The sequence below is a fragment of the Glycomyces algeriensis genome (assembly GCF_027622855.1).
GTDB classification, from domain to species: Bacteria; Actinomycetota; Actinomycetes; order Mycobacteriales; family Micromonosporaceae; genus Glycomyces; species Glycomyces algeriensis.
This window is the reverse complement of the sequence record NZ_JAPZVR010000003.1, coordinates 272,174-327,001: the sequence shown is the minus strand read 5'-3', so window position 1 is coordinate 327,001 and position 54,828 is coordinate 272,174. Positions and strand designations below refer to the sequence as shown.

56 protein-coding genes and 1 pseudogene (1 of these 57 running past the window's edge) are annotated in these 54,828 nt (G+C 70.5%); 29 read left to right on the top strand and 28 right to left on the bottom strand.

From position 1 onward, the window contains the following. From O2L52_RS07720 to O2L52_RS07705, 4 genes are all read right to left on the bottom strand, one after another. Window positions 1-531, bottom strand: the 5' portion of a protein-coding gene (locus O2L52_RS07720) for a hypothetical protein (protein ID WP_270114783.1). Its footprint begins 168 nt before the window's first position; only the first 531 of its 699 coding nucleotides appear in the window; it begins with the start codon at window positions 529-531; its stop codon lies off the left edge, out of view. Between the two features lie 46 nt (window positions 532-577). Continuing rightward, window positions 578-1,297 carry a hypothetical protein gene (locus O2L52_RS07715; RefSeq protein WP_270114781.1) on the bottom strand — a complete coding sequence of 240 codons (720 nt, stop codon included), beginning with the start codon at window positions 1,295-1,297 and terminating at the stop codon, window positions 578-580. After that, a complete protein-coding gene (locus O2L52_RS07710; RefSeq protein WP_270114780.1) occupies window positions 1,297-1,530 on the bottom strand; it encodes a hypothetical protein in 234 nt (77 codons plus the stop codon). The genes O2L52_RS07715 and O2L52_RS07710 overlap by 1 nt, the downstream gene beginning before the upstream one ends. A 224-nt stretch (window positions 1,531-1,754) precedes the next feature. Continuing rightward, a complete protein-coding gene (locus O2L52_RS07705) occupies window positions 1,755-2,747 on the bottom strand; it encodes a LacI family DNA-binding transcriptional regulator (protein ID WP_270114779.1) in 993 nt (330 codons plus the stop codon). A gap of 112 nt (window positions 2,748-2,859) precedes the next feature. Between O2L52_RS07705 and O2L52_RS07700 the strand changes: the two genes are divergently transcribed. The 7 genes from O2L52_RS07700 to O2L52_RS07670 all read left to right on the top strand — a co-directional run bounded on the left by O2L52_RS07700 (window position 2,860) and on the right by O2L52_RS07670 (window position 11,269). Then, window positions 2,860-3,993, top strand: a complete 1,134-nt coding sequence (locus tag O2L52_RS07700; RefSeq protein WP_270114778.1) for a Gfo/Idh/MocA family protein — start codon at window positions 2,860-2,862, stop codon at window positions 3,991-3,993. After that, a complete protein-coding gene (locus O2L52_RS07695) occupies window positions 3,990-4,721 on the top strand; it encodes a cupin domain-containing protein (protein ID WP_270114777.1) in 732 nt (243 codons plus the stop codon). The genes O2L52_RS07700 and O2L52_RS07695 overlap by 4 nt, the downstream gene beginning before the upstream one ends. Continuing rightward, window positions 4,718-5,791 (top strand): Gfo/Idh/MocA family protein, encoded by a 1,074-nt coding sequence (locus O2L52_RS07690; RefSeq protein ID WP_270114776.1) that lies wholly within the window; start codon window positions 4,718-4,720, stop codon window positions 5,789-5,791. The genes O2L52_RS07695 and O2L52_RS07690 overlap by 4 nt, the downstream gene beginning before the upstream one ends. 31 nt (window positions 5,792-5,822) lie before the next feature. Continuing rightward, entirely contained in the window at window positions 5,823-6,821 is a 999-nt protein-coding gene (locus tag O2L52_RS07685; RefSeq protein WP_270114775.1) for an ABC transporter permease, read from the top strand. Continuing rightward, the gene (locus O2L52_RS07680; RefSeq protein ID WP_270114774.1) at window positions 6,815-7,747 is read left to right on the top strand and encodes a carbohydrate ABC transporter permease; all 933 of its coding nucleotides are present in this window, start codon (window positions 6,815-6,817) and stop codon (window positions 7,745-7,747) included. The genes O2L52_RS07685 and O2L52_RS07680 overlap by 7 nt, the downstream gene beginning before the upstream one ends. 65 nt (window positions 7,748-7,812) lie before the next feature. Continuing rightward, window positions 7,813-9,468, top strand: coding sequence for an ABC transporter substrate-binding protein (locus O2L52_RS07675; RefSeq protein ID WP_270114773.1), 1,656 nt, complete (start codon window positions 7,813-7,815; stop codon window positions 9,466-9,468). Window positions 9,469-9,580: 112 nt separating this feature from the next. Next, a complete protein-coding gene (locus O2L52_RS07670) occupies window positions 9,581-11,269 on the top strand; it encodes a glycoside hydrolase family 30 beta sandwich domain-containing protein (RefSeq protein WP_270114772.1) in 1,689 nt (562 codons plus the stop codon). 250 nt (window positions 11,270-11,519) lie between these two features. Here the strand turns inward: O2L52_RS07670 and efeB are convergent, their stop codons facing one another. The 3 genes from efeB to efeU are packed head-to-tail and all read right to left on the bottom strand — an operon-like array spanning window position 11,520 to window position 14,786. After that, on the bottom strand, window positions 11,520-12,773 hold the full coding sequence (efeB, locus tag O2L52_RS07665) for an iron uptake transporter deferrochelatase/peroxidase subunit (protein WP_270114771.1): 1,254 nt from the start codon (window positions 12,771-12,773) through the stop codon (window positions 11,520-11,522). 28 nt (window positions 12,774-12,801) lie between these two features. After that, window positions 12,802-13,926, bottom strand: coding sequence for an iron uptake system protein EfeO (efeO, locus tag O2L52_RS07660; RefSeq protein WP_270114770.1), 1,125 nt, complete (start codon window positions 13,924-13,926; stop codon window positions 12,802-12,804). A gap of 8 nt (window positions 13,927-13,934) precedes the next feature. Further along, window positions 13,935-14,786 (bottom strand): iron uptake transporter permease EfeU, encoded by an 852-nt coding sequence (efeU, locus tag O2L52_RS07655; RefSeq protein WP_270114769.1) that lies wholly within the window; start codon window positions 14,784-14,786, stop codon window positions 13,935-13,937. A 230-nt stretch (window positions 14,787-15,016) separates the two neighbouring features. Between efeU and O2L52_RS07650 the strand changes: the two genes are divergently transcribed. Continuing rightward, a complete protein-coding gene (locus tag O2L52_RS07650; RefSeq protein ID WP_270114768.1) occupies window positions 15,017-15,463 on the top strand; it encodes an ASCH domain-containing protein in 447 nt (148 codons plus the stop codon). A 76-nt stretch (window positions 15,464-15,539) separates the two neighbouring features. On the opposite strand, the gene O2L52_RS07645 is transcribed toward O2L52_RS07650, so the two are convergent. Next, window positions 15,540-16,241 carry an alpha/beta fold hydrolase gene (locus O2L52_RS07645; protein ID WP_270114767.1) on the bottom strand — a complete coding sequence of 234 codons (702 nt, stop codon included), beginning with the start codon at window positions 16,239-16,241 and terminating at the stop codon, window positions 15,540-15,542. 76 nt (window positions 16,242-16,317) lie between these two features. Beyond that, window positions 16,318-17,322 carry a sigma-70 family RNA polymerase sigma factor gene (locus O2L52_RS07640; protein WP_270114766.1) on the bottom strand — a complete coding sequence of 335 codons (1,005 nt, stop codon included), beginning with the start codon at window positions 17,320-17,322 and terminating at the stop codon, window positions 16,318-16,320. A 172-nt stretch (window positions 17,323-17,494) separates the two neighbouring features. Between O2L52_RS07640 and O2L52_RS07635 the strand changes: the two genes are divergently transcribed. From O2L52_RS07635 to O2L52_RS07625, 3 genes are read left to right on the top strand one after another with little or no spacing between them, the layout of a single operon-like run. Next, window positions 17,495-18,217, top strand: a complete 723-nt coding sequence (locus O2L52_RS07635) for an SDR family NAD(P)-dependent oxidoreductase (RefSeq protein WP_270114765.1) — start codon at window positions 17,495-17,497, stop codon at window positions 18,215-18,217. Beyond that, window positions 18,210-18,956: an SDR family oxidoreductase gene (locus O2L52_RS07630; protein WP_270114764.1), complete on the top strand. Its 747-nt coding sequence runs from the start codon at window positions 18,210-18,212 to the stop codon at window positions 18,954-18,956. Before O2L52_RS07635 ends, O2L52_RS07630 begins: the two co-directional genes overlap by 8 nt. Next, entirely contained in the window at window positions 18,953-19,087 is a 135-nt protein-coding gene (locus tag O2L52_RS07625) for a hypothetical protein (protein ID WP_270114763.1), read from the top strand. The genes O2L52_RS07630 and O2L52_RS07625 overlap by 4 nt, the downstream gene beginning before the upstream one ends. Window positions 19,088-19,173: 86 nt before the next feature. On the opposite strand, the gene O2L52_RS07620 is transcribed toward O2L52_RS07625, so the two are convergent. Further along, complete coding sequence (locus O2L52_RS07620; RefSeq protein ID WP_270114762.1) at window positions 19,174-20,085, bottom strand: peptidase inhibitor family I36 protein; 912 nt, start codon at window positions 20,083-20,085, stop codon at window positions 19,174-19,176. 317 nt (window positions 20,086-20,402) lie between these two features. Here O2L52_RS07620 and O2L52_RS07615 point away from each other — a divergent pair, with 317 nt between their 5' ends. Further along, on the top strand, window positions 20,403-22,415 hold the full coding sequence (locus O2L52_RS07615; protein WP_270114761.1) for a right-handed parallel beta-helix repeat-containing protein: 2,013 nt from the start codon (window positions 20,403-20,405) through the stop codon (window positions 22,413-22,415). Window positions 22,416-22,431: 16 nt separating this feature from the next. On the opposite strand, the gene O2L52_RS07610 is transcribed toward O2L52_RS07615, so the two are convergent. Beyond that, a complete protein-coding gene (locus O2L52_RS07610; protein WP_270114760.1) occupies window positions 22,432-23,640 on the bottom strand; it encodes a chymotrypsin family serine protease in 1,209 nt (402 codons plus the stop codon). 198 nt (window positions 23,641-23,838) lie between these two features. On the opposite strand from O2L52_RS07610, the gene ligA reads away from it, so the two are divergent. From ligA to O2L52_RS07595, 3 genes are all read left to right on the top strand, one after another. Further along, entirely contained in the window at window positions 23,839-25,923 is a 2,085-nt protein-coding gene (ligA, locus tag O2L52_RS07605; RefSeq protein ID WP_270114759.1) for an NAD-dependent DNA ligase LigA, read from the top strand. A 148-nt stretch (window positions 25,924-26,071) separates the two neighbouring features. Further along, window positions 26,072-26,455 (top strand): nuclear transport factor 2 family protein, encoded by a 384-nt coding sequence (locus O2L52_RS07600; RefSeq protein ID WP_270114758.1) that lies wholly within the window; start codon window positions 26,072-26,074, stop codon window positions 26,453-26,455. Window positions 26,456-26,531: 76 nt separating this feature from the next. Continuing rightward, on the top strand, window positions 26,532-26,960 hold the full coding sequence (locus O2L52_RS07595) for a GNAT family N-acetyltransferase (RefSeq protein WP_270114757.1): 429 nt from the start codon (window positions 26,532-26,534) through the stop codon (window positions 26,958-26,960). Between the two features lie 39 nt (window positions 26,961-26,999). On the opposite strand, the gene O2L52_RS07590 is transcribed toward O2L52_RS07595, so the two are convergent. The 4 genes from O2L52_RS07590 to O2L52_RS07575 all read right to left on the bottom strand — a co-directional run bounded on the left by O2L52_RS07590 (window position 27,000) and on the right by O2L52_RS07575 (window position 29,267). Continuing rightward, window positions 27,000-27,641, bottom strand: a complete 642-nt coding sequence (locus tag O2L52_RS07590; RefSeq protein WP_270114756.1) for an ADP-ribosyltransferase — start codon at window positions 27,639-27,641, stop codon at window positions 27,000-27,002. Beyond that, on the bottom strand, window positions 27,634-28,128 hold the full coding sequence (locus tag O2L52_RS07585; RefSeq protein WP_270114755.1) for a WXG100-like domain-containing protein: 495 nt from the start codon (window positions 28,126-28,128) through the stop codon (window positions 27,634-27,636). Before O2L52_RS07585 ends, O2L52_RS07590 begins: the two co-directional genes overlap by 8 nt. 48 nt (window positions 28,129-28,176) lie before the next feature. Continuing rightward, the gene (locus O2L52_RS07580; protein ID WP_270114754.1) at window positions 28,177-28,503 is read right to left on the bottom strand and encodes a WXG100 family type VII secretion target; all 327 of its coding nucleotides are present in this window, start codon (window positions 28,501-28,503) and stop codon (window positions 28,177-28,179) included. A 200-nt stretch (window positions 28,504-28,703) separates the two neighbouring features. Then, window positions 28,704-29,267 carry a TetR/AcrR family transcriptional regulator gene (locus O2L52_RS07575; RefSeq protein WP_270114753.1) on the bottom strand — a complete coding sequence of 188 codons (564 nt, stop codon included), beginning with the start codon at window positions 29,265-29,267 and terminating at the stop codon, window positions 28,704-28,706. Between the two features lie 61 nt (window positions 29,268-29,328). Here O2L52_RS07575 and O2L52_RS07570 point away from each other — a divergent pair, with 61 nt between their 5' ends. From O2L52_RS07570 to O2L52_RS07555, 4 genes are all read left to right on the top strand, one after another. Next, window positions 29,329-30,108: an ABC transporter ATP-binding protein gene (locus tag O2L52_RS07570; protein WP_270114752.1), complete on the top strand. Its 780-nt coding sequence runs from the start codon at window positions 29,329-29,331 to the stop codon at window positions 30,106-30,108. Then, window positions 30,105-31,427: an FtsX-like permease family protein gene (locus tag O2L52_RS07565; RefSeq protein WP_270114751.1), complete on the top strand. Its 1,323-nt coding sequence runs from the start codon at window positions 30,105-30,107 to the stop codon at window positions 31,425-31,427. The genes O2L52_RS07570 and O2L52_RS07565 overlap by 4 nt, the downstream gene beginning before the upstream one ends. A gap of 198 nt (window positions 31,428-31,625) precedes the next feature. Continuing rightward, window positions 31,626-32,909, top strand: a complete 1,284-nt coding sequence (locus O2L52_RS07560) for a M20 metallopeptidase family protein (RefSeq protein WP_270114750.1) — start codon at window positions 31,626-31,628, stop codon at window positions 32,907-32,909. Between the two features lie 201 nt (window positions 32,910-33,110). Beyond that, window positions 33,111-33,665, top strand: coding sequence for a VOC family protein (locus tag O2L52_RS07555; RefSeq protein ID WP_270114749.1), 555 nt, complete (start codon window positions 33,111-33,113; stop codon window positions 33,663-33,665). A 28-nt stretch (window positions 33,666-33,693) separates the two neighbouring features. Here O2L52_RS07555 and O2L52_RS07550 read toward each other — a convergent pair whose 3' ends face one another. The 3 genes from O2L52_RS07550 to O2L52_RS07540 all read right to left on the bottom strand — a co-directional run bounded on the left by O2L52_RS07550 (window position 33,694) and on the right by O2L52_RS07540 (window position 36,475). After that, entirely contained in the window at window positions 33,694-34,653 is a 960-nt protein-coding gene (locus O2L52_RS07550) for a helix-turn-helix transcriptional regulator (protein WP_270114748.1), read from the bottom strand. Between the two features lie 146 nt (window positions 34,654-34,799). Continuing rightward, window positions 34,800-35,774: a hypothetical protein gene (locus O2L52_RS07545; protein WP_270114747.1), complete on the bottom strand. Its 975-nt coding sequence runs from the start codon at window positions 35,772-35,774 to the stop codon at window positions 34,800-34,802. A 167-nt stretch (window positions 35,775-35,941) separates the two neighbouring features. Then, complete coding sequence (locus tag O2L52_RS07540; protein WP_270114746.1) at window positions 35,942-36,475, bottom strand: anthrone oxygenase family protein; 534 nt, start codon at window positions 36,473-36,475, stop codon at window positions 35,942-35,944. A gap of 80 nt (window positions 36,476-36,555) precedes the next feature. Between O2L52_RS07540 and O2L52_RS07535 the strand changes: the two genes are divergently transcribed. Together O2L52_RS07535 and O2L52_RS07530 are read left to right on the top strand one after the other, a co-directional pair. Further along, complete coding sequence (locus O2L52_RS07535; RefSeq protein ID WP_270114745.1) at window positions 36,556-37,494, top strand: AraC family transcriptional regulator; 939 nt, start codon at window positions 36,556-36,558, stop codon at window positions 37,492-37,494. A 92-nt stretch (window positions 37,495-37,586) separates the two neighbouring features. Further along, on the top strand, window positions 37,587-38,402 hold the full coding sequence (locus tag O2L52_RS07530) for a DUF1206 domain-containing protein (protein WP_270114744.1): 816 nt from the start codon (window positions 37,587-37,589) through the stop codon (window positions 38,400-38,402). Between the two features lie 6 nt (window positions 38,403-38,408). On the opposite strand, the gene O2L52_RS07525 is transcribed toward O2L52_RS07530, so the two are convergent. The 5 genes and pseudogenes from O2L52_RS07525 to O2L52_RS07505 form a co-directional block, all read right to left on the bottom strand. Further along, window positions 38,409-39,803, bottom strand: coding sequence for a pyridoxal phosphate-dependent decarboxylase family protein (locus O2L52_RS07525; RefSeq protein ID WP_270114743.1), 1,395 nt, complete (start codon window positions 39,801-39,803; stop codon window positions 38,409-38,411). After that, on the bottom strand, window positions 39,800-40,360 hold the full coding sequence (locus O2L52_RS07520; protein WP_270114742.1) for a DUF6875 domain-containing protein: 561 nt from the start codon (window positions 40,358-40,360) through the stop codon (window positions 39,800-39,802). Before O2L52_RS07520 ends, O2L52_RS07525 begins: the two co-directional genes overlap by 4 nt. A 15-nt stretch (window positions 40,361-40,375) precedes the next feature. Then, window positions 40,376-40,912, bottom strand: a complete 537-nt coding sequence (locus O2L52_RS07515) for an EF-hand domain-containing protein (protein ID WP_270114741.1) — start codon at window positions 40,910-40,912, stop codon at window positions 40,376-40,378. A gap of 252 nt (window positions 40,913-41,164) precedes the next feature. Further along, window positions 41,165-41,502, bottom strand: a pseudogene (locus tag O2L52_RS07510) (carboxymuconolactone decarboxylase family protein). Window positions 41,503-41,547: 45 nt separating this feature from the next. Continuing rightward, on the bottom strand, window positions 41,548-42,426 hold the full coding sequence (locus tag O2L52_RS07505) for a helix-turn-helix transcriptional regulator (protein ID WP_270114740.1): 879 nt from the start codon (window positions 42,424-42,426) through the stop codon (window positions 41,548-41,550). 177 nt (window positions 42,427-42,603) lie between these two features. Between O2L52_RS07505 and O2L52_RS07500 the strand changes: the two genes are divergently transcribed. From O2L52_RS07500 to O2L52_RS07480, 5 genes are all read left to right on the top strand, one after another. Continuing rightward, complete coding sequence (locus tag O2L52_RS07500; RefSeq protein WP_270114739.1) at window positions 42,604-43,620, top strand: zinc-dependent alcohol dehydrogenase family protein; 1,017 nt, start codon at window positions 42,604-42,606, stop codon at window positions 43,618-43,620. 24 nt (window positions 43,621-43,644) lie between these two features. Then, entirely contained in the window at window positions 43,645-44,283 is a 639-nt protein-coding gene (locus O2L52_RS07495; RefSeq protein ID WP_270114738.1) for an NAD(P)H-binding protein, read from the top strand. A gap of 42 nt (window positions 44,284-44,325) precedes the next feature. After that, window positions 44,326-45,312: an aldo/keto reductase gene (locus O2L52_RS07490; protein WP_270114737.1), complete on the top strand. Its 987-nt coding sequence runs from the start codon at window positions 44,326-44,328 to the stop codon at window positions 45,310-45,312. Window positions 45,313-45,407: 95 nt separating this feature from the next. Then, window positions 45,408-46,991 (top strand): Na+/H+ antiporter, encoded by a 1,584-nt coding sequence (locus O2L52_RS07485; protein WP_270114736.1) that lies wholly within the window; start codon window positions 45,408-45,410, stop codon window positions 46,989-46,991. Between the two features lie 9 nt (window positions 46,992-47,000). Beyond that, the gene (locus tag O2L52_RS07480; RefSeq protein WP_270114735.1) at window positions 47,001-47,993 is read left to right on the top strand and encodes an amidohydrolase family protein; all 993 of its coding nucleotides are present in this window, start codon (window positions 47,001-47,003) and stop codon (window positions 47,991-47,993) included. A 6-nt stretch (window positions 47,994-47,999) separates the two neighbouring features. Here O2L52_RS07480 and O2L52_RS07475 read toward each other — a convergent pair whose 3' ends face one another. Beyond that, the gene (locus tag O2L52_RS07475) at window positions 48,000-48,461 is read right to left on the bottom strand and encodes a MarR family winged helix-turn-helix transcriptional regulator (protein ID WP_270114734.1); all 462 of its coding nucleotides are present in this window, start codon (window positions 48,459-48,461) and stop codon (window positions 48,000-48,002) included. 73 nt (window positions 48,462-48,534) lie between these two features. On the opposite strand from O2L52_RS07475, the gene O2L52_RS07470 reads away from it, so the two are divergent. Together O2L52_RS07470 and O2L52_RS07465 are read left to right on the top strand one after the other, a co-directional pair. Beyond that, window positions 48,535-49,356: an SDR family NAD(P)-dependent oxidoreductase gene (locus O2L52_RS07470; RefSeq protein WP_270114733.1), complete on the top strand. Its 822-nt coding sequence runs from the start codon at window positions 48,535-48,537 to the stop codon at window positions 49,354-49,356. A 128-nt stretch (window positions 49,357-49,484) separates the two neighbouring features. Next, the gene (locus O2L52_RS07465; protein WP_270114732.1) at window positions 49,485-49,946 is read left to right on the top strand and encodes a hypothetical protein; all 462 of its coding nucleotides are present in this window, start codon (window positions 49,485-49,487) and stop codon (window positions 49,944-49,946) included. A 38-nt stretch (window positions 49,947-49,984) separates the two neighbouring features. Here the strand turns inward: O2L52_RS07465 and O2L52_RS07460 are convergent, their stop codons facing one another. The 4 genes from O2L52_RS07460 to O2L52_RS07445 all read right to left on the bottom strand — a co-directional run bounded on the left by O2L52_RS07460 (window position 49,985) and on the right by O2L52_RS07445 (window position 53,277). Beyond that, a complete protein-coding gene (locus O2L52_RS07460; protein ID WP_270114731.1) occupies window positions 49,985-50,977 on the bottom strand; it encodes a hypothetical protein in 993 nt (330 codons plus the stop codon). 88 nt (window positions 50,978-51,065) lie between these two features. Next, on the bottom strand, window positions 51,066-52,208 hold the full coding sequence (locus tag O2L52_RS07455) for an epoxide hydrolase family protein (RefSeq protein ID WP_270114730.1): 1,143 nt from the start codon (window positions 52,206-52,208) through the stop codon (window positions 51,066-51,068). Further along, on the bottom strand, window positions 52,205-52,663 hold the full coding sequence (locus tag O2L52_RS07450; RefSeq protein WP_270114729.1) for a MarR family winged helix-turn-helix transcriptional regulator: 459 nt from the start codon (window positions 52,661-52,663) through the stop codon (window positions 52,205-52,207). The genes O2L52_RS07455 and O2L52_RS07450 overlap by 4 nt, the downstream gene beginning before the upstream one ends. Next, window positions 52,660-53,277 (bottom strand): type 1 glutamine amidotransferase family protein, encoded by a 618-nt coding sequence (locus tag O2L52_RS07445; protein WP_270114728.1) that lies wholly within the window; start codon window positions 53,275-53,277, stop codon window positions 52,660-52,662. Before O2L52_RS07445 ends, O2L52_RS07450 begins: the two co-directional genes overlap by 4 nt. Before the next feature lie 224 nt (window positions 53,278-53,501). Here O2L52_RS07445 and O2L52_RS07440 point away from each other — a divergent pair, with 224 nt between their 5' ends. Continuing rightward, a complete protein-coding gene (locus tag O2L52_RS07440; RefSeq protein WP_270114727.1) occupies window positions 53,502-54,725 on the top strand; it encodes a sulfotransferase family protein in 1,224 nt (407 codons plus the stop codon). The last annotated feature ends 103 nt before the right edge of the window (window positions 54,726-54,828 follow it).

Here is a 54,828-nt window from a genome sequence, read left to right as displayed (position 1 = left end):
GATCGGGGAACCATCCTTGCGGTGGCCGCGGCTCTTGCGCTCCTGCTCGGTCGGTTCGCGTCGGCTGACCTCGTACCAGTCGTCGGGCTTCTCGACACCGACCTGCGCGGTCCAGCCCGGGATGAGCCATAGCCAGCGGGTGCGCTTGCGCCACAGGACGATCCGCTGCACCTCGTCCCACCCGAGGTTGACCTTCTTGCCGTTGTCGCGTGCGTACAGGCCGCCGACCTCGCGGTACAGGCGGATGCCGCCCGGGCCGAGGGTCGCCGCGGCGGGCTTCCTGATGAGGTTCCAGGCCTTCATCGCGGGCCATACCAGGAACGGGATGACGAACCAGAGGACGCCGGCCCAGGCGGGGACGGTCGTTTCGCTGCCCGTGCGCTGGTCGCGGTACTCGACGGGTTCGCTGCCGGCGCTCATCAGCATCCACGGCAGGGCGACGACGAGCGCCAGCGCGACGACGAAGAGCGCCAGGTCGTGGGGGCGCAGCCGGTCGTGGACGGCGGTCTGGGATCGGGATCCTGGTCGCATGTGGTGAGTCCGGGGTTCGGGGGCAGGTGTGGCGGCCATGTTGGCGTCAGGCCCGGCCGCCGTCGCGCCGGGCGCTGCCGGGCATGGTGTCGAAGGGCGCGTCGTCATACCCGTGGAAGTCCTTGTACGCCACGATGTTCCGGGACCGCAGGATCTTCAGCGTCCGCCGGCGGACCTTCCGCAGGACCTCGATGTCGCTCGGCGTCAGCGAGGCGACGTCCACCGCCGGGGGCTTCTCGGTGACCCGCAGCCGGACGTGGGCGACGATGACGCCGACCGCGAAGGCCGCCAACAGGAGGAACGGTACGGCAAGTACGGCGTTCGAGGCGGCCTCCCACCGCCGGACGAGCGCCGCCCCGAGTGCGAGCGTCGCGATCACGAGGACCATCACCGCGATGCCGTTCAGGGTCCGGTCCCACTGCCGGTAGGGCGTGAGCGCCCACGGGACGAAGAACCCGAGGATCGCGCAGGCGGACAGGCCGGCACCGATCCATGCCACCGGGAGCAGCGCCTCGTTGTCGATGCCGCCGGTGAGCATGATGAGGCCCAGCGCCACGGCCGCGCACAGGGAGAAGATCGTGAAGGCGAACCCGAGCCCGGCGACCGTCTTCCCCAGTGCCGTGCGCCGGTACCAGCGCTTCGCGAGGGTCAGCTCGACGTGCGCGTAGTCGAGCACGACCCGGTTCAGCGCCCCGATCTCGAACGGGGTGAAGTTGTCGTGGATCGTCGCCCATTCGTTGGGCTGGATGGCGGCGGCCTTGGGCATCAGACTTCCTCGATCTCGGTGGCAATGGGCAAGGGTCTCAACCTTTCGCGTCGAATTCGCGCCAGCCGATGTGGCGCCGTTCGAGCACCCGCCGCGGCTTCGGCCTCGCCCCGACTGAACGGCCGCGAGAACTCGAAATCCCGGGCCCAGGAGTCGACCGCGTCGCGCGCCCATGCGCCTTCGGCGGCGTCGGTCTTGCGCGCCCAGTTCTCGACCGGCTTCGGAAGCGTCATCGCTGCTCCTGTTCGAGGCCGTGACCGCTGGTGGATCGCCGGCGACCGTTCGTTCCGCCTTCGCCCGCCCCTTAAGCGCGACGGACCGATTGCACGTATCGCGCCGCCGCAAATTCTACGGAACCCGCGCAAGACCGCCGTCCTGCCCGCCCGATGAGCGCGCGGGAAGGTCGGCGGCCACCTTGCGAACGGCACAGTTCGGCACGCCGCCTTCCGAATCCGCGTCAGGTGCGGGGCGGGGCGACCGACTCGCGCCAGATGACCTGCTGCAGATGCGTTTCCGGTTCGGGCGCGCCGTCGCCGCGGATCGCGGCGACGAGTCGGCGCATCGCATAGGCCCCGAGGCGCTGCCGGTCCTGGGAGACCGTCGTGATGGACGGCAGGAAGTGCAGGCTCAGCGGCAGGTCGTCCCAGCCCGTCACGCTCACGTCCTCCGGCACGGACCAGCCGCGCTGCACCGCGGCCCGGATCGCGCCGGCCGCGAGGACGTCGTTCGCGGCGATGATCGCGAGCGGGGGCAGGTCGTCAGGCAGTTCGCGGACGCAGTTCCCCGCGTGGATGCCGCTCCAGTTGCCGCCCACGACGCCGACGGACTCCAGCCCGAGCCGGTCGACCGTGGCGAGGTAGGCGTCGCGGCGCGCGACGGCCGCCGGGTAGTCGGAAGGACCCGCGATGTGCAGGAACCGACGGTGCCCGAGGCCGACGAGGTGCTCCATCATCTCCACGAGCGGGTGCGCGTCGCTGAACGCCCCCGTGGCGTGCATCTCCTCGTCGAACTCGGAGAGCGCGAGGAACGCGGGGGCGGACGCCGCTGAGGAGCTTCGCGGCGTCGGTATCGGGGAGAAGGAGAGGACGCCTTCGTACTCGAACGAGCTGAGGACCGCGTCGACCTCCTGCGCGAGCGCTTCGGCGTCCTGCGAGAGGTTGACGAGCTCGACCGTGTAGCCGGCTTCGCGGGCGGTGGTCACCGCTCCTTCGAGGAGCGATCCGAGGCTCAGGCCCGGGAAGGGGATGACGATCGCGAGACGCCCGGTCCGCTGCGTGCGCATCGAGCGCGCGGCGAGGTTGGGGCGGTAGTTGAGCGCTTCGGCCGACCGCAGGACCTTCTCGCGGGTCGCGGTCGAGATGCCCGCGCGCCCCGTGAACACGAACGACACGGTCGACTGCGAGACCCCCGCGTGCCGTGCGACGTCGTGGCTGGTCGGCCGTTTCCCCATGCCTGCATCCTCCATATCGGGAATCCCGCGCTGAGACCTTGACCTGGCGGGCGTGCCGTGCTCATACTACCTACTACGTCTTAGTAATACGTAGTAGAAACGGCGAGGAAGCATGCTCAGGATCGGAATCATCGGGACCGGCGGGATCGCCGGCGCCCATATCGGCGGGTACCTCGCGTTCCCGGAGGAGTGCGAGATCGTCGCGCTCGCCGATGTCATGCCCGGCAAGGCCGCGGAGAAGGCCGCCGCCTTCGGGCTGGCGAACGCGGTCGGGTACGACGACCCCGTGCGGATGATCGCGGAGGCCCGCCTCGACCTGGTGAGCATCGCGACGCCGCCGTCGACGCACGCGGCGCTGGCGGTCGCGGCCCTCGACGCGGGCGTGAACGTGCTGGTGGAGAAGCCCATGGCGCCGTCGCTGGAAGAGTGCGACGCGATGCTCGCGGCGCAGGAGCGCTCGGGCCGGCTGCTCTCGGTGGTGGCGCAGAACCGCTTCCGCGACGACCTCGCCGCCCTCAAGACCGTGCTCGACTCGGGCCTGCTCGGGTCCGTCTCGCATGTGCGGGTCGACTCGGCGTGGTGGCGCGGCATGCCGTACTACGACCTGTGGTGGCGCGGCACCTGGGAGAAGGAGGGCGGCGGCTGCACGCTCAACCACGCGATCCACCACATCGACCTCCTGCTGTGGCTGCTCGGGAGCCCCACGGAGATCACGGCGATGCTCGCGAACGCGCAGCACGACAACAGCGAGGTCGAGGACCTCTCGGTCGCGGTGCTCCGGTACGAGCGGGGCCTGGCCCAGCTGACGAGCTCGGTGGTGCACCACGGCGAGGAGCAGGAGATCGTCATCCAAGGCGAGCGGGCCCGGGTGTCCCAGCCGTGGAAGGTGATCGCCGAGCGCTCCGGTGAGGGCGGATTCCCCGAGCGGGGCGGCGACCCCGAGCTGGTCGCGGCCATCGAAGCCGTTGTCGCCCAACGCGAGCCGTTGGCCCACCACGGCCATGAAGGGCAGATCGGCGACCTCCTCGGCGCGATCCGCGACCGGCGCGCCCCGATCGCGGACGGGCGGGACGGACGGGCCGCGATCGAGGTCGTCACGGCGATCTACAAGGCCGGCATCGAGCGGGCGTTCGTCGCGCTGCCGCTGCAGGCCGACGACCCCTACTACCGGGCCGGCCGGCTCGTGGAGCACGCCCCGCACTTCTACGAGAAGCAGCGCTCGCTCGCCGAGGCGGCGACGTCATGACCGAGTCCTCCTTCCCCGGCGGGACCTCGCTGTCGCACCTCGACGTCTACGAAGGCGCGGCGCCCGACGGCGTCTGCGGCGGCAGCCCCCACATGCACCTCGTCTCGACCGAGGCGTACGTCGTCGCCGAAGGCCACGGCGCGCTCCAGACGATCGACGGCGACGGCTTCCGGGAGACCGAGCTCGCGGCCGGATCGGTCGTGTGGTTCACGCCCGGCACGATCCACCGCGCCGTGAACCGCGGCGGACTGAAGGTCGTCGTGCTGATGAGCAACGCGGGCCTGCCCGAAGCCGGGGACGCGGTCATGACGTTCCCCGCCGCGATCGTCGCCGACCCTGCCGCGTACGCGAAGGCGTCCTCGCTCGGCGACTCGTACGGCCGGAGCGAGCGCGCGGCAGCGCGTCGCGATCTCGCCGTCGCCGGTTTCGAGACGCTGCGCGACGCGCTCCTCGCAGGGGACCGCGGACCGCTCGAGGCATTCCGCGCGGCGGCGGGCGCGCTCGTCCGGGACCGCGCCGCCGCCTGGGGCCGACTCGTGCGCGAACGCCCCCTCGCGCAGGCCGAGCAGTCGATCGCGCTGACCGAGGCGGTCGCACGCGGCGACATCGCCCACCTGGCCGAGGCCCGTGTGCAGCAGGCGATGCCGTCCACCGGCGAACGCGGGTTCGGCATGTGCGGCCGCCTGCGCACTTACGACGTCACCGATTACAAGGAGATCCTGCAGTGAACCACCCCTACGTCTTCGACCCCCTCCCCGAGCCCGTCGTCGAACCCGGCGAGTTCGCGTTCGCGGCCGTCGGCCTCGACCACGCCCACATCTACGGGATGACCGACGGCCTCACCGGCGCCGGCGCGACCGTCACCTGGGTGTTCGACAGCGACCCCGAGCGGGCCGCGGCGTTCGCCGAGCGGTATCCGACCGCGCGCGTCGCCTCCTCGGAGCAGGAGGTGCTCGACGACCCCGACGTGCGCCTCGTCGCGACCGCGGCGATCCCCTCCGAGCGGGCCCCGATCGGCCTGCGCGCCATCGAAGCGGGCAAGGACGCGTTCGTCGACAAAGCACCGATGACCTCGATCGCGCAGCTCGAGGCCGTGCGCGAGGCGACCGCGCGCACGGGCCGCAAGTACGCGGTCTACTACGGCGAGCGGCTCCACTCCGAGGCCGCGATCCTCGCGGGCCAGCTCATCGAGCGCGACGCGATCGGCAAGGTCGTGCAGGTCGTGTGCTTCGGCCCGCACCGCATCGGCGGCGGCCGGCCGGACTGGTTCTACGACCTCGAGCAGTACGGCGGCATCCTCTGCGACATCGGCAGCCACAACTTCGAGCAGATGCTGTATTACACGGGCGCGGCCGACGGCCGCGTCTCGACCTCCACGGTCGCGAACTACGCCCACCCCGCCACCCCCGGCCTGCAGGACTTCGGCGACGCCCACGTCGTGCTCGACAACGGCGCCACCGGGTACGTGCGGGTGGACTGGTTCACCCCCGATGGCCTCGGCGTCTTCGGTGACGGCCGCACGCTCCTGCTCGGCACCGACGGCTACATCGAGCTGCGCAAGTACATCGACATCGGCACCGACAACGGCGGCGGGCAGGTCTTCCTGGTGAACCAGAAGGGCCAGTACCGGTTCAACGCGAACGGCATGACCGGCTTCCCGTACTTCGGCCGGCTCATCCGCGACTGCATCGACCGCACCGAGACCGCCATGACCCAGGCGCACGCGCTGAAGGCCGCCGAACTCAGCCTCCGGGCGCAGGGCGACGCCACCGTGCTCGCCCCGCAGCCGGCGGCGTAGGCGTCGAGACCACAACGATGTGGAGTTCTGAATGACGCATTCCCTTGAAGCGCGCGGGAGCGAGGTGCGGGTGCCGACCCCGCGGGCGGGGCGGCCCCCGTCCCGCCGCGACCCGAGACCGCGCGCGAAGCAGACGTGGCGCCGCGCCATCGCCCGCGACTGGCGCCTCTACACGTTCCTGATCGTGCCGCTCGTGTTCCTGCTGGTGTTCAAGTACATCCCGATGCTCGGGAACATCATCGCGTTCCGGCGGTTCCGCCCCGGCGGGTCGATCTTCGGCGACGAGTGGGTGGGCCTGTACTACTTCCAGGCCTTCGCCACGAACCAGCAGTTCTGGAAGGTCTTCGGGAACACCGTGGTCCTCGGCGGACTCACGCTCCTGGTCACCTTCCCGCTGCCGATCGTGCTCGCGCTCATGCTCAACGAGCTGCGGTCGCGCCGGTTCAAGCGGATCGTGCAGACCATCTCGTACCTGCCCCACTTCATGTCGATCGTGATCGTCGCGGGGCTCGTGCTGCAGCTGACCGCGCTGAACGGCACGGTGAACCAGGTCGTTGAGGCCATGGGCGCCGATCCCGTGCCGTTCATGCAGCGGCCGGAGTGGTTCCGCACGATCTACGTGTCGTCGGAGGTCTGGCAGACGGTCGGCTGGGGCACCATCCTGTACCTCGCCGCGCTCACCACGATCGACGACCAGCTCTACGAGGCGGCGCGCGTCGACGGCGCCAACCGCTGGAAGCAGACGTGGCACATCACGCTGCCGGGCATCCGTCCGACGATGATGGTGCTCCTCATCCTGAACATCGGCTCGTTCATGGCCGTGGGCTTCGAGAAGGTGCTGCTCCTGCAGAACCCGCTCGTCTACTCGACGGGCGACGTCATCGCGACCTACCTCTACCGCGTCGGCATCCAGTCCGCCCAGTTCTCGTACGGGACGGCGATCGGGCTCTTCGAGGCCGCCATCGGCCTCGTCCTGGTGCTGCTCGCGAACGGCCTCTCCCGTCGAATGGTTGGAACCTCGCTATGGTGACCGAGAACCTCCCCCGGAAGCCCGACATCGCCCACGTCCGCAAGGAGACCGGCGTCATCCGGGAGTCGCCCGGCTACCGGGTCTTCCGCGTCGCCAACGCGATCGTGCTCCTGCTGGTGTGCGCCGTGACCCTGTACCCGTTCGTGAACCTCGTCGCGAAGGCGTTCTCGTCGGAGGGGTACATCGCGGCCGGCGAGGTGAACCTCCTTCCGCGCGGGTTCAACCTCGACACCTTCCGGGTCGTGCTCGGCGACGATCTCTTCTGGACGAACTACGCGAACACGTTCCTCTACACCGTCGTCGGCACCGTCATCGCCATGGCGTTGACCGCGACCTACGCCTACGCGCTCAGCAAGCCGCATCTGAAGGGCCGCAAGTTCTTCGTCGGCATCGCCGTGTTCACGATGTTCTTCGGCGGCGGCCTCATCCCGAACTACATCCTCATCGCGAACACCCTCGGCTGGCGCAACAGCATGTGGGCGGTGGTCGTGCCGGGTGCGCTGAGCGTCTTCAACCTGCTCGTCATGAAGGCGTTCTTCGAGAACTTCCCGGCCGAGCTCGAAGAGGCCGCCGCGATCGACGGGCTCACCACCTACGGCGTCTTCCTCCGGATCGTGCTGCCGCTGTCCAAAGCGGTGCTCGCGACCATGACGCTGTTCTACGCGGTCGGCCTCTGGAACTCGTGGTTCAGCGCGTTCCTCTACATGGACGACAAGTCGCTCTTCCCGGTCACGGTCTATCTGCGCAACCTCATCGCCGCGGCGACGGGGACGCAGGAGATCGCCGACGCGGGCCAGGCCGCTCAGGTGGCTTCCAACATCCAGGCCGTGACGATGCTCCTCACCGTCCTGCCGATCATCTGCCTCTATCCGTTCATCCAGCGCTACTTCGTCTCGGGCGTGATGCTCGGGTCGGTGAAGGGCTGACCAACCCCTCTCACGAATCCCATCCCGTCCGCGTCGAACAACGACGTTCACGAACAGGAGAGAACATGTCCATCACCCGCAGAGCCCTCGTGGGGCTCACCGGCCTCGCTGCGTGCGAAGTCGCCCTGGCCGGCTGCTCCGGCGGCCCGAGCGACGGGTCCGGCGGCGACGCCGAGGCCACCATCGGCGAGGCGCAGTCCGTCGGCGCCATGGAGGACTTCGGCGTCGGCACCACCTTCAAGGCGACCGAGCCGGTCGACTTCTCCCTCATGTACCGCGACCACACGAACTACCCGGTCCAGGACGACTGGTCGGTCTTCCGGCACCTCAAGGACGACCACAACGTCACGTTCACCCGCACCGACATCCCGATGGCCGACTACGACCAGAAGAAGTCCCTCCTCATCGGCAGCGGCGAGGCCACCGACATCATCTCGGTCACCTACGGGGGCACCGAGACCCAGTTCATCACGGGCGGCACGATCCTGCCGGTCTCCAGGTACTTCCAGTACATGCCGAACTTCCAGCAGAAGATCAAGGACTGGGGACTCCAGGAGGACCTCGACAACAAGCGCCAGGCCGACGGCCGGATCTACCACCTCCCCGGCCTGCGCGAAGCGCCCGACGTGCAGTACTCCGTGGTCATCCGGGAGGACCTGTGGGAGCGGGCCGGCCTCACCGAGGACCCCGCCACCTGGGACGAGTTCCAGGAGCAGCTCCTGCAGGTGAAGGAGGCGAACCCCGAGATCGACTACGCGATGTCGGACCGCTGGACCGACGCCACGACCCTCGGCTCCCTGCTCAGCGTGATCGCCGTGAACTACGGCACGCTCGCCGGATGGGGCTACGCGAACACGTACTACGACGAGGGCGCCGGGAAGTTCGTGTTCAACGGCACCACCGACCAGTACCGGGAGGTCGTCTCCTATGCCGCGGGGCTCATCGCGGCCGGCGCCCTCGACCCGGAGATCACCCAGACCGATGACCAGGCGACCCAGAAGTTCATCTCGGGCAAATCCGCGGCGATCTCCGGGAACACCCAGACGCTGGTGGAGTACCGCACCAAGTTCGCCGACGCCGGCAAGGGCGACGTCCCGATCCGCTTGATCTCGCTCCCCAGCGGCCCCAGCGGCTCGAACCTCCCGAGCGGGCGGTTCACCTCCGGCCTGCTCATCAGCGCCAAGGCGTCCGAGCAGCCCTACTTCAAAGCGCTCCTGCAGTTCGTCGACTGGCTGTACTACTCCGACGAGGGCCTGGAGTTCGCCCAGTGGGGCGTCGAGGGCGAGACGTTCACGCGCGCGGCCGACGGCACCCGCGTCCTGAACGAGGACATCTCGTGGAGCTCGATCAACGCGGGCGCGCCGAAGCTCCTGAACGCCGACTTCGGCTACAGCAACGGCGTCTTCCTCGTCGCGAACGGCTCCTCGAAGGACCTCGTCTTCTCGATGATGACGGACGAGATCGCGGAATGGACCGAGCTGCAGCTCGCCGCCAACGAGCAGCTGCCGGTCGCACCCGCGGCCCAGCTGGACGAGATCGAGCTGGAGCAGACCTCGCTGCTCCAGACCCAGTTGACCGACGCCGTCCAGGCGGCGACGGCCGCGTTCATCACGGGCCAGCGGTCCATCGACGACGAGTGGTCCGCGTACGTCACCGAGACCGAAGGCCTCGGCGCCACGCAGCTCATCGACACCATCAACGCGGCGCTCGAGCGCGCGTAATCCGACGAAACCCGGTGGGCCGGTCGCTCTCTCACCGTCGGCCCACCGTCTCCGGCGCCCGCGCCTCCGCGGGCTCCGCATACCGCTCCCCTCAGGAAAGTGAGAAATAGACATGACAGAGTCGCCATCCGGCGTCCCCCTCAACCGCCGCGCGATCCTCGCGGGCGGCGCCGCCCTGCCGGTCGCACTCGGCCTGGCCGCGACGCCCGCCCATGCCGGCACCGACGCGGCCCGACCGCGAGCCGTCGTCGTCGAGCCGAGGCGGTGCCGCCAGGTCGTCCGCGGCTTCGGCGGCATGACCCACGCGGCCTGGATCGGAGAGCTGACACCGTCGCAATGCGACACCGTCTTCGACAACAGCGGCACCGACGACCTCGGCTTCACCGTCCTGCGCATCCCCGTCCCCGAGGACCGGGCGAACTGGTTCGTCGACCTCGCCACCGCACAGGCGGCCTTCGCCAAGGGGGCGCTCGTCTTCGCCTCGCCCTGGGATCCGCCGGAGGAGCTCGTCGAGCTGTTCGAGCGGGTCGACGAGGCTCCGGCGGGCAGCCAGTACGAGGCCGAGACCGCCGCACTCGTGAACGCGCACATCGCGACCGACACCCCCGGCCATCAAGGCGAGGGGTACGCGCACTTCGAAGCCGCCGCGGATGCGAGCGTCGAGTTCACCGGCGTCTTCATCGGATCGACGGGCACCAAGAACCTCGCGTTCCGGTACTCGGCGCCCTCGGACGTGCACGTCGACGTCCACGTCGGCGGCGTCCTCGTCGCCGAGAACGCGCTGTTCCCGAGCACCGCGGGCGCGTGGGCGTGGAAGTCGGTCCAAGCCGCGATGACGCCCGGCCAGTGGGCCGTGAAGGTCAGCGCGACCGGCGAGGGCGGCCCGGACCTCGACTACCTCATGGCCGCGCCGTACACCCCGCCCGCCGAGGCCCGGCGCCTGCGCCACGACGCCTACGGCGCCTATGCGGAGCACCTGAACGACTTCGTCCTCCACATGCGCGACAACGGCGTCGAGCTGTACGGGATCTCGGTCCAGAACGAGCCCGACTACGCGCACGACTGGACGTGGTGGACCACAGCGGAGATGAACCGCTTCCTTCGCGACTTCGCGGGGCGGATCGACTGCCGCGTCATCGCCCCGGAGTCCTTCCAGTACGTCAAGTCGGTCTCCGACCCGATCCTCGACGACCCCGCCGCGTTCGCGAACGTCGACATCCTCGGCGCGCACCTCTACGGCACGGCGGTCGAGGACTTCCCTTACCCGCGCTTCGAGGACGAGGGCGCGGGCAAGGAGCTGTGGATGACGGAGGTGTACCACCCCAACAGCTCGAGCTCCGCGAACCTCTGGCCCGAGGCGCTGAAGGTCGCCGAGCACGTCCACCACGCGATGGCCGACGCCGGGTTCCAGGCGTACGTCTGGTGGTATCTCCGCCGCTACTACGGGCCGCTCCAGGAGGACGGCACGATCAGCAAGCGCGGCCGGATGCTGGCGCACTTCGCGAAGTTCGTGCGCCCCGGCCACGTGCGCGTCGAGGCCCAGAAGGAGCCGCAGGCCGGGGTCCTCACCTCGGCGTACACCGGCGACGACGGCTCGCTCACGGTCGTTGCCGTGAACACGACGACCGCTGCGGCGAGCCAGTCCTTCGTGGTCAAAGGCCGCCGGGTCCGCAGCGTGCAGTCGTGGCTCACCGACGCGACCCGCGACCTCGAGCAGCAGCCCCGCATCACGGGCAGGGGCGACGGCTTCACCGCATCACTCCCGCCCGAGAGCGTGACGACCTTCGTCATCGCTGCGTGAGCAACGGCGCCCTGTCGAGCGGCGAAGGGGCGGAACCGCGAGGTCCCGCCCCTTCGCCGTGTCATATCGCCGAGTCGGCGGCGTCGCGCGTAGTGGTCGGCAAGGGGTTCCTTGCCGTCCTGGACCTCGCGGATGCGCTCGTCACTCCTCTGAGCGGGCGAAGCGCTCGATCACGTCGTGTCGGGCGCCGCTCAGCACCAGCCCTTCGATCGTGCCGATCGCCGGAGGTCCGAGCGTGCGCTCAATCCGGTCAGGTGAAGAGGGCCCGGCCCCACCAGTCGTCCTCATCGCGGACGCCCGGCGGGCAGGCGAAGATCGCCGAGGAGGTGTGCTCGATGTACTCGTTGAGGACGTCGTTCTCGGAGAGGCTGCGTTGCACGGGGATGAACCCGGCCTCCGGGTCCCGCTGGTAGGCGATGAAGAACAGGCCCGCGTCGAGGCGGCCGAGGTTGTCGCTGCCATCCACAAAGGAGTAGCCGCGCCGGAGCATGCGGGCGTCGCCGTTCATCGTGGGATGGGCCAGGCGGATGTGGGCCTTGGCGGCGATGACCGGCACGCCGTCGGCCTCGGCTTCGAAGTCGGGTTCGTCGAACTCGCCGGTGGCGCCGAGCGGCGCGCCCTCGGACTTGTCGCGGCCGAAGATCTCCTCCTGCTCGGCCAGGGTGGTGCGGTCCCAGGTCTCGACCCGCATGCGGATGCGGCGGGTGACCAGGTACGAGCCTCCGGTCAGCCAGTCGGCGCCATCGTCGGCGCCGACCCACAGGTGCTTCTCGAGCAGGTCCCCGTCCTCGGCTTTGAGGTTGGCGGTGCCGTCTTTGAAACCCATGAGGTTGCGCGGCGTGGACTGCGCGGTGGAGGTCGAGGAGGTGCGGCCGAAGCCGAGCTGGGACCAGCGCTGGCTGACCGTGCCGAACCCGATCCTGGCCAGGTTGCGGATGGCGTGCACGGCCACCTGCGGGTCGTTCGCGCAGGCTTGGACGCACAGGTCCCCGCCGGAGACGGCGGGGTCGAGGGCGTCCAGCGCGAACGGCGGGAGCTCCCGCAGCGCCTCGGGGAGGCGGTCGGCGATGCCGAACCGGTCGACGCCGTCGGCGTCGGTGAACAGGGTCGGACCGAACCCGATGGTGAGCGTCAGGCCGGAGGCCGGGAGCCCTTGGGCCTCACCGGTGTCGTCCGGCGGCGCGTAGTAGTCGCCGCCCGCGGCGCCGCCGGGCCCGGCGTAGTCGCCGCCGCACATGCGCGCGGCGGCGACCGTCCATGCCTGGAGGAGTGCGATGAGCTCGTCGCGGTCGGCGGTGATGACCTCGAAGGCCGCGAAGTGGAGCCGGTCCTGTGCGGGCGTGAGGATCCCGGCCTGGTGGGCCCCGTAGAACGCGATCGCCTCGGCGTTCGGGTCCAGTGCGGCCGCTTCGGACGTGGCCGGCCAGAATCTGCCTGCGGCGAATCCGGCTCCCGCCGCGGCGATGCCTGCGGTGCCGAGCCCGATGGCGTTGCGTCGCTTCACCTGATCACTCCTCCTGCGCCCCGGGCCGCTATTCGGCGACCACTGCGGCGACCTTGCTGACCTGCTCGCCGAGCGCGTTGATGGCGTCGGAGAGCTCTTGCAGCTCTTCAGGGGTCAGCTCGTCGTGGAGGCGCCAGCCGTCGCCCTCGCGGTGCTGTTCCAATGCGGCCCAGGCGTTCGCGAACTCCTCGTCGAGGGCGGCCACGAGGTCGGGGTCGCGCTCATCGAGGACCGGGCGCATCGAAGCGATGGCGCCTTCTGAGCCTTCGAGGTTCGCGGCGAAGTCCCACAGGTCGGTGTGGGAGTAGCGGTCCTCCTCCCCGGTGATCTTGAACGAGGCGATCTCGTCGAGGAGGGCCTTGGCGCCGTTGGCGAGCTGGAGCGGGGACAGCTCCTCGGCCGCGGCGAGCGCGACGATCTCGTTGACGTCGGCGACGAGCTGGTCGGCGATCGGTCCCGACTCGCTGAGGTCGCCGGTGATCCACAGGTCGTACTCGAGTTTGTGGAACCCGGTGAAGGCCGGGTCCGTCGGGCCTTCGGGGTAGTCGTCCTCGCGGGCGTCGATGCGCGGGTCGAGGTCGCCGAAGATCTCGGCGACCGGCTCGATCCGCTCCCAGTAGGTGCGGGCGACGGGGAACAGGGCCTTGGCGCCTTCGATGTCGCCGGCGCGGACGGCCTCGGCGAACAGCTCGGTCTGCTCGACCAGGCCCGCCGATTGGCTTTCCACGTACCGCTTGTAGGAGTCGACGGCGTCTTGGAGCGCCTGGTCCTCGGAGAGGCTGGCGGCCTCACCGGTGACGGTGAAGTCGGCGCGGATGCCGTCGCCGATCATGCCGGGCTTGCACGCGGTCTCATAAGCGTCGGCGGGCAGCTCGACGATGAGCTCGCGCGTCAGGCCCGGCGTGATGTTCTCGACCTCGCCCATGACGCGGTTGCCCTCGGCGTACACGTAGAACTCGTTGACCTTGGTGCCCTCGTTCTTGATCGTGAACGTCACGGTCCCGGCTTCGGCTTCACTGACGGCGACTTCGCAGGCGTCGTCGGTGGCGAGGACACCGATCGCGCCGTCGTCCGACTCGGCGGGCTTCTCCGAGCAGGCGGCGAGCAGGGCGAGCGCGGCTGCCGCCGCGGCGGCAGGGGCGAGGTGGCGCATGGTTCTCCTCATTGGATTTCGGCGGGGGCCGGTTCGGACCGGGACGCCGACTGGGGGCGGGACTGCCTGCGGGGCAGCAGGAACAGGACGAGCACGGGCACGACGTAGGCCGCCCAGGCGGCGCATTCGAGCATGGTCGGGGCGGCGGTCAGGTTGAACATGCCGGTGAGCAGCTCGGCGTACCAGGTGCCGGGGGTGAGCGTGGCCGAGATGTCGAACGCGATCGTGTTCAGGCCGGGCAGGTCGCCGGCCTCTTGGAAGTCGTGGACGGCGTACTTGAGCATGCCCGCGGCCACGAGGATGAGCAGGGCGCCGGTCCACGTGAAGAACCGGGTGAGGTTGACGCGCACGGCACCGTGGTACAGGCCGACCCCGATGGCGGCGGCCGCGGCGATGCCTCCGCCGGCGGCACCGAGCGACGCCGCCGGGTTCTCGGCGAAGTCGATCATGGCGTAGAGGATGAGCGCGGTCTCGAGCCCTTCGCGGATGACGGCGAGGAAGGCGATGGCCGTGACCGCGATCGGTCCGATGGCGATCGCACCGGTGAGCCGATCGCGCAGGTCGCCGCCGATCTTCCTGGCGGCCACGCGCATCCAGAAGATCATCCAGGTCACGAACGCGACGGCCAGCAGCGAGGTGATCGCCTCGAACCGCTCCTGTCCGGCCAGGGACAGGTAGGCGCTGCCGTAGTTGAGCGCTGCCCCCGCGCCGATGGAGATGAGCACGGCCGCGGCCGCGCCGATCCACACGTGCGGCAGGTAGCGGCGCTGATCGGACTTCACCAGGTACGCCACGAGGATGCTCACGACCAGCGCGGCCTCAAGGCCTTCGCGCAGGCCGACGAGGAATGTCGCGAACATGGGGCTCCTAGGGGCAAGGGGTGGTAAGGCGATGCTAAACCAGATTAGGCCGACCTTACAAATCGCCTGGTAGCCGTCCGGATACTGACTGGGGTCCGGTGATGCAGCCGCTGGCACCGGAATCGGCACGGTCGTAGTATTCGACCGACGACCGGCACAGGCGGGACCCGGAGGCACTGCCGGCCGGGCCTCTTCCATGCGGTTCGCTCGGCGGGGTTACCGTGGGGCGCATGTCTACGAGCGTTCCCACCCCCGCCGAGATCGCTGCGTTGCCGAAGTCCGAGTTCGCGTTTCCCGGCCCGCTGCGGGACCAGTTGGTGGCGGCGATTCTCACCGGGGCCAAGACCTCCACCACCGGTCTGGTGGTCGACTACGAGCACGAGGGCGAGGCCCTGCCCAAGGTGGGCGAGCGCGCGGTCGTCGTCGACTCCGACGAACGGCCCGTCGCGGTCATCGAGACCACCGAGGTGCGGGTCGTGCCGCTCTCGGCGGTCGACCTCGAGCACGTGATCGATGAGGGCGAAGGCGACCGCAGCATCGCCGCATGGCGCGCGAACCACGAGTCGTTCTGGCACAGCGAGGAGATGCGGGAGGCGCTGGACGATCCGGAGTTCACCGTCGATGACGCGACCTTGACAGTGCTGCAACGGTTCCGCCTGGTGTCAGACCTGCGCTAGATGCAGCTGCCCCGGATCCTCCTGCGGCCGCGCGGGTGACCGTCACCTTCGAGGTCACGCGTTCTGACGCTCGCTCTCAGACCAGCTCGCGCAGCAGGGCGCTCAGGATGCGGACGGTCTGCTCCGGCTGCGTGTAGATCGCCAGGTGGTCGGCGGGGAGTTCGGTGACGGGCCAGCCTTTCGCGACGGCCTCGGCGGCCTGGGCGCGGTAGGCCTCGCTCAGGCGCAGGTACGCGCACGGGCCGGGCGGCCACGCCGGGGCGTGCGGGGCCGTCTCCTCGAAGTACGCCAACGGAATCCGCGGCAGGGCCGCGGTGAACGCCTCGCGCTGGTCGACGTCGGGGAGGAGCTCCTCGATCGCCTCGGGCGGGAACCAGTCGCTCCACTTCGGCAGCCGCCCGCCCGCGGCCACCTGGCGCAGGTGGTCGCCCAGTTCCTTCGGGGCGGAATCGAACCAGGACTGCCCGGGATGGGGCAGCAGGGCGTCGACGAACACGGCGGCCGCGGTGCGGGGCACCGCCTCGGCGATGGCCGGGAGCAGTGCTCCGGCGCCGCTGTGGGCGATGAGGACGGCCGACTCGTGCATCGCGTACTCGCGCAGGCCCGCGGCGGCGAGTGCGGCCGCGGCCGGGAAGTACGGGCCGTCACCGGCGAAGGCCGGTCCGAGGTCGAGGGTCGCGACCACGTGCCCCAGCGACCGCAGCGCTTCGGCGGCGGGCCCCCAGGCCTGCGCGCCGGTGAGCGGGCTGTGCACCAGAACCAGAAGCGGATCGTCCATGTTTCGATTGTTCTGCCCCGAAGCGTGAAACGCAAGGGCTCCACGGCCCGGAAGCCGTGGAGCGCAATCCGGCTCGTCAGCGGGGGAGTGATCGGGGCAGGGCGAATCGTGGGAGTACGCCGCTGTCGAACCTGACGAGGGCGCTGATGCGGTCGCCGGCGAGGGTGACGACGGTGAGGCCGGCGGCCAGGCGCGGTCTTCCGGGGGCCGGGTCGAGGTACGCGGCGAACGCCGGCTGGCCGTTGGCGCGGGTGGGAACGAGGGCGAGCGACCAGCCCTCGCCCATGATCGCGGCGAAGAAGCCGGCGGCGACCTCGCGGCCCTCGTATTCGAGCGGGATCGGCGGCATGGAGACGCGGACGTCCTCGGCGAAGAGCGCGACCAGACCGTCGACATCGCCTGCGGCGTAAGCGCGGACGAACTTGTCGATGAGGGCCTGCTCGGCGGCCGAGCCGGGCGCGGGGGCCGGTTCGTGGCCGTCCGGCAGCCGCCGTTCGAGTCCAGCGCGGGCCCGCTTGAGGGCACTGTGGACGGATTCGGTGGTCGAGTCGAGCATGTCGGCCACCTCGTCGGCGCGGTAGCCGAGCACGTCGCGCAGGATGAGCACGGCGCGCTGGCGGGCGGGCAGCAGCTGCACCGCTGTCGTGAACGCGAGCGAGATCGCCTCGGTCTGCTCGTAGCGGGCCTCGGGGCCCGGCACGACGGTGAGCGCGCCTTCGAGCGGCGCGTCCGGGTAGGGCTCGAGCCAGGTGACCTCGCCGATCCGGGTCGGTTCCGGCGGTTGGACGCCGGGGTTGCCCCAAGCCCGCGCCGGACGGCGGCGCGTCGAGCGCAGCGCGTTGAGGCACCGGTTGGTGGCGACCCGGTAGAGCCAGGTCCGGATCGACGAGCGGCCCGCGAACCCGCCGAGGCCGCGCCAGGCGTCGAGGAGCGTGTCCTGCAGTGCGTCCTCGGCGTCCTGCACCGAACCGAGCATTCGGTAGCAGTGGACCTGGAGTTCGCGCCGGTACGGCTCGGTCAAGCGCCTGAACGCCTCGCCGTCGCCCGCTCGCGCCTCGGTGAGCAGTTCGGTCGCAGTCATCTCGTCACTCCGCTCCGGATTGAAGGTCCTCATTCATGTGCTGACACCGGCCGGGCCGCGAAATGGTCGCTTCGGGACCGACCAATCCGGCGCGTCCGCGGTGCCTACCCCTTCGAAGCCACTCAAGGCGACAACCGGTCCTTCGGACCGCGTACCGATTCTCGGAGGAACCATGACATTCGCGGACAAGACCGTTCTCATCACAGGAGCCAATCGCGGTGTGGGGAAGGCGCTGGTCGCCGAGGCCCTGGACCGGGGCGCGAAGCGCGTGTACGCGGGGACCCGCGGCCCGCTGGCCCACCCGGACGGGCGGGTCGCGCCGATCCGGCTCGACGTGACCGACCCCGACGATATCCGGGCGGCCGCCGAGGAGATCGGCGCACTCGACGTCCTCGTCAACAATGCCGGGATCGCGCTCCCGGACGCGCTCGACGACAGGGACGCGCTCGAACGGCACTTCGCCGTCAACTGCTTCGGCCCCTTTGCGGTGACGCAGGCGTTCCTGCCGGCGCTCCGAAGTTCCCGCGGCCGGATCGTCAACATCCTCTCGCTGTCGGGGGTGGCGGCGATGCCGCTCCAGCCGACGTACTCGATGTCGAAGGCGGCGGCGTTCTCGATGACCCAGTCGCTGCGGATGCTCACGGCAGGCGACGGCATCGGCGTGCACGCCGTGCTGCTCGGCCCCACGGACACCGACATGACCCGCGGCTTCGACATCCCGAAGGCCGCGCCGGAGGCGGTCGCGCGCCGGGTCTTCGACGGCGTGGAGAAGGGCGAGGAGGAACTCTTCCCGGACCCGTTGTCGGCGTCCGCGACCGCGGGCTGGGACGGCGGGCCGACCAAGGCGCTCGAACGCCACATGGCGACCTACCTGGCGGACGGCGACCGTGACTGACCTCAATGGAACGACCGTGCTCGTCGTGGGCGGCGGCCGGGGCCTCGGGCGCGGGATCGCGCTCGCGTTCGCCGACGCGAAGGCCTCGGTGGTCGCGGTGGCCCGGACCGGCAGGGACCTCGACGATCTGGCCGCCGCGAGCGGCCAGATCCGGGCCGAGACGGCCGACGCGGCCGATCCGGAGGTCGCGTGGCGGCTGCTGGACCGGTACGAACCCGAGGTCCTCGTCCTGGTCGCGGGTGCCAATCCGGTGATGCGCCCGCTCCAGCACCAGACCTGGGAGACGTTCTCCGCCAACTGGAACGCCGACGTCAAGATCGCGTTCACGTGGCTGCGCGAGGCGCTCTTGCAGCCGCTGCCGCCCGCCGGCCGGATCGTGGTGGTCAGCAGCGGCGCGGCCATCGGCGGGTCGCCTGCCAGCGGCGGCTACGCCGGGGCCAAGGCGGCCCAGCGGTTCATCGCCGGGTACGCCCAGGACGAGTCGGACCGGGCCGGTCTCGGCCTCACCGTGACCGCCGTACTGCCCAAGATCACGCCGTTCGGCGATGTGGGCAGGCGCGGCATCCGCGCGTACGCCGCCCGGAACGGCGAGACCGAGGACGCCTTCCTGAAGCGCCTCGGCGACCCGCTGACACCGGAGCAGGCGGGATCGGCGCTGGTGGGCCTCGTCCGCACCGACCCGGCGGACCTGGCCGCCGGCTACATGCTCACCGCGACCGGACTGACCGAACTGCCGTGACCGCACCCGAGTTCAAAGGAGCTTCGACCCTGGAAGCATTCGCCGAAGCGGCCACGTTCCCGGCCTCCGACCGTTCCGCTGCTATCACGGGGACGGTGGCCGACCTGAACGGCGGCCTCATCGTCGACTAGCCGGTCCGGCAGGTGCCTGGCGACCGTGAGCGCAGAGAAGCCGCGGAGGGTGGTCCTCCGCGGCTTCTCTGCGCGTCAGAGCGGATTTAGCCGAACTGGCAGCAGATGTTGTAGCCCCTGGCGGTCCAGAAGCTCGTCGGGTTCGGGTTGCTCAGCGTGGGGTCGCCGACGCTCGGGGCCGCGGCGGTCTGACGGCCGTTGCGCATCTCGACGTGCGTGTGGGCGCCGCCGGACGAGCTGACGCCGCGCCAGTCCTCGACGCCGATCCTCTCGCCCACGGAGATGGTCGCGCCGACGCCGACCGTCGGGTCCAGGTGCAGGTAGACGACGGTCTTGTTGAGGCTCGAGTTGTAGACGGCGAGCGTCGACAGGCCGCCGGAGCCCCGGGAGCCCTCGGTCATGCGGACCACGGTGCCGGAGACCGGCGCGTACACCGAGGCGCCGACGGTGTGCGCGATGTCGACGCCTTCGTGGCGGCCCGAGGTGGTGGTGTAGCCGTCGAAGTACGCGGTGATGTTCGCCGACGACGAGTGGTAGACGGCGTACTCGAGGTTGTCGGCGGCGGCGCCGCTGACGCCGATGAGGTGGGCGGCGTTCTCGTTCTTCAGATAGGCGCGGAGGTTGGCCTCCGACCCCGGGCTGAAGTTGTCGATCGGGCCGCTGTAGCCGCTGTTGTAGAACACCGTGACGTACCGGCTGGTCCGGTTCCAGGCCGAGGCGGCGTTGTTCTTGACGCACTGGCCCTGGCCGGCGCCCGCGCTGACGAACTTGTAGCAGCCGGTGCCCGAGCCGTAGTCGCTGACGGACCCGGCGAAGTCGCTCACCGAGCCGGAGGTGTCGCTGTTGTAGTAGAGGCAGAACTCTCCGGACTCGCACACGCCGTTGCGGGCCGTTGCGGCCTGCGCGGGCACAGCTCCGGCGACGGCCGCCGCAACGCCCATCACCGCCGCCGCGAACAGCGCGAGCAGGGCGCGCCGCTTCGATCTGATCCAACTCATGACTGCTCCTTGTTGCAGGGGGTGGGAAAGGAGGTCGGGCGTTTCTCATCATGGGGTCGAACGATGTCCGGTGGCATGGACTCGAATTGAAGCGATTGTGACGCTTGGGAATACGGCCTGAGACGACCGGACTCCCTCCAGGATCTGACAGGAATCTCCACAAGTCAAGCAATCCATGAAGGAATTCTTCACGGCTGGACCGGTGCGCCAGACCGTGATCGCGCGCCTTGGACCGATCGACGGAGGTCCGGGTCGAGAGGCGTCTTACGACCGTGCTCGGTTGTGGATCGGTAAAGGACTCGGGTTAAGGTGTGCGCGTGGAGCTGCATGTCGCGAAGTCCGGGTCCGATACCGCCGTCGGAACCGTTGAGGATCCTCTGCTCAGCATCGGTGCGGCCGCGGCGCTGGCGCAACCAGGCGACACGGTCGTCGTGCATGAGGGCGTATACCGGGAGTGGGTGAACCCGCCCCGCGGCGGCACGGCCGCCGCGCCGATCACCTACCAGGCCGCGCAGGGCGCGGACGGTTCCTATGAGCCGGTCACGATCTCCGGCGCCGAGGCCGTCGCCGACTGGCGTCCCCACCCCGGCGCCGCGGGGGTCTGGACCGCGACGGTGCCGAACACCCTGTTCGGGGAGCGCAACCCGTACGCGGAGCGCATCGGCGGCGACTGGTTCTTCGACCGGGTCAACACCTGGCACACCGGCGAGGTGTACCTCGACGGCAAGTCGATGTACGAATCGCTGACCCTGGACGGCGTCGAACACCCCGCGGCCACCGAGGAGTCGTTCGACCAGGCCGGCTCGCTGCTGACCTGGTTCTGCGAGGTGGGCGACGACGCCACCACGATCTGGGCGAACTTCGGGGGCGCCGACCCGGCCGACCACGAGATCGAGATCAACGCCCGCAAGTTCGTCTTCTGGCCCGAGGCGACGGGCATCGACCACATCACGGTGCGCGGCTTCACCCTGACCAAGGCCGCCACGCAGTGGGCACCGCCCACCGCGCTGCAGGAGGGCCTGATCGGCCCGCACTGGTCCAAGGGCTGGGTGATCGAGGACAACACGATCACCGACTCGAAGAACGTCGGCGTCTCCCTGGGCAAGGAGGCCGGCACGGGCCAGAACGAGTGGACCGCGGGATCGAAGGGTGACAAGGGCGGCACCCAGCGCGAACGCGAGGTCATCCAGCGGGCGCTCGCCCTGCGCGGACCCGACGCCGGCGAGCCGCACCCGTGGGACCGGGCACACGTCGGCTCCCACACGGTGCGCCGCAACACGATCCAGGACTGCGAGCAGGCGGGCATCGTCGGCCATCTCGGCGCGGCGTTCTCGCACATCGTCGACAACCACATCGCCCGCATCCACGTGAAGCGGCAATGGCACGGCGCCGAGGTGGCCGGCATCAAACTGCACGCCGCCATCGACACCGTGATCAGCGGCAACACCATCCACCACACGCATCGGGCCCTGTGGCTCGACTGGCAGGCGCAAGGCACCCTGGTGCGGCGCAACGTCTTCTACGCCTCCACCGCCGAGGACTTCATGGTCGAGGTCTGCCACGGCCCGTACCTCGTGGACTCGAACCTGTTCCTCTCGCCGTGGTCGGTCAAGGACATGTCCACCGGCGGCGCCTATGTGCACAACTACTTCGCGGGCCGCATCGCGAACTGCACCGAGCACCAGCGGTACACCCCGTACCACCTGCCGCACTCCACGGCCGTCTACGGCGTCTCGAACATCCTCGGCGGCGACAACCGGTTCTACAACAACATCTTCGTCGGCGACGGGGAAAGCACCCGGCCGCAGGCGGAACCGGCGCTCGCGAGCTTCTGGAACGGCGCGATCGACATCGACGGCGTGCCCGGCCAGGCCACGTTCGTGCCCACCCCGGTGGGAACCTCGCAGTACGACGCCTGCCCGACCCCGGAGGAGTATCCGCACGAGGACGGCAGCGCGCTGGCCGGGCCGCGCCTCCCGGTGTGGGTCGAAGGCAACCTGTACGCGGAGGGCGCCGAGCCGTTTCGCGCGGAACCGGCGCCCCTGGTCATCGGCACGTCGCCGGTGCGCGTCGAGGTGCACGACGCCGCGGCCGGCACCGTCCGCGTCGAGGTGAACGGCGCCATCGACGCCGTCGCCCCGGTGACGACCGAGCGCCTCGGCACGAGCTACCAGGCCGAGATGGGCTACTCCAACCCCGACGGGTCTGATCTGGACCTGAGCTCGGACATCACCGGCCTCCCGCGCGACACGGTCGTGCCCGGTCCGTTCGCGGCGTCGGCGCCCGGCACTAGTTTGCTCACCGCGCCGGCCCCGAACCGCCGGGGCTGAGGAGGAGACGCCCGGTCTACTGCCGCATCACGCTCACTCCGATCGCGTTCTGAAAATTGCCCGCCTTCGTGAAGACGCTCTGCCCGTAGCAGAGGCCGACGTGCGAGCCGTAGGCCCGGTTGATCCAGGACCAGCCGGCACCGGAGTCGCCTCCCTCGGTGACCTTCGAGTCCATCCGAACCAGGTCCTCGGTGAGGATGCCGTCGAGCGTGCAGGACCACGAGGGTCCGTCCACATCGGCGCCGCATTCGCGGGTCTTCGTGAACTGCCCGAACACGCAGATCGATTCGCCCACAGTGAAGCCGTACCACGGCTCCACCGACAAGGTGTCGCGTCTGGCCCAGGGATCGACGTAGAACTCCGCCAACTCGGCCTGCCCCGGGGTGGCGTGCCATTCGACATCGCCGAAGGCCCCGCGGTGCTGGTTCCGCCAGTTCAGGTTGATGAGGCCATGACCGGGCGCCCATGCCTGGTCGACGCCGTCGCAGTGCCCGGCAGTGGTCACGCCCGTGGCGCCGAACGGGCTCTCGACCGTCCAGCCCATGGTGCACCAGGGCGTCCCGTCCTTGTAGCCCGCCATGCCGCCGTAGGAGTGCTGAGTGGTGTTGCCGAGTCCGTCGACGACCGCCAGCGCCACGTCCCGGTGGAACTCCTCGGCGAGCCGCTCGCGGATCTCACCGGGGTCGGAGGACAGGCCGGGCTGGGCGGCCAGATGCGCCGTTATCGTGCCGTCGGTGATGTCGAAGCCGCTGGAGAGGTCTTCGTAGCCGAGTGCGATCAGCTCGCGAGTGAGCCGCTCGTTGCGGCCCTTGAGCTCCAGGTAGGAGAACGGCTGGTGATCGGCGATGATCACGTCCTGGCCGCTCGCCCTGACCACGCGCTGGACGAACTCGTCGGCACCGCCCTTGATGTAGAGCGTCGGCGTGCCGCCGGGCGCGTCGGACACGGCGGTGCCGACGAACACCTCCGGACGCTCGGAGGCGATCGCGGCCGCGATGTCGCCGATGGCCTCGGTCACCCGGTACTGGGCCTCAGCCTGCTCGAAGGTCCAGCCGTGCGCTTCGGCGGTCTTGCCGAGGTCGTATCTGAGGCTTTCCGCGGGGGTCTGGTAGCCCTCTTCGGGCTCGTGGTCGTCTTCCTGGGCGGCGCCGGCCGCGGGCGATGCCAGCAGCAGGAGCGGTGCCACGAACGCGATGAGCACGCGTCTCGCGATGGGATGCTTCACGGGGAGGTCCGATCTTCTCTTCGAGAGGAGGGGTGCGGGTGGGGGAGCCGGGCTCGACTCCATGCCCTGGGCAAAAACTCACGCTACCAACGCGGAGCGGTCGACCGGGTCCCTTGTAGCGCAGAATCGGACGCGGATCGCGTGTTCACGCTGGTCAGCACCCAGGAAACTGTCGTACCCGCATGACAACATAGGTGCATGACAACGATCCCCGCGGCACCTGCCGTCACCATCGACACTGAAGCCGACTACCTCGCCGCGGTCGCCGCAGCCCGGGCCGCAGCGGAGGCCTACTACGGTTCCGGCGAGTCGGGTATGGACGACGACGCGTACGACCGGCTCTTGCGCGGCATCACCGCTTGGGAGGTCGAGAACCCTGACGCGATCGCCGCAGACTCGCCCACGCGCGAAGTCGCCGCCGGTGTCACGACCGGGGATGTGCCGCACCTGGTGCGGATGCTGTCGCTCGGGAACGTGTTCTCGGCCGAGCAGCTGACCGATTGGGCCGCATCGCTGCAGCGCCGCATCGGCGGCCGGGACGTGGCCGGATGGGTCGTCGAACCCAAGCTCGACGGCGTCGCGCTGGCGGCCCGCTACCGCGACGGCCGCCTGATGCAGCTCGTGACCCGCGGCGACGGGTCCACCGGCGAGGACGTCTCACACGCGATCGGCCACGTCGCCGGGTTGCCCCTCGAACTCGCCGAACCGATCACCGTCGAGATCCGCGGCGAAGTGCTCATGACCGAAGCGCAGTTCGCGGCCGGGAACGAAGCGCGCGTCGCCCACGGCGGCCAGCTGTTCGCCAACCGCCGCAACGCCTCCTCGGGGTCGCTGCGCGCCAAGGACCGCGCCTACCAGGTGCAGCAGACGTTCATCGCCTACGACGCCCTCACCGACCCCGCGCACACCAGCGACCCCGCGCTCGCGAACCTCACCCACATCGACCTCATCACCCGGCTGCACCGGCTCGGTGTCGGCACCACCATCGGCACCCGCATCGCCGCGCTCGAATGCGCCACGCTCGAAGAAGTCCGAGCGCGCATCGACCACATCGGAGCGATCCGCCCCGACCTCGACATCGAACTCGACGGCGCGGTCATCAAAGCGAACACGCCCGCCGACCGCGCCGACGCCGGCACCGGCTCGCGCACCCCGCACTGGGCGACCGCCTACAAGTTCCCCGCGGACAAGAAGATCACGGTTCTCCTCGACGTGGAATGGAACGTCGGCCGGACCGGCGTCATCGCCCCTCGCGGCATCCTCGAACCCGTCGAAGTCGGCGGCACCACCATCACCTATGCGACGCTGCACAACCCCGACGACATCCTTCGCAAAGACCTCCGCCCCGGCGACCGCGTCTACGTCCTCCGCGCCGGAGAGGTCATCCCTCGCATCGAGGGCGCGATCGTGTCCCAGCGGACCGGCGACGAGCAGCCGATCGTCTTCCCTGACGACTGCCCGCGGTGCGGTGCGGCGATCGACAAGTCCGAAGTGCGCTGGCGGTGCGTTCGGGGCCGCGCGTGCGGGCAGGTGGCGGGCCTCAAGTACGCCGTCGCTCGCGACTGCCTCGACATCGAAGGCCTCGGTGAAGCCGTCGTCGTCCAACTGGTCGAACGGGGCCTGGTCGGCGATGTCGCCGACCTGTTCACGGTGACCCGTGACCAGCTGATGTCGCTGGACCGCATGGGCGACAAGTGCGCCGACAACCTCATGGCCGCAATCGAGACCGCGAAGGCCCAGCCGCTCAACCGCGTATTCTGCGCCCTCGGCATCCGCAAGACCGGGCGCAGCCTCTCACTGCGGATCGCCGCGCACTTCGGGAGCATGGAGGCCGTCCAGGCCGCGGACGCCGACGCGTTCGAAGCGGTCGACGGCATCGGGGCCGACAAAGCGGCCGTGATCGTCGAAGGTGTCGCTGAACTGTCCGACGTGATCAAGAAGCTGCAGGCCGCCGGAGTGAACATGACCCAGCCCGGATGGGTCCCGCCCGCTGCGGCAGGCGAGGAGCCGGGCCGGGCCGCAGCAGGCGGCCTCCCGCTCGCGGGCATGGCCGTCGTCGTGACCGGCGGCATGAGCGGACCGCTCACGGACTACTCCCGGACGCAGATGAACGAGCTGATCGCCCGTGCGGGCGGCAAGTCGTCGTCGAGCGTGTCCGCGAAGACGAACCTGGTCGTCGCGGGGGAGAAGGCCGGCAGCAAGCTGGCGAAGGCCGAATCGCTCGGCGTCGAGGTCATCAGCCCGGAGGAGTTCGCCCAGCGGATCGCCGCCTACCTCGACTGACGCTCCATACGATGACGGGCGGGCCAAGAGCTTTCCCCTCGTGGCCCGCTCGCTCCGCGGTTCGTTGGACGCGGCGGACGCCTGGGTGCCCTCCGGGGGAACGATCCGGCAGCGTTCTCCCGGGCGTTGCGTGAGATGATCGGGAACGATGGCTGAACCCGCAGAAAACTCACTGGCCGCCGCCGAAGCCGAACTGCAGCGCGCCCAATTGGCGGGCGATGTCGTTGCGCTGGAGGCATTGCTGCATCCCGACGTCGTCTACGTCGCGCCCGACGGCGCCGAGTTCGGCAAGGCGCAGGACCTGGAGTCGCACGCCTCCGGACAACTTCGGTTGACGAGCCTGGAGCAGATCCAGAGCACCGCCCGCCAGTTCGGTCCGACGGGGGCCACCCGGGCACGGCTCAGGCTCGCCGGCCTTGCGGGCGGCGAGCCGTTCGAAGCGGAGATGGTCTACACGCGCACCTGGCTGTTCGACCACGGCAGATGGCAGGTCGTCCAAGCACATGGCGCGAGCCTGCCGCGCGAGGCGTGAATCTCCCGGCGCGCTCGAACGTGCGCCGGAAACGCGTGCAAGGCCGTTCGCTCGGCGGGTCTTTTAGAATGCTGCGATGGAGATCATCGACATCGAGCCCGGCGACGCCCGGCTCACCACCGAACTGCTGCCCGTCCTCCGGGAACTGCGTCCGGATCTGAGTGCCGATGACTACCTTGCCGTGTACGACGAAGGACACGGCCAGGGACTTCGATTCACTGCGGCGTACTTGGAAGGCCGCTGCGCGGGGGTGGCGGGCTGGCGCACCGTGGCGAACACCAACCGGCGTCGGATGCTGTACGTCGACGACCTGGTCACGGCTTCCGAAGCGCGCTCAACCGGAGTCGGCCACGCCCTGCTGGAGTACCTGGAGCGGCGAGGTCGTGAGCTCGGTTGCACTGCGATCCATCTGGACTCCGGAACGCACCGGCGCGACGCCCACCGCTTCTACATGCGGGAGCGGTTGACCATTATGGCCTTCCACTTCGCACGCGAACTCGACTAGTTCTCGCGCTGCGGCCGTTCCTCGGGAACCGGAACGGTCTCAGGCGATCTGCGTGATGTCGACGAAGGTGGTGCTGCCTTCCTGGCGCTTGTCCGTGATCTTGAAGAGCGCGCCTCGGTCGAAGAGGACCTCGTCCTGGTGCTTGAAGCTTGAATTCCGCCCGACGTCCCGTCCGGTCGCCCCGTCGACCTTGAACATGGCGCCGGGCCGGTGGTCGCCGGTGAAGCCCCCCATGGCGATGGTCTGGAATCGCTCCGCGACCCGCTTGTTCGTGGAGGTGCTCATGAACGCGGGATCGGAGTAGAGGTCGCCCTTCTTGTACTTGTCGAGCCATTCCCCTCCCGGCAGTCCGCGCCAGGTCGTCCGCTCATCGGGCACTGGGCGGTCCCTCAGCGCCTTCGAGATGTCGTCCGCCTGCTTGTCGAGCCTCGCCCGGTCTTCCGGGCTGTACTTCGACTTGTCCGTCGCACGCAGATACTTGTTCAGCTCGTCGCTGTCGTCCGTGTAGATGCGGATCGGATCGTTGTCGTCGCTGCCGTCGCCGTCATTGCGGCTGCTGCCGCCCGCTCGGTCGCGGTTCTTGGGCGCCGGCGGGGTGAAGGCGCCGTCGTCGAGGACCTTGCTGAGAATTCCGGCGCCGCCCTCGGGGGACCGGTCCCCGCTGTTTCGTCTGCTACCCATTGAGCACCCTGTTCGTGGCCATGCCCATCAGCTGGTCGATGATGAACCCGGTGATCTGCTTGAAGATCGGGATCTGCGCGAGCGAGACGCCGAACGTGACCGGTGCCGTCGCGATCGCCCATACGATCTGGGCCGCCAGGATCACCAACTGCACGATCACTTGGACCTTGAGGGCCAGGACGATGCCGGCCATCGCAATCAGTCCGATGTTGAGGATGTACGCCGGATCCGCGGACTCCGCCAAGGCCGCGGGGGACGACTCCTCCGCCTCCCACTCCCGCTGGAACGCGTCGATGTGCGCGCCCGAGTTGCTCTCCAGGAGCGTCCGCGCCGCCGACTGGAGCGACTCAACCCGCTCGGTGATCTTGTCGGCCATGCCGGTCCATTCCCCTGCGAGGTTGAACAGGGATTCCTCATCGGACTCGGGCCATTCGTAGCCGAGCATGCCCAGGAGGCCGATGAGTTCTCCTGGCAGGTCCATTCCCATGGTCGGTGCTCCTCGCGGGGTGGTGGTCGATGGCGGCCGGTCGGCCGGTTACGGTGTGAGGTCCTTGTGCAGCAAGGTGAACGATCCGGCGATCTCGTCTTCGTCGGCCTGGTGGTCGTCCGCCATGTCGCGCAGCGCCTGAGACAGGCCGCCCAGGTCCTCGACGATACCGGTGAAGCAGGCTGTGACCGCTCCCATGCATGCCTCGTGCGCGATGCCGCCCGCAGTGCCGATGGTGTCGCCGCCGAAGGCGTCCGCGTACTGCCCGACCGCCGCGGTGAACTCGTCCAGCAGCGACTGCACGTCGGCCGAGGCCGAATCGAGCTCGTCAGCGGACTTCCGGATCGTCTCGGGGTCGACGTCGAAGCCGGGCATGGTCATCGGCCCCTGAGCTGGTCGACGAGGCCAACGAAGACCATTTTGGACTGAGTAATATGGACTGCTCCGAGCATTCGGACCTCCCCTTCGTGCCGTACCTGAAGTAGGCTACCTGGCCCGCTCGCGTCGCGACTACCTGCCGCCGTTGCGCTTTGCCGCTTCGTATCGCTGGACGGCCGAGGGTTCTCGACCGGCCTTTACGGGCGCGAGCGCGTGTCGGCGGCGACGACCTGCGCCGCGCTAGGCGCGCTGTCGGGGTCGGCGAGCCACTGGGCGGCCACGCCGACGAGGAGCGAGTAGTAGTGCGAGCCCACGGCCAAGACCGTCCCGGAGGCGGCGGTATCGGGGTCGAGGCCCGCGAACGCGCGGGCCAGCGAGACCCTGGACTGCCGCTGCCCCTCGACGATCATCGTCCTGATCTCCTCGTCGTGGCGCGCGGCAGAGACCGCCTCGAAGTTCACGAACCAGAGCGAGCGATGCTCCTGAATGGAGTCGATGATGCGCGCCCAGCGCGCCTCGTGCTCTTCCGGGGCGCCCTGCCGCTCCGGGCCCCCGAGCGCGGCGAACAGGACCTCGCCCCACTCGCGGTTGAGCTCCTGCAAGGCGCCGGTGAGCAGCCGCTCCTTGGAGCCGAAGTGGTAGTTGATCGACGCCTGGTTCGCGCCCGAGGCCTTCACCAGCTCGCGCACCGTGGTGTTCGTGTACCCGAGTGACAGCAGGCACTCCCTTGCCGCGGAAAGAAGCTTGTCTTTGTTGCCCATGCCCCCTACATTAGTATGTAAACGTTCGTTTAAAACAATCGTTTACCTCTTGAGGAGAAGCATGACCCGCATTCCGGCCGCACCGCCGGTGCTCCGCGTCCGCGACCTGCGCTGCGAATACCCGGGCGAGAGCGGACCGGTCCACGCGCTCCGCGGGGTCGGCCTCGACATCGCCGCCGCGTCCTTCACCGCGATCATGGGGCCCTCGGGCTCCGGCAAGACCACGCTCCTGCACTGCGCCGCCGGGCTGCAGACGCCCACCTCCGGCACCGTCGAACTCGACGGCCGCCGGATCGCCGCACTCGACCAGGACGAACTCGCCCGCCTGCGGCGGCGCCGGATCGGCTTCGTGTTCCAGTCCTTCAACCTGCTGCCCGCGCTCTCCACCGTGGAGAACGTCGAACTCACGCTCCGCCTTGACGGACGCCGGCCCGACCGCGCCCGCACTAACGCTCTGCTCGCCCGCGTCGGCCTGGGCGAGCGGGCCGGGAACCGGCCCGATCAGCTCTCCGGCGGCCAGAAGCAGCGCGTCGCGATCGCCCGCGCCCTGATCACCGACCCCGGGATCGTCTTCGCCGACGAACCGACCGGCGCCCTCGACATCCGCAGCGCCCGCGAAGTGCTCACTCTCATGCGCTCGCTCGCGGACAACGGCCAGACGATCATCATGGTCACCCACGACCCCGTCGCCGCCTCGTTCTCCGACGAGGTGCTGTTCCTCGCCGACGGCTCGATCGTCGACCGCGTCGCCCGCCCCACCGCGCGGGACGTCGCGAGCCGCATGGCCACCCTCGTCGAATCCGCCGAGCGGGCCTCGAACCTGCCTGCGGGGCAGCGATGATCGCCCTCGCACTGCGCTCCTTCGCCCATCACCGCACCGCCGCGGTCGCCACCGGGCTCGTCGCGATGGCGGGCACCGTCCTGGTGACCGCCATGGCGGGCCTGCTCGGGACCGGCCTCGCCGACCGCACCGCCGCGGCCGACCGCGACTTCCTGGTGCAGTTCCCGATCATCATGGGCGGATGGATCTGCGCCATCGTCCTGTTCGCCATGGTCTCCACGATCGGCGTGGCGCTCCAGGGCCGCGCCGGCGAGATCGCGGGCATCCGCCTGGTCGGCGCGACCCCGACACAGGTGCGGCGCATGGTCGCCGCCGAGACCGCGGCCGTCGCGGTCATCGCCGCGGTCCCGGGCCTCGGCCTCGGGTACCTCCTCGGCCGGATGCTGCTGGCGCTCCTGCACCGCGCGGGCCTGACGGCCGACGGGACGGTCTTCGCCCCGGGCGCGCTCCTCCCGCTGGGCGGTGCGGCCCTGGTCCTGGCCGCTGGTGTCGCCGCGGCCTGGCTCGGCAGCCGCACGATCGCCGCCCGCAGCCCCGTCGCCGACGTCTCGCCCGCCCCGGGCGCCGCGCGCCGCAGATCGGGCCGGGCCCGCCGTACCGCCGCCTTGATCGTGATCGGCGCGGGGCTCGCCTCCTCGGTCACCGTGCTGTGGATCGACCCTGACGACATCCTGACCACCGCGCTCACCGGACCCGGCTGCGTCCTCGTGGCCGCCGGCCTCTGTGTGCTCGCGCCCGAGCTCACCGCCGTCGCGGACGCCGCCTTCCGGCGGTTCCCCGGCCTGCGGCGCACCGCCCCCGGGCACCTGGCCGCCCTCAACCTCGCCGCCGCCCCCGAGCGCGTCCGTCCCACGGTCACGTTCCTGACGCTGTTCGTCGGTGTCGCCGCGGGAACACTCGGCATGCAGGGCATCGAGAACCAGTACGGAGCGGACGACAGCACCGGCCAGGTGATGGCCGCGATCAACTACCTGGTGGTGGTCCTGATCGCAGCGTTCATGGCGATCGCCCTGTCCAACAACCTCATCGCCTCGATCGCGCGCCGCAAGACCGAGTTCGCGTCGATGTCACTGATCGGGTCCACCGGGCGCCAGTCCCGGCGGATGCTCATCGGCGAAGCGGCGGCCGCCACGACCGTCAGCGTCGTCGCCGGCAGCGCTGGCGCCCTCCTGAGCATCCTCCCGTTCGCGATCGTGAAGACCGGCGACGCGTGGTCCGCGATGGCCCCGCTGCCGTACCTCCTCGCGATCCTCGTCGGAGCCGGAGTGACGCTCGGCGTGACCGCGGTGGCGGGCCGCCGCGCCATCCGCACCGCTTGAGCCCGCGCGGGCGCCGCTCGATCGGGCGGCGCCCGTCGGGGCCGCGATACGTAGACCTGGGGGTTGGAGTCCCTCGGGACCGGGGGGCAGCGTCCCTGCGGATGCGGGGGCGTGCATGACTGCGCCGCGCCTCCGTCCTCAGCAGAATCAACACTGTCGACACCCCGCGGCTACTGCCGCTGACAGTGGAGGAAACCCATGTCCCGCTTGAAAGACACCGCCCTGACTCGGCGAGCCGTGATCGGCGCGGCGACTGCCGCAGCTGTAGCCGCCTCCGACCCGGCCCAGGCCGCGGCCGCCGACGCCACCGGTTCGGTTCTGCTCCAGCGCCTGATCGACACGACCGCGGCCCGCTTCGAAGCCGACCTCGTCGCACTCCGCCGCGACCTCCACGCCCATCCCGAAGCGGCGGGCGAAGAGACCCGCACCGGTGCGCGCGTGGCCGAGATCCTGACCGCGGCCGGGCTGACCGTCACCACCGGTGTGGGCGGCAACGGCGTCATCGGCATCCTCAAAGGACGACTCCCGGGCCGCACGGTGGCCTACCGCGCCGACATGGACGCCGTGCCGGCGCAGGACCAGATCGGCGGCGGGGTCGACACTGCCCACCTGTGCGGGCACGACCTGCACACGGCCATCGGCGTCGGCGTCGCGCAAATCCTCGCGCGACTGCGCCACCGGCTGAGCGGTACCGTCGTCTTCGTCTTCCAGCCCGCCGAGGAGAACTTGACCGGCGCCCGCGCGATGCTCGCCGACGGCGTTCTGAACACCGGTCCTGAGGAGATCCACGCCCTCCACTGCGCCGCGATGCCGGTCGGCACCTTCGGCATCAACCCCGGCGTCGGACTGCCCGGTCAAGACCGCGGCACCATCGTCCTCACCGGCCCGGGCGCGAGCGAGCGCGCGGCCCGGTTGGCCGGTGACGTCAAGGGGCTCAGCACGGTGCCGCTGCCGGCCGGTTCAGAGGACCTGGAGGCGCTGACCGAGGCGCTGCAGACCGAAGACGGTCCCCTGGCGCGGTTCATCACCGCGCAAGCCTGGGTCGAAAGCGAGACCGCGGACGGCGCCGAAGTGGGCCTGGCCTACCGCTGCTGGCCCGAGGAGCGCTATATCGAGATCCGCGAGGATATCGCGGCACTCGCGGCCGCCCATGGCGAAGCGGTCGTCGACTTCCCGACCGACCCCTTCCCCGCCATGATCGGCCCTGAAACGGAGGCCCACGAACTCAAGCGCCATCTGCGCCGGGCGATGGGCCCCGACTCGGCGGTGGTGCTCCACGCTTCAGTGCCCTTCAACGGCGAGGACTTCGCGCTGTTCCTCCAGCAGATCCCCGGCACCTACACGTATCTCGGCGTCCGCGCCCCTGACGCCGACATCGCCACGTCCTTCCCTCACTTCGGCACCTTCGAACCCGACGAGTCCGCCATCGGCATCGGCGTCCGCGCCATGTCCGGCTGGCTCGCCGAACGCACCCGCTGCTGACCACCCGGGGTCGGGCTAGTGGTTCGAGGGACTGGGGCGCCGGGTCAGCCGACGAGGCCGCCCAGGGAGGTTCCGACGCAGCCTGTGAGCTTCGTTGCGAGCGTCTCGAACTCGTCGGCCGCTTCTTCCCGAACGCGGACAGGATCAGACCTGGTTCACGGCGACCATGGCCTCGTCAACCAGTACGCGAAAGGACCAGCGATGACCGCAATGCCTCCCGTCCCGGCCGGGTCGAACACCGTGAACCCGTTCATCATCGCCGACGGCGCCGTCGACCTCATCGGCTTCCTCATCGAGGTGTTCGAGGCCGAGGAGGTCGCCGAAGCCCGCACACTCGACACCGACGGCCTCCTCCTGCACGCCGAGCTGCGCATCGGCGATTCACTGCTCACCGTCGCCGACCGCAAGCCCGACTGGCCGTTCACGCCCGCGCTCACCCGCATCTACGTGGACGATGTCGACGCGGTGCTCGCCCGCGCCGAGCAGCGCGGCGGCCGCGTCCTCACCCGCCCCACCGACTTCTTCGGCGACACCCTCGCCCGGTTCCAGGACCCCGCGGCGAACCTGTGGTGGGTCTACCGGCACCGCCCGGAAGCCGCCCAGGACTGGTCGAGCGACGCGGTGGGGGAGTGGCCGGCCGACGACGCCGCGCCCGCGGAGGACTGGAGCAGTTTCACCACACCGGAACTCGAGTACATCAACGCCACCCTGCACGAGTCGATGAACGCGCTCACCGACCCGCGGACCGCGAGCTGAGACAGCGGCGCTGGACCGGCGGCCGGCGTCACCGGTCCAGCGCCGCGAGCATGCGCTGCAACGACTCCCGCAGCGCCTCCCGATCCGCGTCGGCGAGCTCGACTCGGTAGGGCGTCCCCTCCGGCAGCCACGAGAGGCCGTAGGCGATGTCGCGGGCGCTCGATCCGCCCACCGGCCAACGGGTCCGCTCCGGTCCGTCGGCCGTCGCGCCCCGCGCCCACCCGCCCAAGGCGGCGGTGAACCGCTCGACCGGCATGTCCACCACCGCCACCGCGTCCAGTGTTCGCGGCCCCCAGGTCCGCACGACCGCGATGAGCTCGTCCACCCGCTCGGGCGGCAGCGTGCGCGGCGCGAACCCCACCCGCAGGGGCTCGACGGCGGCCAGGCGGTCGACCCGGAACGTCCGCCAGTCGCCGCGTGCGAGGTCCCAGCACCCCAGGTACCAGTCCCCGCCGACCGGAACGAGCGAATGAGGCTCGACGCGCCGCTCCTGTCGCGCGCCGCCTGCGGGCTGGTAGGCGAGGCGAACGCGCTCGCGGTCGCGGCATGCCAGCGCCAGATCGGTGAGCACCGCTGAGGAGACCCCGCCGTCCCCGGGCACGCCGTGCAGCGCCGGTGTCAGGGCGCCCACGCGACGGCGCAGCCTCGCCGGAAGCACCTGCTCGAGCTTGGCGAGCACCGACAGCGCGAACTCGGCGCCGCGGTGAAGTCGCCCGGCGGCGACCAGGCGCAGGCCGATCGCGATGGTGACCGCTTCCTCGTCGGAGAGCAGCAGCGGCGGCAGGGACGCACCCGCCTCGAGGCGGTAGCCGCCGTGCACCCCTGCCGTGGACCCGATCCGATATCCCAGCCCGCGCAGCCGCCCTACGTCCCGGCGCACAGTCCGGACGGTGACGCCGAGGCGCTCGGCGAGCTCGGGAGCGGGCCAATGGCGATGCGACTGCAGCAGATTGAGCAGCGCGAGCGCGCGGCCGGTCGAGTCGTGCATGGTGCGATTGTGCCCCGCAACGAGGACAGATCCCGACCTGGTCCGCCAAGGCCCGCGCTCGTCCGGGCCGAGCCATCGGCGTTCGCCCGGCCTTGCGCACCGTGAGCACCGTTCCGGCGGCGCCGAAAGCTGATGCACCGTCCGTCTTACGCTGAATCGCGCACGCAGTCGGACTTGATCCACAGCGCGGTGGTGTGGTCGGAGACCTGGAACTCGATGGCCACGCCGTCCTCGCGCTCGCCGCGGATGACGTACCCGGCCGGGGGCGGCTCGCTCGCCTCGAACTCCTGGTCCCAGACGACGTCCCAGCCCTCGGCGTTCAGGCGTTCGCGCATCGCGTCGACCGCGTCCTGGGTGAGTGGGTCGGCGGCGGCATTGGGTTCCTCGTACGTGTAGGCGAGCGTGAACTCGGTCCAGCCGGGGGCCTCGTCGCACGGCGACTCGATCAGCTCCTGGCCGGTGGGGGCGGGGAATCCCTCGACGTTCTCGAGCACGTCCACCGGCATGACGGCCACCCCTTCGAGGACCGCCGGGGCCTCGTCGGCGTCGAAGGGGCGCGGCGGGTGCCACTGGTCGACGCCGTTGACCTGGTGGTTCCAGACGAGGAGGGCGACGGCCACCGCTGCCGCGGCCGGGAGGACGACGGCTTCGGGCAGCAGGGGGCGCCGCGGGTCGGAGCCGTTGCGGACGCGCTCACGGGTCTCCTTGTGCGCCAGCAACACCCACTGGGAGGCGGCTACGACGAGCAGCGGTGTCGCGAGCGTGAAGAAGGCGCCGAGCATCACCGCCTGGAAGACCGCGGCCGCCGCGTTGAGGCCCAGGAGCGTGAGGCCCCAGCGGGACCTGCCGACCTGCACGACTGCGACCGCGAGCACCGCGACCTGCGGCACCACGATCCAGATGACGGACTGGTTGAACGCGAACTGCTCGGCGGTGAACCAGTGGTCCCCGCCGTATCCTTCCAAGTCGTAGACCGCGTCGAAGACCCACCATGTCCCGGTGAGGAGCATGGCCAGTTGGAGCGCGACGACGGCGCGGAGCCAGTTGAGGCGGCCCGCGGGCCTGGCCTCTGTCGGTGGGGTGCCTTCGACGGCGATGCCGTCCGATTCGAGCGATGCCATGGGAGTGCCTTTCACGAGGGGTGATGACTACTCCACGGTAACTTCGGGGGGTCGGTCCGTGACTCCCCGAAAGGTGCCGCATCGCCGAAAGGGACGCCCGCGGGCCGGGCCGGAACCCGTACGCGGCAAAGGCTTCCGGCCCGGCGACTGCGAAGTCCCCTTCGGCGTCATCGGCGCTGGTGGATGACGAGCGACCAGGCGAGGCTGCCGAAGGCCGTCAGTGCCGCCAGGGCCCGCACGGTGTTCCACGCCGTCCAACGTGCTTCGTCCAAGAGTGCCCGCGCCGCTGCGAAATCGGCATCGCTCGCGGCTTCGGTGACGGACCGCAGCTGCTGGTTGAGGGGTTCGTTCACGCCCATGGTGATCACGACCGACACGAGGTAGGCCGCCAGCGCCACGGACAGCCAGAGCAGGGCGGCGCGCTGGCCGGAGCGGATGTGGAGGACCAGGGCCAGCGCGATGAGCAGGAGCGAGCCGGTGAACTCCAGGCCGAGGAACAGCGGGTTCATGATGGCCGCGTCGAGCGCTTGGAAGGCCGCCACGAACGTGCGGTCGTCGACGTCGCCGAGGCCCGGCATGATCGTGTTCGACCAGTCCACATAGACGCCGGCGGTCAGGCCGGTCGTGATGGTGGCGAGGAGGAGCGTCCCGGTGCGGAGGGGGCGGCGGGTCGGGCGGGCGAGGGCGTTCGTTGCTGTCATGGCTCTATCGAAGCCCATCCCGATGAGATCATCCATAGTCGGAAGGCGCTGTTTCATTCGAATTCGTCTACGATCGTCGCATGGACCCGATCACCGCTCTGCTCGATGCCCCTCGCGCGCAGGGCGCGTTCCTGTTGCGGGTGACGATGACGCCGCCGTGGTCGGTGCGGATCGAGGACGGGGCGCCGCTCACGGTCGTCGCCGTGACGTCGGGGTCGGCCTGCTACGCGCCCGATGCGGGCGATCCGGTGCGGCTGCTCCCGGGCGACCTGCTGCTGATCGCCAGGCCCGACCCGTACCTGTTCGCCGACGCGCCCGACCGGCCGCCGCAGGCGGTCATCCACCCCGGCGGCCGATGCGAGACGCCGACCGGCGCGAGCCTGGAACTCCCTATGCGGCAAGGGGTCCGCACCTGGGGCAACGCGGCGCAGGGCCGTGACACGCTGCTCGTGGGCACCTACCCCAGCGTGGGCGAGGCGGGGACGCGGCTGCTGAGCGTGCTGCCGCCCACGATCCTGCTGCGCGAGAACGACCACCGGACCGGGCTCATCGCGGTGCTCGCCGAGGAGATCCAGGGCGAGGGCATCGGCCAGGCCAGCCTGCTGGACCGGCTCTTGGACGGCCTCACGGTCAGCGCGATCCGCCACTGGGTCGAATCCCCGGACCGGCGCGCGGCGGGGTGGCTCGGGGCGGGCGCGGACCCGGTCGTCGCCTCGGCGCTGGACCTCATGCACGACGAGACCGCCCGGCCCTGGACCGTTGCCTCCCTGGCCCGGCGGGTCGGCCTGTCGCGGGCCGGGTTCGCGCGGCGGTTCACCGCCGCGGTCGGCGAACCGCCGATGTCCTACCTGACCTCGTGGCGGCTGGCGCTCGCCGCCGACCGGCTGCGCCGGGACGACGCGCCGGTGTTCCGCGTCGCCGCCGAGGTCGGCTACCGCAGCCAGTTCACCTTCAGCACCGCTTTCAAGCGCCACTACGGTGACAGCCCGCTCGCCTACCGCCAACGGGCCGACTCCTGAGCGTCCATCCTCGACACCGCGTCGTCGCATGCGCAGCGGCGTTGCCACCTGGAACGCGTTTGAGCATTGCCGCCATCGGTAACTCCAATGGCATGTCCTCCACCCTCAATGTACGCAGCACCGCCTCGCGCGCGGCCAACAGCAGACCGCTGGAACTCCTCGCCCGCGGCGGCTTCATCGGATACGGCGTCATCCACCTCCTGTTCGCCTGGCTGGCACTGCAGGTCGCCTTCGGCGGCTCGTCCGGTGAGACCGACCAGTCCGGCGCGCTGACGGCCCTCGCCCAGCAGCCGGCCGGCGAGTTCCTGGTCATCGCCATCAGCATCGGCCTGGTCGCGATGGCCGTCTGGCAGGCCTTCGAGGCGGTGATCGGGGAGTGCGGCTCGCGCGAAGCGATCGCCGAGCGCGTCGTCTCCGGCTGCCGCGCGGTCCTCTACCTCTACTTCGCCTACCTCGGTTACAAGGTGGTCAGCGGCGCGAACGCGTCGCAGTCGCAGAGCCAGCAGTCGTCGGCCGCGTCCATGATGGACTCCGGTGGCGGCCGCTTCCTGGTCGGCCTGGCCGGTGTCGTCGTGGCCGGTATCGGCATCGGCCTGGTGGTCTACGGGCTGAAGAAGAAGTTCCAGAAGCACCTGAACACCGGGCAGATGAACCCGTCGGTGCGCCGGACCATGCTGCGGCTGGGCATGGCGGGGTACACGACCAAGGGCGTCGCGTACGGCATCGCCGGCGCGCTGATCGTCTCCGCGGCGGTCAACTACGACCCGAAGCAGGCCGGCGGCCTCGACGCCGCACTCAAGACGCTGGCCGGGACACCCTGGGGCCCATGGCTTCTCGGGCTGGTCGCCCTCGGCATCGCATGCTTCGGCGTCTACTGCTTCTTCCAGGTCAAGTACCGCAAGGTCTGACTCCGCTCAGACCGGGTCGGCAGCGGTCGTGACCTGGTCCGCGGTCTGGCTGATGCGCTGCCATGCGGCCTTGAGGCTTTCGCTGGTGGTGGCGGTGCCGCCGGCGGCGATGCGGAGCAGGAAGCGGCCGTCGCTTTCGGTACTGGTCAGGAAGAGGCGGCGGTCGGCGTTGACGCGGGCGAGAAGCTCGCGTCCGGCTCCGTCTCCTGCCCGATGGCGGAAGCAGACCAGGCCGAACGGGTGGGGCGCGGCCAGTTCGAAGCGTTCGTCGGCCTCGATCCAGGAGGCGAGCTCCTCGGCGCAGGCGATCCCTTCGCGCAGATGCCGTTGCAGTCCCTCTCTGCCATAGGCCCGCAGGACGAACCAGAGTTTGAGCGCGCGGAAGCGCTTCCCGAGCGGGATCTGCCAGTCCTGGTAGTCGATGCGGGCCTCGCCGCGGTCGTGAAGGTACGCGGCCGTGACGCGCATGGCCTGGTGGAGCGGCGCGGGGTCGGCGAAGTAGGTGAGGCTGCATTCGAGGCCGGTGAGCAGCCACTTGTGCGGATTCGTGCTGTAGGAGTCGGCCTGGTCGAGGCCGCGGTGGATCCACCGCATCTCCGGGCAGATGGCCGCGACCCCGGCGTAGGCGGCGTCCACATGCAACCAGACGCCCTGCTCCCGGCAGATCACGCCGATCGCGTCGAGCGGGTCGACGGCGGTGGTGGCGGTCGTGCCGACGGTGGCGACGACGGCCAGCGGGGTCAGCCCGGCGGCGCGGTCGGCGCCGATGCGCGCGGCGAGGTCGGCGGGGTCCATGGCGCGGGTCCAGGCGGCGACCGGGACGCGGCGCAGGTGCGCATCGGGGATCCCGAGGACGCGGGCCGCCTTGGTGATGCAGGCGTTGCCGTCCTCGGAGGTGTAGACGACGTACGGCCCCGCGCCATCGCGTTCGGCCCGCGTGCGGGCGGCGATGAGGGCGAGCAGCACGCCGGTGGAGGCGGTGTCCTGGATGACGCCGTTGCCGCGGAAGGACTCGGGCAGGTCCATGAGTTCGGCGAGCCAGTCGCTCACGCGCGCCTCGATCTCGGCCGCCGCGGGGGAGGTCGACCACAGCATCCCCTGGGTGTTCAGGCCCGCGGCGAGGAGTTCGGCCAGGACGGCGGGGCCCGAGGTGGTCATGGGGAAGTAGCCGAGGAAGCCGGGGTGCTGCCAGTGGACGGTCCCGGGGACGACGACGCGGTCCATGTCGGCCAGGAGGTCGTCGAACGGCTCGCCCGTCTCGGGCGCGGTGTCGGGCAGGAGGGCGGCGGTCGCGCCCGGTTCCCGCCCGGGGGTGACCGGCAGGTGCTGGAGACCTTCCCAGTAGTCGGCGATCCAGTCGACGACGGCGCGGCCGTGGCGGCGGAACTCGTCAGGGCTCATGTGGTGCAACGGCGTCTGCTCTCAGGGAAGCGGGTGCGGTAGGCGGCGCGGTGGCCCGGGTCGTCTTCGAGGAACGGGCGGTCGGCGGCGACCATGCGCCGGACGGCCAGCAGCGGGACCGGCGCGTACAGCGGCCGGAAGTCGGGATTGCGGATGCCCGGGGCCGCGGGCGGCCCGGGATGGAACTCGCCGATCATGAGGCCCTCATCGACGAAGTCGCTCTTCAGACGCCGCTGGGTCGCCTCGATGACCGGCTCGTAGTCGCCCGCGGCCAGTCCGGGCAGGGCCACGAGCAGCGCGCGATCCGGGTCCGGAGGGCCGGCGGCCATCCAGCGCCGGTACCGGTGCATGCGGGCCGCGAGCCGGGGCGCGGTGGCGTCCGGCCCTGTGACGAGCGCCAGGTAGACGCTCTCCAGCCGCATCGCGCGCGGCATATACGGGCAGACCGGGCCCGGCCTGCCGAGGTCGGCGTGCGGGCGGCACAGGTAGTCCCTCGCCCAGGAGGCGAGGGACTGCCCGATGCCGTCGCGGCAGCGCGTCAGCGCGACCGGATCCATCGCTTCGCGAAGCGCTTACGCGCTCGCGAAGGAGTCGCGGGACCGCTCACGGGTGTAGAACTCGAGCGCGCTCTCGATGACCTCGTCGAGCGAGACCCGGCCGTCGCGGTCGCGGTCGATCGCCTTCAGGTCACGCTTGATCCCCGCCTCGGTGGCGCCCATGGCGCGCAGCGCCCGGCCCCACTCCTCGACCGAGACCTCGCCGTCGCCGTCCACGTCGGCGATCGCGATGACGCTCTGGGCCCAGGGCCGCACGATCGCGTCGAAGCCCTCCGGGTTGTCCCGCAGGCGCCGCTCGGCGCCGGCGATGAACTCGCTCTCGGTGATCGACCCGGACTCGTCCGAGTCGGTGGCCTTGGCGAGGCCGACGAAGAACCGGCGCGCCCCTTCCCGGATCGCCGACGCCTGGGGCGTGCCCTCCCGGACCTCGAACTCGTCGATGACGCGGCGGGCCATCGCCTCGAAGTCGTCGGCCGTCACCTGCCCGTCGCCATCGACGTCGAACGTGGTGAACCGGTCGCGCATCTTCGCGCGGTAGTCGTTCTCGCTCATGAAAGCTCCTCTGCAGTGCGGTGTTCGCTTGCCACGAGACAGTCTGCGATCCACCGCGCCGACTCCGCAGGAGTACGAGCCGGTAACCTCTGCCGCCGCTTCGTCGAGCGGCTGCCCGGAAGCCGGCGGCGCACCCCGGCGACCGGCGGCGACGCAGGTCGGATCCACTCCACGGCACACCACCCGGCGGACCCCGCCGGTCACGACACGGATGTGGTTCGCGCCCGGGCAGCACCGACCTGCGCGCCGGTGTCAGTCCTCTGCGGTGTCCGCGAAGACCTTCTTGGCGATGGCCATCGCCGACATCGCCTTGGGCCAGCCGGTGTAGAACGCCAGGTGGGTGATGGCCTCGACGAGCTCCTGCTCGGTGACGCCGTTGTCGCGGGCGAACGGCAGGTGGAAGTTGAGCTGGTCGACATTGCCCGAGGCGATGAGCGCGGACACGGTCGCGAGGCTGCGGTCGCGTTTGGAGAGCTGCGGCCGCTCCCAGACCTCGTCGAACAGGACCTGGTCGGTGTAGTGGACGAGTCCGGGGCGAAATCGCCGAATGCCTGCTGGCCACCGGTCCAGCCGGTGCTCGATGCTGCCATTGCTTGGTTCCCCCTGTCGGTTCGGGCGCGGAAGGCGCCTGAAGGTCAGTGCTCCTGGTCGACGGTCGCGGTCTGGTCGACGCCGGCCCAGCTGGCGAGGAGTCGGAGGCGCTCGCTCGAGGGCGAGGCCGGTTCGGCGGTGTAGACCAGGACCGTGAGGCCCGGTTCGGCGGTGAGCTCGAGTTCCTCGTAGACGAGGTCGAGCTCACCGACCACCGAGTGGTGGACGCGCTTGCGGCCGCTGCCGTGAATGCGTACATTGCGTGCGCCCCAGCGGATCCGGAACTCCTCGGACCTCGTGGACAGCTCGCCGATGAGGTCCTGGAGGCCCTTGTCGTGCGGGTCGCGGCCGGCCTCGGCGCGCAGCATGGCCACGATGATGTCGGCCGCCCGCTCCCAGTCCACATAGAAGCGTTGGGACCGCTCGGTGTCGAGGAAGCAGAAGCGCGCCAGGTTTGCGGGCCGCTCGGCCGACGCGAAGGCGTCCGCGTAGAACGCGCGGCCGATCCGGTTGGCGGCGAGGAGGTCGAGGCGGCCGTTGCGGACGACCGCCGGGGCGTCGATCGCGTCGAGCAGCCGGGTCAGGCTCTCCCGCGGGCTCCACCGCCCGGTGCCGCGGCGGCGCGGGCGCGCCGGCGGCGTGCGCCCGGCGGCCCGGGCGAGGTCGAACAGGTAGGCCCGTTCGGCCTCGTCCAGTTCGAGCGCCCGGGCCAGCGCGTCGAGGACCGCTTCGGAGGCGCCGGCGATGCCGCCGCGTTCGAGCCGCGCGTAGTACTCGACGCTGACGTTCGCCAGCACCGCCACCTCGGCGCGGCGCAGCCCCGGCACGCGGCGGTTCGAGCCCGCGGGCAGGCCCGCCTGCTCGGGCGTGATCTTGGCGCGGCGCGAGGTCAGGAACTCGCGCACTTCGTCCCGGTGGTCCACACCGACGACGCTACGCGGTTCGACCGGGCTGAGGGGTGCCCTGCCAGTACACCCCCCAACAGTGCGTTCCACAGGGCGCGCGGGCGCGCTTTGATCGATGATGAACCGGGCGGGACCGACCTGTCCGAGACCGTTCGCGGTCACGGCGCCCTCGGGCGCGAGAGAGAGGGGACCTTCATGCGCGGCACCGTAATTCACGCCCCGGGCGACATCCGCCTCGAGGAGCGGCCGGACGCGGCGATGACCGCGCCCACCGACGCGGTCGTCCGGCTCAGCGCGACCTGCATCTGCGGATCGGACCTGTGGGCCTACCGCGGCGTCGAACCGGTCGAGGAGCCGCACCCGATCGGCCACGAGTACGTGGGCGTCGTCGAGCAGGTCGGCGCCGACGTGCGGAACGTCGAGGTCGGCCAGTTCGTGGTCGGCTCCTTCGCGACCTCGGACAACACCTGCGAGATCTGCCGGGCCGGGTACCAGTCGCACTGCGTGCACCGCGAGTTCGTGGGCGCCGCCCAGGCCGAGCTGCTGCGCGTCCCCAACGCCGACGGCACGCTCGTCGCCACTCCGGGCATGCCCGATGCGGACCTGATCCCGCACCTGCTCGCCGCCTCCGACGTACTCGGCACCGGCTGGTACGCCGCCGACGCCGCACAGGCCGGGCCCGGCAAGACCGTGGCCGTCGTGGGCGACGGCGCGGTCGGCCTGCTCGGCGTCCTCTCCGCGAAGCAGCTGGGCGCCGAGCGGATCATCGCCATGTCGCGCCACGAGGACCGCCAGCGGCTCGCCCTCGAGTTCGGCGCCACCGACATCGTCACCGAACGCGGCGACGAGGGCGTCGCGAAGATCAAGGCGCTCACCGGCGGCCTCGGCGCCCACTCGGTGATCGAAGCGGTCGGCACGCAGGAGTCGATGATGCAGGCCATCCGCGCCACCCGCGCGGGCGGGCACATCGGCTACGTCGGCGTCTCCCACGACGTCGAACTGCCCGGCGAGGAGCTGTTCTTCACCGGCGTCCACCTCCACGGCGGCCCGGCCCCGGTCCGCCGCTTCCTGCCCGAGCTCATCGACCTGATCTGGCGCCGCGAGATCGCGCCGGGCAAGGTCTTCGACCTGACCCTGCCGCTCGACCGGGTCGCCGAGGGCTACCGGGCCATGGACGAGCGCCGCGCCGTCAAAGTCCTGCTCCAACCGTAAACACGACACTGAGGAGTACTCCCGATGGCACGCATCGCGATCATCGGCGCGGGAGGGCGCATCGCCCGCCTCGTCACCGAACGACTGCTCGCCGACACCGATCACGAACTGACGCTGTACCTGCGCGACCCCGACCGGCTCGGCCGCATCGACCCCGACCGCGCCACCGCCGTCGCCGGGGACGTCAACGACACGGCCACGCTGGCCGCGGCCGTTAAAGGGGCCGACGCGGTCTTCTCCGGCGTCGGCGGCACCGACCTGGACGCCCAGACCGACAGCCTCATCGAGGCCATGGCCCGCAGCGGCGCGCGCCGCCTGGTGTTCATCTCGATGATCGGCGTCCACGACGAGGTCCCCGGCGAGTTCGGCCGCTGGAACGCGTCGATGATCGGCCCGTACCTGGCCGCGGCGAAGCCCTCGGCCGAGCGCATCGAGGCCTCCGGCCTCGACTACACGATCCTGCGCCCGACCTGGCTGAGCGACGAGGACGAGGTCGACTACGAGACCCTCGGGAGGGACGAGCCGGTCCTGGGAACCGAGGTCTCCCGCACGAGCGTCGCCGACCTCGCCGTGCGGCTCCTCACCGACCCGGCGCTCATGGCGCGCCAGAGCATCGGCGTCGTCAAGCCCGGCACCGAAGGCGACAAGCCCGCCTGGCACTAGGGCCCGCCCGGAAGCGACCACCACTGAGAGGAACCCACCACGATGGAACACCGCGAACTCGGCGACGGCCTCCGCGTCTCGGCGATCGGCTTCGGCTGCATGGGCATGAGCCAGAGCTACGGGCCGTCGCTCGGCACCCGCGACGACCACGTCGCCCTCATCCGCTCCGCCGTCGACCGGGGCGTCACGTTCTTCGACACCGCCGAGGTCTACGGCCCGTACGTCAACGAGGAGCTGGTCGGCGAGGCGCTCGCCCCGGTCCGCGACCGGGTCGTCATCGCCACCAAGTTCGGGTTCGACCTGCCCGGCGAAGGCGCGTCGAAGACGAACAGCGGGCCCGCGCACATCCGCGAAGCCGTCGAAGGCTCCCTGCGCCGCCTGGGCACCGACCGGATCGACCTGTACTACCAGCACCGCGTCGACCCCGACGTGCCGATCGAGGAGGTCGCCGCCACGGTCAAGGACCTCATCGCCGAAGGCAAGGTCAAGCACTTCGGGCTCTCCGAGGCATCGGCGGCGACGATCCGCCGCGCCCACGCCGTCCAGCCCGTCGCGGCCCTCCAGAACGAGTACTCGCTCTGGTGGCGGCGCCCCGAGGACGAGGTCCTGCCGCTCCTGGACGAACTCGGCATCGGCCTGGTGCCGTTCAGCCCCTTGGGGAAGGGGTTCCTGACCGGCACGATCGACGCCGGCACCGAGTTCACCGCGGGGGACCTCCGCAACTCGATCCCTCGGTTCGAGGCCGAAGCGCGCGAAGCCAACCGGGCGCTCGTCGACCGCATCGCCGGCATCGCCGCCGCGAAGGGCGCGACCACCGCCCAGATCGCCCTCGCCTGGCTCCTCGCCCAGGGACCGCGGATCGTCCCGATCCCCGGCACCCGCCGGCCCGAGCGCCTCGCCGAGAACCTCGGCGCCGCCGACGTCCAGCTGACCGCGGCCGACCTCGACGGCATCGAGCGCGCCGCATCGCAGGTCCGCATCCAAGGCGAGCGCTACCCCGAAGCGCTCGAGAAGATGACCGGCCTGTGAGACCGGGCTCGGCGGCCACCGCGTTCCAGCAGCCGCCGAGCCCGCCCCGCCGTCCACCGCCACAGCCCATCGACGCTCGTTAAGGAGCCACCGGGATGCACGCTCTCGAACTCGTCGTCCTCCTGGGCGCGGCCCTCCTGGTCGGCCACGTCCTGGCGCGGCGGTCCGGGATCGCCCCGCCGCTCGTCCTCCTCGCCGTCGGCGCCCTGGTCGGCCTCATCCCCGCGGTCCGGCAGATGCAGCTGCCGCCCGAAGTGGTCCTGCTGCTGTTCCTGCCGGTCCTGCTCTACTGGGAGAGCCTGACGACCTCGATGCGGGAGATCCGCAACAACCTGCGCGGCATCGTCCTCATGAGCACCCTCCTGGTGATCGCCACCGCCGGGACCGTCGCGGTCGCCGCCCACGCGCTCGGCCTCCCGTGGGGACCGGCCTGGGTGCTCGGCGCCGCCGTCGCGCCCACCGACGCGACCGCGGTCGGCGCCTTCGCGAAGTCGCTGCCCCGCAGGCAGGTCACCGTGCTGCGCGGCGAGAGCCTCATCAACGACGGCACGGCACTGGTCGTCTTCGGCCTGGCCGTCGGCATCACCGTGGGCGAGGAGCACTTCAGCGTCCCGCACGTCAGCGCCCTGTTCCTCCTGGCGTACGGCGGCGGCGCCGCGGTCGGGGCCCTCGTCGCCTGGGTGAACATGAACCTGCGCCGCCGCCTCGACGACCCGCTCCTGGGCAACCTCGTCATGATCCTCGCCCCGTTCACCGCATACCTCCTCGCGGAGTTCATCCACGCCTCCGGCGTCGTCGCGGTCGTCGTGAGCGGCCTGATCATGGCCTACGTCGCCCCGCGCATCATCCGCGCCGAGCACCGGCGACAGGCCATGGCCGTCTGGCCGCTGGCCACGTTCATCATCAACGGCATCCTGTTCCTGCTGGTCGGCGTCGAGATCCAATACGCCCTGCGGCACCTCAGCCGATCGGACCTCGGCACCGCCCTCATCGCGATCGGCCTGATCAGCGTCCTCTTGGTCGCGGTCCGCTTCGCGTTCCTGTTCGCCTCGGCCTACCTGATCCGCCTGATCGACCGCCGCCCGAAGCAGCGCCTCCTGCGGATCGACAACCGGACCCGCACCGTCAGCGGCGTCGCCGGATTCCGCGGCGCGGTCTCACTCGCCGTCGCGCTCTCGGTGCCCGTGCTGCTCGACTCCGGCGCGCCGTTCCCCGACCGCGACTTCATCGTCTTCGTGACCTCCGGGGTCATCGTCGTGACCCTCGTCGTCCAGGGCCTCCTCCTGCCGCGGATCGTGCGCTGGGCCCGCATCCCCCGCGACACCTCCGTAGACGAGGAACGCTCGCTCGCCGAGACCCTCGCGACCGAGGAGGCCATGGCGGCGCTCCCCGAAATCGCCGCCGACCTCGGCTCCGACCCCGAAGTCGTCGACTGGGCGCGCCAAGAGTACGAAGCGAACCTCGCCGCCGTCCGGGCCGAAGGCGCCGGCACCGCCGACGACCCCGCCGTGCGCCGCAGCCGCGACCACGCCGCACTGCGCCTCGCACTCATCGACCACAAGCGGGCCACCGTCGTGCGCCTGCGCGACGAACGCCGCATCGACGACACCGTGCTGCGCCGGCTCCAGGCCTCCCTGGACGACGAAGAAGTGCGCCTGACCGCCCGCGAAGTCGAATAGGAGCCGACCATGCACGCCGAGACCATGAGGAGCGCCAACGCCATGGACACCGGACTCATCGACGTCCACGCCCACCTCCTGCCCGGCTTCTACGTCCAGGAGGCGACCGCCGCCGGGCACGCGCACCCCGACGGCGTGGGCGACTGGCCGGCCTGGTCCGTCCAGACCCACCTCGACCTGATGGACCGCAACGGCATCCGCACCGCGATGCTCTCCATGTCGTCCCCCGGCGTCCACTTCGGCGATGACGCCGCGGCGCGGACCCTCGCGCGAAGCGTCAACGACTACACCGCGCAGCTCGTGCACGACCACCCCGGCCGCTTCGGCAGCTTCGCCTCACTCCCACTGCCCGATGTGGACGGATCGCTCGCCGAGATCGACCACGCCTTCGACGAACTCCGCGCCGACGGCGTCGCCCTCCTCACGAACGCCCGGGGCGTCTACCTCGGCGACCCGCGCCTCGAACCGGTCTTCGCCGAACTCGACCGCCGCCGCGCCGTCGTCTTCCTCCACCCGACCTCGCCGCCCGGATGGGAGCAGACCACCCTCGGCAGGCCCCGGCCCATGATCGAATACCTCTTCGACACCACCCGAACTGTGACCGACATGCTCATGGCCGGCGTCCTGGCCCGCCACCCGAACCTCAAAGTGATCGTGCCCCACTGCGGCGGCGCCCTCCCCGTCCTCGCCGACCGCATCGAGGAGTTCAGGCACCTGTTCCTGCCCGAAGGCACTGGCTCCGCGCCCGGCGCGCTTGAGCAGCTGCGCGCCCTCTACTACGACCTCGCCGGAACCGCGTTCCCGCGCCAAGCCCCGGCCCTCCTCCAACTCGCCGACCCCGGCCGCGTGCTCTTCGGCAGCGACTACTGCTGGACCCCGCCCGCGCTGGCCGACGCCCACATCGCCGCAGTCGACGCCGCCGAGCCGCCGGCGCCGGGAACGACCTGGCGCACGCTCACGACCGCCAATGCGCAACGCCTGCTTGCGAACGCGGCGCAGTGACCAGCCTCAGGACTGGGGTTCGCGGACCGTCTCCATCACCGCGTCGAGGAGCGCGACGAGCTGGTCGGCGGATTCGGCGCCGAGCCGCTCGGTGATGCGCTGCTCCATGGCGGCGATCTCCGCGTCGGCATCCTCGAGCGCTTTGCGGCCCTCATCGGTGAGGTGCAGTTCCTGCACGTGCTGATGCCGGGAGTGCGAGCGGCGTTCGAGCCAGCCGCGTTCGGCCAGCTTTGCGACCAGCGACGCCACCGCCTGCGGGGTGACGTGCAGCCTCCGGGCCAGCTCGGCTCCGGTCAGGCCGGGTGCGCCATGCACGGTCATGAGCAGCGCGTAGTGCGAGGGGGCGATGCCGAGCGGCCGCAGCCGCTGCTCCTTGACCGACTGCAGCGCCATCTCGGCGCGCCGCAGCGCCCAGATCACGGGGTGCGCCTGCACCTCGGCACTCGGTTCCACCTCTGCTGATCCCATGCCAACATCCTACAGGCGGTTTCACGCTATCAAGCGCTTGATATCAATCCACTGCTTGATGTAGTGTCGAGTCATGACTAGAACACTTGCACTCATCACGGGCGCCTCTTCAGGCATCGGCGCCGCCTACGCCCAGGCCCTGGCCGCCGACCACGACCTCGTCCTCGTCGCCCGACGGGCCGACCGGCTCTCCGAAGCCGCCGAGAAGCTGCGCGCCGCCGGTGCCGCCGTCGAAGTGCTCCCGGCCGACCTCGGCACTCTCGGCGGCGTGTCGATCGTCGCCGACCGCCTCGCGGCCGGGGACGTCCGACTCCTGGTCAACAATGCCGGAGCGGGCGGCTACGCCCCGCTCGGCGACGTCGAGCCCTCGGAGGTCGACCGCCTGCTGCGCCTCAACGGCACCGCGCCGATCGAACTGGCGCGCGCCGCGCTGCCCGGGATGCTCGCCGCAGGCGCGGGCACCATCGTCAACGTCGCCTCGCTCCTGGCCTTCAGCGCCGGCCTCGAACTGCGGCGTCCTGAAGCGGCCGAGGCAGGGTCGCGGCCGAAGCCGCCGGCCCGCACGCTCTACGCGGCGTCGAAGGCCGGCATCGTCGCCTTCTCCCGCCTCCTCGCCGCCGAACTCGCCGACACCGGCGTCCGGGTCCAGGTCGTCTGCCCCGGCATTGTGGCGACCGAGTTCAACGGGGGTCGCGGGCAGACGATCCCGTCGGCCATGTCGGCCGAAGGCGTCGTCCAGGCCAGCCTTGCGGGCCTCCGCCTGGGCGAGGCCGTCTGCGTCCCCGGCCTCGAAGACCAGGTCGCCGCACTCGACGCCCTCGCCGCCGCCGAGGGCGCGCTCCTTGCCGGGAGCACCCGCCCCGAACCCGCGTCGCGCTACCGCGAGGCCGCCTGACCGGTCGGCGTTACATTGCGGCGTGGCTTCGCCACGGGGGCAACGGCAATCAGATTCCTTGGCGGCCTTGGGGTCGCGCAGGGGCCATATGATGGCCGAAAGCCCCCTACGTCAGGCGGAGAGGCAACATGCACGCGCGCAACAGCTTCGAAGACGCAGCGAACGAGCCGCAGCACGAGCACCCGAACACGATCGTCCTCGACTTCGCGAAGCGGTTCCCGGACCGTCTGCAGCTGCTCGTCGACCACTGGCGCGACGCACCGGGGCAGGTCGTCGACGGCTATGCGTTCTTCCTGCTGTACTGCTGGCATGGCAAGCACCGCGACCCGGCCACGTTCGAACGGTGGAAGCAGCCCGGTCAGGAGCGTTCCCCGTTCGCGGACGCTCCGGAGATTCGCGACCTCGTCGCCGCGTCGCTAGCTGCGATCGGCGGCCAAGCCGGATGGGTCCGGATGCTGGGCCGGCGCGACTACTGCGAATGCGGCCAGACCTCCAAGCTCGAGAACCTCTCGGTCTGCGTCGACTGCGGCAGGCATTGGTGCTGGGAGTGCAGTGGAACGCGCTGCCGCGGCCATGAGGTCGTCGGCTGACCTGCTAGGCGGACCCGCCCTGTCTCTGTGCACCCGACTCAGTCGGTGGTCGCTCTGGCTCGGTGGACCGTGGCCGTGATGCCTGCGACCGCGACGAGAACGGAAGCGGCGAAGGCGATGAGGGTGGCGTTGTCCGGGGCGGTGAAGGCTTGGCCGCGGACCGCCTGCCAGACCGTGGTCGCGAAGATCCCGAGGTAGCCGAGTGCGGCCCATCGGATGATCGCGGCCCGGACCCGGTCGTCGCGGAGCCAGGCGCGGCGGAGGGCGAGGAGGCTCAAGAGCACGGCGAGGCCGATGAGGACCTGCATGCCGTGCAGGCCGATGAAGTGGGAGACGCGGAGGTCGCCGCCGGTGGTGGACCAGCCGGTGAGGAGCATGCCGTTGCCGTCGGGATCGCCCACGCCGTGGCCGCCGCTGAGCGGGATCGCGTCGCCGTCGGCGTCCGAACGGACCCGGTCGCTCTGCTCGGCGACGGACAGGATGAAGAACGCCGCCGCCATGCCGAGGCTCGACAGCGCCAGGCCCCAGCGGATCACGGCGGTCACGGCGCGGTCGCCGATGCGTTGGAACAGGGTCAGGACCCCGATCGCGGCGGTCGTGAGGAACAGGAGGGGCACGAAGTCGAACGCGAACTGGACGGCCTGGTTCAGCGGTGTGTCGGCGGTGTTGAAGTGGCTGTAGGTGCCCGCCGCGGCCGCGGCGACGACCACGGTGAAGTCGACGAGGCCCACGACGGCGAAGACGGTGCCGATGGCCCAGCCGGTGCGGCGCCGGCGCGTCATGTGCGCCAGGAGCCATGCGAGGCTCAGCGCGTACGCGAAGAACGCGAATCCGAACTTGAACGGCTTCAGCCAGACGCTGTCGCCGAGGAGCGTGCGGTCGTCGAAGGGTATGGCGGCGAGCGAGAACAGTGCGACCGCGCCGCCTGCGATGCCGAGGGCGACGAGCGGACGGTGCCACCGTCGGCCGCCTTGCGTGAGCATCAAGCCCGCAGCGCGGTCGACGGTGCCGGCGGAGGGGGTTTCGGCCATATTCCCGACGCTACGGAGGTTCCCGTCGCGGCGCACTGAGGCAGGCCACCGCTCCCGCGGTAGGGCCCGCCTCACCCAGGCCGCACCTTCAGGGCCGTGGCGACTGTGGAGTCGACGCGAAGCCGGTGAAGAACCGCCGCATGTCCTGGACGAGGATCCGGGGGACCTGGTGCGCCGGGTGGTGCCCGCCGGTCCGATGGCGGTTCCACGCAACGATGTTGGCGTGGTCCCGCTCGGCCAGCGGGCGGACGGACTGGAACATGTCGCCGTCGAAGACGGACACGCCGAGGGGGACGGTTGTCGGCTCTGCCGGGCGGTTCGCCTGCCGCGGCTCAAAGTAGCCGGTCAGCGCGGACGATCCGGCGGTGCTGGTCAGCCAGTAGATCATCGTGTTGGTGAGGAGGTAGTCGTCGCCGACGCTCTCATCGAACAGCTGGAGGCCCCACGCGAGCTGCCCGGCGGGGGAGTCGCTCAGAGCATGGGCGAGCGTCTGCGGCCGCGTGCCCTGGAGCGCGAGGTACGCGCCGGATTCCCGGAGGTAGCGCTCGGAGCGGTCGAGCCTCGCGCGGTCCGCCTCCGAAAGCCCGGCGAGTTCGCTGCGATCGGCTGAAGGCAGCGAGAACGTCTGCGTCACATGGACTGCGGCGACGTGGTCGGGATCGGCGCGGCCGAGTTCGAGGGCGATCATCCCCCCGACGTCGTTGCCGTGCGCGCCGTATCGCCGATACCCGAGCCGGTGCATGAGTGCCGCCCACGCGCGGGCGATCCGCTGCCGGTCCCAGCCGGGTTCGCGGATCGGGCCGGAGAACCCGAATCCGGGTATCGAGGGAATGACCAGGTCGAAGCCGGTTCCCTCATCCGGCTCGTTCGCGGTCAGCAGGTCGATGACGTCGAGGTATTCCACAACGGACATCGGCCAGCCGTGGGTGAGGATCAGCGGGAACGCGCGCGGGGCGGGGGAGCGGACGTGGATGAAGTGGACATCGATGCCGTCGATGCGGATGAGGAACTGCGGGAAGGCGTTGAGGGCCGCTTCATGCCGCCGCCAGTCATAGGAGCCGCGCCAATGGTCGACGAGCGCGCGCACTCGCGCGGCCGGCACCCCGCAGTCGCGAGCGGGCAGGTCGGGCGCGAAGCGAGTGCGCCGCAGGCGCTCTCCGAGATCGTCGAGGACGGACTGGTCGACGTCGAGGCGCCACGGGCGCGGGTCCCCGCCGAGCTCGGCCTTCACGTGCCGTCCTCGCCCGAATCCAAGGCCTCCAGCGCATCGGAGAGCTCCCGCAGCCGGCGGTAGATGCCGGCAGCCTGCTCGTCGCCCAATGCCTCGCACATCCGGTCGGCGAACGCGGCGTGGGCGGGGCCGATCTGCTGCACTGCCGCAAGGCCCTGCTCGGTCGGCGCGACCAGTTTGGCCCGTCGGTGCGCGGGGTTGGGCAGGTACTCCACCATCCCGTTCTCGGCCAGGATGTCGGCGATGCGCTGGACGCTCTGGCGCGTAATGCCCATCTCGCGCGCGATGCCGGCCACCGGCAGCGGTGTCTTCAAAACGGCGCCGAGCACCTGCCAGTGCGCCGCGGTCAGGCCGACCGGGCGGGCCAGTCCCTCGGCGATCTCGAGGAACTGGCCGTTCAGCTTGAACACCGCCAGCGCCATGCCCGAGAGCAGTTCCGGGCGACTGGGGGTCATGCCGCCTCGCCCATCAGCTCGAAGTAACCGGCCGGGTCGCCGAGGCCGTACAGCTTGTACCAGGAGGCGAGCACCTCCGGCGTGTACAGCTCGAGGGCCCCCAGCACTTCGCGCGCGAAGTCCACCGGGGCCGTGCCCGAGGCGGTGATGAGTCCCCGGTCGGTGACCGCCGGGAGGTCGCAGTAGAGCGCCGCGCCCTTGGACCCGAAGGCCTCCAGGAACTCGGGGGCGTTGCTGGTGTGGCGGCGGTCGTCGAGCAGGCCTTCGGCGGCGAGTCCCGCGGTCGCCCCGCAGATCGCCGCGACGGGAACCTCGGCCTCCAGGAACTGCCGCGCCTTCTTGGCGAAGGCGCCGTTGCCTCCCGCGAGCCACGTGTCCGCGCCGGGCAGGATCAGCATGGCGCTCGCCTCGGCTCCGAGTTCGTCGAGTGCGATGTCGGGCGTGATCGACATGCCGCCCATGGTCCGGACCGGCTCCCGGCTCGCACCGACCGTGACCACCTGGTACCGCCCGGGCTCGCGCTGCCAGTTCCCGTTGTTGATGTGGGCGGTCGCGTAGCCGACCTCCCAGTCGGCCAGGGTGTCGTAGACGGCCATGTGCACGTGCTCTGCCATTGTCGGGCTCCTTCTCGTTGTATGACAACAGTCTGTCATATTGACAGCATGTTGTCAAGTGGCGTTCCCGCCTGCCCCGCCCAATGGAAAGAGCGGCGTGGGATTGCGACCGTTTGCAGAAAGATGAGCGTATTGCCTCGACTACAGCGGGCGCTTATGCTCAACGGGTTCTCTCACCCCCGATTGTCTTGCCGCCGTGCAGGAACAAGCAGAAGGAGATCCGCGTGGGACACGCGACCCTCACCGTCAAGACCGTCAACGCCCTGCTCACCCCCACGGTCCGCGGTCGCCGCGGCAAGGTCGACGGGGAGATCGCGAGGATGGTCGCCGCCGCCGAGGCGGCGACCGGTGCTTCAGCCGCGCCGCACCGCGAGTACATCGAGGACTGCCGGTTCATCCTCGGCTGCTACGCCGACGAGGAGCAGGCCTCGTTCCTGGGCTGGACCGCGATCCGCGGAGACGTGCAGCGCCGCATCACCAACCGCCTCAAGGTCGCGAAGATCATCGCCGACCGCCCCGAGATCGAGTACGAGCCGATCCACGCCCCGATCGTCGTGACCGGACTGCCCCGCACCGCCACCACGTTGGCGCACAACCTGCTCGCCGGTCCGGAGGGCAACCGCGCGCCGCTGTTCTGGGAGCTGTTCGACACGATGCCCGGCGATGCCGACGAGGCCGCGCGGGAGGCCTCGATCGCCGCGACCCGGCAGTGGGTCGCCTCGATGAACAAGGCCGTGCCGGTCTTCCCCGACATTCACCTCATGGACGCGCTCAAGCCTGAGGAGTGCGTGTTCCTGCTTCCCTTCCACAGCTTCCTGTGGAACATGACCGGACCGCTCAAGCGCTACCGCGAGTGGTGCGCGCAGCGCGACTACACCGAGGACTACCGGTACTTCAAGCAGGCGCTGCAGATCCTCCAGTTCGGGCAGGAGCGCAAGCGGTGGGTGCTGAAGAGCCCGTGCCACCTGTGGTCGCTCGACGCCCTCGTCAAGATCTTCCCCGACGCGAAGGTGGTGTGGACGCACCGCGACCCGGTGACCGTGATGGGCTCCTACTGCTCCCTTGTAGAGGTCGGGTGGTCGGTGTACCAGCGCCGCCTCGACCCCGAGGTGCTCGGCGAGACCTGCCTCTCGATGCTGACCGAGGCGATCGCGTCGGCGCGCGCGTCGCGGCTGCGCCTGGGGAACGAGAACGTGATCGACGTCGGCTACCCGCACCTCGCCGGCGACGCCCGCAACCAGGTGCCGCCCCTGTTCGACCGGCTCGGCCTGCCTTGGGGCCGCGCCGAATCCGAGAACCTCGAGTACCTGCTCGACCTGCCGACGCGGCGGCGCAAGCACGAGTACACGCTGTCGCGGTACGGGCTCTCCCAGACCGCGGTCGAGACGGCGTTCGGCGACTACACGAGCCTGGTCGCGAACCTTCCGGCACTGCCGAAGCGCTACTGAACCCCGAGTCGCCGCGCTGAAGGCGACTGCCCGGCCGTGGGGGGCGGGGCGGGGGGGCCCACCCCCCCCCCCCGCGGCCGCCCGGGCGGGGACGCCGCGGGGC

Bases quoted from the DNA above. Each gene is read 5' to 3' on its own strand.
- O2L52_RS07715 (WP_270114781.1), bottom strand. From the start codon at position 1,297: ATGCCCAAGGCCGCCGCCATCCAGCCCAACGAATGGGCGACGATCCAC.
- O2L52_RS07710 (WP_270114780.1), bottom strand. From the start codon at position 1,530: ATGACGCTTCCGAAGCCGGTCGAGAACTGGGCGCGCAAGACCGACGCC.
- O2L52_RS07705 (WP_270114779.1), bottom strand. From the start codon at position 2,747: ATGGGGAAACGGCCGACCAGCCACGACGTCGCACGGCACGCGGGGGTC.
- O2L52_RS07700 (WP_270114778.1), top strand. From the start codon at position 2,860: ATGCTCAGGATCGGAATCATCGGGACCGGCGGGATCGCCGGCGCCCAT.
- O2L52_RS07695 (WP_270114777.1), top strand. From the start codon at position 3,990: ATGACCGAGTCCTCCTTCCCCGGCGGGACCTCGCTGTCGCACCTCGAC.
- O2L52_RS07685 (WP_270114775.1), top strand. From the start codon at position 5,823: ATGACGCATTCCCTTGAAGCGCGCGGGAGCGAGGTGCGGGTGCCGACC.
- O2L52_RS07680 (WP_270114774.1), top strand. From the start codon at position 6,815: ATGGTGACCGAGAACCTCCCCCGGAAGCCCGACATCGCCCACGTCCGC.
- O2L52_RS07675 (WP_270114773.1), top strand. From the start codon at position 7,813: ATGTCCATCACCCGCAGAGCCCTCGTGGGGCTCACCGGCCTCGCTGCG.
- O2L52_RS07670 (WP_270114772.1), top strand. From the start codon at position 9,581: ATGACAGAGTCGCCATCCGGCGTCCCCCTCAACCGCCGCGCGATCCTC.
- efeO (WP_270114770.1), bottom strand. From the start codon at position 13,926: ATGCGCCACCTCGCCCCTGCCGCCGCGGCGGCAGCCGCGCTCGCCCTG.
- efeU (WP_270114769.1), bottom strand. From the start codon at position 14,786: ATGTTCGCGACATTCCTCGTCGGCCTGCGCGAAGGCCTTGAGGCCGCG.
- O2L52_RS07650 (WP_270114768.1), top strand. From the start codon at position 15,017: ATGTCTACGAGCGTTCCCACCCCCGCCGAGATCGCTGCGTTGCCGAAG.
- O2L52_RS07645 (WP_270114767.1), bottom strand. From the start codon at position 16,241: ATGGACGATCCGCTTCTGGTTCTGGTGCACAGCCCGCTCACCGGCGCG.
- O2L52_RS07640 (WP_270114766.1), bottom strand. From the start codon at position 17,322: ATGACTGCGACCGAACTGCTCACCGAGGCGCGAGCGGGCGACGGCGAG.
- O2L52_RS07635 (WP_270114765.1), top strand. From the start codon at position 17,495: ATGACATTCGCGGACAAGACCGTTCTCATCACAGGAGCCAATCGCGGT.
- O2L52_RS07620 (WP_270114762.1), bottom strand. From the start codon at position 20,085: ATGAGTTGGATCAGATCGAAGCGGCGCGCCCTGCTCGCGCTGTTCGCG.
- ligA (WP_270114759.1), top strand. From the start codon at position 23,839: ATGACAACGATCCCCGCGGCACCTGCCGTCACCATCGACACTGAAGCC.
- O2L52_RS07600 (WP_270114758.1), top strand. From the start codon at position 26,072: ATGGCTGAACCCGCAGAAAACTCACTGGCCGCCGCCGAAGCCGAACTG.
- O2L52_RS07595 (WP_270114757.1), top strand. From the start codon at position 26,532: ATGGAGATCATCGACATCGAGCCCGGCGACGCCCGGCTCACCACCGAA.
- O2L52_RS07590 (WP_270114756.1), bottom strand. From the start codon at position 27,641: ATGGGTAGCAGACGAAACAGCGGGGACCGGTCCCCCGAGGGCGGCGCC.
- O2L52_RS07585 (WP_270114755.1), bottom strand. From the start codon at position 28,128: ATGGGAATGGACCTGCCAGGAGAACTCATCGGCCTCCTGGGCATGCTC.
- O2L52_RS07580 (WP_270114754.1), bottom strand. From the start codon at position 28,503: ATGCCCGGCTTCGACGTCGACCCCGAGACGATCCGGAAGTCCGCTGAC.
- O2L52_RS07575 (WP_270114753.1), bottom strand. From the start codon at position 29,267: ATGGGCAACAAAGACAAGCTTCTTTCCGCGGCAAGGGAGTGCCTGCTG.
- O2L52_RS07570 (WP_270114752.1), top strand. From the start codon at position 29,329: ATGACCCGCATTCCGGCCGCACCGCCGGTGCTCCGCGTCCGCGACCTG.
- O2L52_RS07565 (WP_270114751.1), top strand. From the start codon at position 30,105: ATGATCGCCCTCGCACTGCGCTCCTTCGCCCATCACCGCACCGCCGCG.
- O2L52_RS07560 (WP_270114750.1), top strand. From the start codon at position 31,626: ATGTCCCGCTTGAAAGACACCGCCCTGACTCGGCGAGCCGTGATCGGC.
- O2L52_RS07555 (WP_270114749.1), top strand. From the start codon at position 33,111: ATGACCGCAATGCCTCCCGTCCCGGCCGGGTCGAACACCGTGAACCCG.
- O2L52_RS07550 (WP_270114748.1), bottom strand. From the start codon at position 34,653: ATGCACGACTCGACCGGCCGCGCGCTCGCGCTGCTCAATCTGCTGCAG.
- O2L52_RS07545 (WP_270114747.1), bottom strand. From the start codon at position 35,774: ATGGCATCGCTCGAATCGGACGGCATCGCCGTCGAAGGCACCCCACCG.
- O2L52_RS07540 (WP_270114746.1), bottom strand. From the start codon at position 36,475: ATGACAGCAACGAACGCCCTCGCCCGCCCGACCCGCCGCCCCCTCCGC.
- O2L52_RS07535 (WP_270114745.1), top strand. From the start codon at position 36,556: ATGGACCCGATCACCGCTCTGCTCGATGCCCCTCGCGCGCAGGGCGCG.
- O2L52_RS07530 (WP_270114744.1), top strand. From the start codon at position 37,587: ATGTCCTCCACCCTCAATGTACGCAGCACCGCCTCGCGCGCGGCCAAC.
- O2L52_RS07525 (WP_270114743.1), bottom strand. From the start codon at position 39,803: ATGAGCCCTGACGAGTTCCGCCGCCACGGCCGCGCCGTCGTCGACTGG.
- O2L52_RS07520 (WP_270114742.1), bottom strand. From the start codon at position 40,360: ATGGATCCGGTCGCGCTGACGCGCTGCCGCGACGGCATCGGGCAGTCC.
- O2L52_RS07515 (WP_270114741.1), bottom strand. From the start codon at position 40,912: ATGAGCGAGAACGACTACCGCGCGAAGATGCGCGACCGGTTCACCACG.
- O2L52_RS07500 (WP_270114739.1), top strand. From the start codon at position 42,604: ATGCGCGGCACCGTAATTCACGCCCCGGGCGACATCCGCCTCGAGGAG.
- O2L52_RS07495 (WP_270114738.1), top strand. From the start codon at position 43,645: ATGGCACGCATCGCGATCATCGGCGCGGGAGGGCGCATCGCCCGCCTC.
- O2L52_RS07490 (WP_270114737.1), top strand. From the start codon at position 44,326: ATGGAACACCGCGAACTCGGCGACGGCCTCCGCGTCTCGGCGATCGGC.
- O2L52_RS07485 (WP_270114736.1), top strand. From the start codon at position 45,408: ATGCACGCTCTCGAACTCGTCGTCCTCCTGGGCGCGGCCCTCCTGGTC.
- O2L52_RS07480 (WP_270114735.1), top strand. From the start codon at position 47,001: ATGCACGCCGAGACCATGAGGAGCGCCAACGCCATGGACACCGGACTC.
- O2L52_RS07475 (WP_270114734.1), bottom strand. From the start codon at position 48,461: ATGGGATCAGCAGAGGTGGAACCGAGTGCCGAGGTGCAGGCGCACCCC.
- O2L52_RS07470 (WP_270114733.1), top strand. From the start codon at position 48,535: ATGACTAGAACACTTGCACTCATCACGGGCGCCTCTTCAGGCATCGGC.
- O2L52_RS07465 (WP_270114732.1), top strand. From the start codon at position 49,485: ATGCACGCGCGCAACAGCTTCGAAGACGCAGCGAACGAGCCGCAGCAC.
- O2L52_RS07460 (WP_270114731.1), bottom strand. From the start codon at position 50,977: ATGGCCGAAACCCCCTCCGCCGGCACCGTCGACCGCGCTGCGGGCTTG.
- O2L52_RS07450 (WP_270114729.1), bottom strand. From the start codon at position 52,663: ATGACCCCCAGTCGCCCGGAACTGCTCTCGGGCATGGCGCTGGCGGTG.
- O2L52_RS07445 (WP_270114728.1), bottom strand. From the start codon at position 53,277: ATGGCAGAGCACGTGCACATGGCCGTCTACGACACCCTGGCCGACTGG.